The 57,671-nt window shown below is 54.7% G+C and carries 38 protein-coding genes; 11 read left to right on the forward strand and 27 right to left on the reverse strand.

What is annotated here, in order from left to right; all coding sequences use genetic code 11:
- Positions 1 to 288: 288 nt before the first annotated feature.
- Genes Poly51_RS18890 through Poly51_RS18900 form a run of 3 tightly spaced genes read right to left on the reverse strand, consistent with a single transcriptional unit; the run spans position 289 to position 3,333 of the window.
- Positions 289 to 1,773, reverse strand: coding sequence for a metallophosphoesterase family protein (locus Poly51_RS18890; protein ID WP_246114607.1), 1,485 nt, complete (start codon positions 1,771 to 1,773; stop codon positions 289 to 291).
- Positions 1,766 to 2,791 (reverse strand): hypothetical protein, encoded by a 1,026-nt coding sequence (locus Poly51_RS18895; protein ID WP_246114608.1) that lies wholly within the window; start codon positions 2,789 to 2,791, stop codon positions 1,766 to 1,768. Before Poly51_RS18895 ends, Poly51_RS18890 begins: the two co-directional genes overlap by 8 nt.
- Complete coding sequence (locus Poly51_RS18900) at positions 2,788 to 3,333, reverse strand: RNA polymerase sigma factor (RefSeq protein WP_246114609.1); 546 nt, start codon at positions 3,331 to 3,333, stop codon at positions 2,788 to 2,790. The genes Poly51_RS18895 and Poly51_RS18900 overlap by 4 nt, the downstream gene beginning before the upstream one ends.
- Positions 3,334 to 3,753: 420 nt before the next feature.
- Between Poly51_RS18900 and Poly51_RS18905 the strand changes: the two genes are divergently transcribed.
- The 5 genes from Poly51_RS18905 to Poly51_RS18925 are packed head-to-tail and all read left to right on the forward strand — an operon-like array spanning position 3,754 to position 10,650.
- Positions 3,754 to 5,025: a DUF1552 domain-containing protein gene (locus Poly51_RS18905; protein ID WP_186775663.1), complete on the forward strand. Its 1,272-nt coding sequence runs from the start codon at positions 3,754 to 3,756 to the stop codon at positions 5,023 to 5,025.
- Positions 5,025 to 7,502 carry a DUF1592 domain-containing protein gene (locus tag Poly51_RS18910; RefSeq protein WP_246114610.1) on the forward strand — a complete coding sequence of 826 codons (2,478 nt, stop codon included), beginning with the start codon at positions 5,025 to 5,027 and terminating at the stop codon, positions 7,500 to 7,502. Before Poly51_RS18905 ends, Poly51_RS18910 begins: the two co-directional genes overlap by 1 nt.
- Before the next feature lie 24 nt (positions 7,503 to 7,526).
- Complete coding sequence (locus Poly51_RS18915; RefSeq protein ID WP_146459351.1) at positions 7,527 to 8,471, forward strand: alpha/beta hydrolase; 945 nt, start codon at positions 7,527 to 7,529, stop codon at positions 8,469 to 8,471.
- Positions 8,468 to 8,998, forward strand: coding sequence for a sigma-70 family RNA polymerase sigma factor (locus Poly51_RS18920; RefSeq protein ID WP_246114611.1), 531 nt, complete (start codon positions 8,468 to 8,470; stop codon positions 8,996 to 8,998). Before Poly51_RS18915 ends, Poly51_RS18920 begins: the two co-directional genes overlap by 4 nt.
- A 14-nt stretch (positions 8,999 to 9,012) precedes the next feature.
- Entirely contained in the window at positions 9,013 to 10,650 is a 1,638-nt protein-coding gene (locus tag Poly51_RS18925) for a LamG-like jellyroll fold domain-containing protein (protein WP_186775664.1), read from the forward strand.
- Between the two features lie 474 nt (positions 10,651 to 11,124).
- Here Poly51_RS18925 and Poly51_RS31375 read toward each other — a convergent pair whose 3' ends face one another.
- The 6 genes from Poly51_RS31375 to Poly51_RS30565 form a co-directional block, all read right to left on the reverse strand.
- Positions 11,125 to 12,255: a hypothetical protein gene (locus Poly51_RS31375; RefSeq protein ID WP_246114612.1), complete on the reverse strand. Its 1,131-nt coding sequence runs from the start codon at positions 12,253 to 12,255 to the stop codon at positions 11,125 to 11,127.
- A 40-nt stretch (positions 12,256 to 12,295) separates the two neighbouring features.
- Positions 12,296 to 15,964: an efflux RND transporter permease subunit gene (locus Poly51_RS18935; RefSeq protein ID WP_146459353.1), complete on the reverse strand. Its 3,669-nt coding sequence runs from the start codon at positions 15,962 to 15,964 to the stop codon at positions 12,296 to 12,298.
- Positions 15,957 to 16,562 carry a four helix bundle protein gene (locus Poly51_RS18940; RefSeq protein WP_146459354.1) on the reverse strand — a complete coding sequence of 202 codons (606 nt, stop codon included), beginning with the start codon at positions 16,560 to 16,562 and terminating at the stop codon, positions 15,957 to 15,959. Before Poly51_RS18940 ends, Poly51_RS18935 begins: the two co-directional genes overlap by 8 nt.
- Complete coding sequence (locus Poly51_RS18945) at positions 16,559 to 18,751, reverse strand: efflux RND transporter periplasmic adaptor subunit (RefSeq protein ID WP_246114613.1); 2,193 nt, start codon at positions 18,749 to 18,751, stop codon at positions 16,559 to 16,561. Before Poly51_RS18945 ends, Poly51_RS18940 begins: the two co-directional genes overlap by 4 nt.
- 93 nt (positions 18,752 to 18,844) lie before the next feature.
- A complete protein-coding gene (locus Poly51_RS18950) occupies positions 18,845 to 19,210 on the reverse strand; it encodes a hypothetical protein (RefSeq protein WP_246114614.1) in 366 nt (121 codons plus the stop codon).
- Between the two features lie 99 nt (positions 19,211 to 19,309).
- Positions 19,310 to 19,798: a hypothetical protein gene (locus Poly51_RS30565; RefSeq protein WP_186775665.1), complete on the reverse strand. Its 489-nt coding sequence runs from the start codon at positions 19,796 to 19,798 to the stop codon at positions 19,310 to 19,312.
- A gap of 381 nt (positions 19,799 to 20,179) precedes the next feature.
- Between Poly51_RS30565 and Poly51_RS18960 the strand changes: the two genes are divergently transcribed.
- A complete protein-coding gene (locus tag Poly51_RS18960) occupies positions 20,180 to 21,466 on the forward strand; it encodes a TolC family protein (protein WP_246114615.1) in 1,287 nt (428 codons plus the stop codon).
- A gap of 230 nt (positions 21,467 to 21,696) precedes the next feature.
- Here Poly51_RS18960 and Poly51_RS18965 read toward each other — a convergent pair whose 3' ends face one another.
- A complete protein-coding gene (locus tag Poly51_RS18965; RefSeq protein WP_146459357.1) occupies positions 21,697 to 22,614 on the reverse strand; it encodes a metallophosphoesterase in 918 nt (305 codons plus the stop codon).
- 175 nt (positions 22,615 to 22,789) lie between these two features.
- Between Poly51_RS18965 and Poly51_RS30570 the strand changes: the two genes are divergently transcribed.
- Positions 22,790 to 22,957, forward strand: a complete 168-nt coding sequence (locus Poly51_RS30570) for a hypothetical protein (RefSeq protein WP_186775666.1) — start codon at positions 22,790 to 22,792, stop codon at positions 22,955 to 22,957.
- 40 nt (positions 22,958 to 22,997) lie between these two features.
- Here the strand turns inward: Poly51_RS30570 and Poly51_RS18970 are convergent, their stop codons facing one another.
- The 7 genes from Poly51_RS18970 to Poly51_RS19000 form a co-directional block, all read right to left on the reverse strand.
- On the reverse strand, positions 22,998 to 24,335 hold the full coding sequence (locus Poly51_RS18970) for an NAD(P)/FAD-dependent oxidoreductase (RefSeq protein ID WP_146459358.1): 1,338 nt from the start codon (positions 24,333 to 24,335) through the stop codon (positions 22,998 to 23,000).
- Between the two features lie 340 nt (positions 24,336 to 24,675).
- Positions 24,676 to 25,101, reverse strand: a complete 426-nt coding sequence (locus tag Poly51_RS18975; RefSeq protein ID WP_146459359.1) for a hypothetical protein — start codon at positions 25,099 to 25,101, stop codon at positions 24,676 to 24,678.
- A gap of 49 nt (positions 25,102 to 25,150) precedes the next feature.
- Complete coding sequence (locus tag Poly51_RS18980; RefSeq protein WP_146459360.1) at positions 25,151 to 26,788, reverse strand: hypothetical protein; 1,638 nt, start codon at positions 26,786 to 26,788, stop codon at positions 25,151 to 25,153.
- 65 nt (positions 26,789 to 26,853) lie between these two features.
- Positions 26,854 to 36,102, reverse strand: a complete 9,249-nt coding sequence (locus Poly51_RS18985; protein ID WP_186775667.1) for a carboxypeptidase-like regulatory domain-containing protein — start codon at positions 36,100 to 36,102, stop codon at positions 26,854 to 26,856.
- Positions 36,103 to 36,201: 99 nt separating this feature from the next.
- Positions 36,202 to 37,104: a hypothetical protein gene (locus tag Poly51_RS18990; protein ID WP_146459362.1), complete on the reverse strand. Its 903-nt coding sequence runs from the start codon at positions 37,102 to 37,104 to the stop codon at positions 36,202 to 36,204.
- A 71-nt stretch (positions 37,105 to 37,175) separates the two neighbouring features.
- The gene (locus tag Poly51_RS18995; protein WP_146459363.1) at positions 37,176 to 39,476 is read right to left on the reverse strand and encodes a thiol-activated cytolysin family protein; all 2,301 of its coding nucleotides are present in this window, start codon (positions 39,474 to 39,476) and stop codon (positions 37,176 to 37,178) included.
- Positions 39,477 to 39,548: 72 nt separating this feature from the next.
- Positions 39,549 to 44,129 (reverse strand): CAP domain-containing protein, encoded by a 4,581-nt coding sequence (locus Poly51_RS19000; protein WP_146459364.1) that lies wholly within the window; start codon positions 44,127 to 44,129, stop codon positions 39,549 to 39,551.
- Positions 44,130 to 44,486: 357 nt separating this feature from the next.
- Here Poly51_RS19000 and Poly51_RS19005 point away from each other — a divergent pair, with 357 nt between their 5' ends.
- From Poly51_RS19005 to Poly51_RS19015, 3 genes are all read left to right on the forward strand, one after another.
- Complete coding sequence (locus tag Poly51_RS19005; protein WP_146459365.1) at positions 44,487 to 45,125, forward strand: sigma-70 family RNA polymerase sigma factor; 639 nt, start codon at positions 44,487 to 44,489, stop codon at positions 45,123 to 45,125.
- Between the two features lie 6 nt (positions 45,126 to 45,131).
- Positions 45,132 to 50,282: a protein kinase domain-containing protein gene (locus Poly51_RS19010; protein ID WP_146459366.1), complete on the forward strand. Its 5,151-nt coding sequence runs from the start codon at positions 45,132 to 45,134 to the stop codon at positions 50,280 to 50,282.
- A 63-nt stretch (positions 50,283 to 50,345) separates the two neighbouring features.
- Positions 50,346 to 50,609, forward strand: coding sequence for a hypothetical protein (locus Poly51_RS19015; RefSeq protein WP_146459367.1), 264 nt, complete (start codon positions 50,346 to 50,348; stop codon positions 50,607 to 50,609).
- Positions 50,610 to 51,029: 420 nt separating this feature from the next.
- Here Poly51_RS19015 and Poly51_RS19020 read toward each other — a convergent pair whose 3' ends face one another.
- The 7 genes from Poly51_RS19020 to Poly51_RS19055 all read right to left on the reverse strand — a co-directional run bounded on the left by Poly51_RS19020 (position 51,030) and on the right by Poly51_RS19055 (position 55,122).
- On the reverse strand, positions 51,030 to 51,473 hold the full coding sequence (locus Poly51_RS19020) for a hypothetical protein (protein ID WP_146459368.1): 444 nt from the start codon (positions 51,471 to 51,473) through the stop codon (positions 51,030 to 51,032).
- 169 nt (positions 51,474 to 51,642) lie between these two features.
- A complete protein-coding gene (locus tag Poly51_RS19025) occupies positions 51,643 to 52,164 on the reverse strand; it encodes a hypothetical protein (protein ID WP_146459369.1) in 522 nt (173 codons plus the stop codon).
- A 159-nt stretch (positions 52,165 to 52,323) separates the two neighbouring features.
- Positions 52,324 to 52,683 (reverse strand): Imm1 family immunity protein, encoded by a 360-nt coding sequence (locus Poly51_RS19030; RefSeq protein WP_146459370.1) that lies wholly within the window; start codon positions 52,681 to 52,683, stop codon positions 52,324 to 52,326.
- A 161-nt stretch (positions 52,684 to 52,844) separates the two neighbouring features.
- Positions 52,845 to 53,099 carry a hypothetical protein gene (locus tag Poly51_RS19035; RefSeq protein WP_146459371.1) on the reverse strand — a complete coding sequence of 85 codons (255 nt, stop codon included), beginning with the start codon at positions 53,097 to 53,099 and terminating at the stop codon, positions 52,845 to 52,847.
- A 148-nt stretch (positions 53,100 to 53,247) separates the two neighbouring features.
- Positions 53,248 to 53,583 (reverse strand): hypothetical protein, encoded by a 336-nt coding sequence (locus tag Poly51_RS19040; RefSeq protein WP_186775668.1) that lies wholly within the window; start codon positions 53,581 to 53,583, stop codon positions 53,248 to 53,250.
- Positions 53,584 to 53,780: 197 nt separating this feature from the next.
- A complete protein-coding gene (locus tag Poly51_RS19050) occupies positions 53,781 to 54,107 on the reverse strand; it encodes a hypothetical protein (RefSeq protein WP_146459374.1) in 327 nt (108 codons plus the stop codon).
- A gap of 625 nt (positions 54,108 to 54,732) precedes the next feature.
- The gene (locus Poly51_RS19055; RefSeq protein ID WP_146459375.1) at positions 54,733 to 55,122 is read right to left on the reverse strand and encodes a cell division protein FtsQ; all 390 of its coding nucleotides are present in this window, start codon (positions 55,120 to 55,122) and stop codon (positions 54,733 to 54,735) included.
- A 448-nt stretch (positions 55,123 to 55,570) separates the two neighbouring features.
- Here Poly51_RS19055 and Poly51_RS19060 point away from each other — a divergent pair, with 448 nt between their 5' ends.
- Positions 55,571 to 55,777, forward strand: a complete 207-nt coding sequence (locus Poly51_RS19060) for a hypothetical protein (RefSeq protein WP_146459376.1) — start codon at positions 55,571 to 55,573, stop codon at positions 55,775 to 55,777.
- Between the two features lie 87 nt (positions 55,778 to 55,864).
- On the opposite strand, the gene Poly51_RS19065 is transcribed toward Poly51_RS19060, so the two are convergent.
- From Poly51_RS19065 to Poly51_RS19075, 3 genes are all read right to left on the reverse strand, one after another.
- Positions 55,865 to 56,266, reverse strand: a complete 402-nt coding sequence (locus tag Poly51_RS19065) for a hypothetical protein (protein ID WP_146459377.1) — start codon at positions 56,264 to 56,266, stop codon at positions 55,865 to 55,867.
- A gap of 150 nt (positions 56,267 to 56,416) precedes the next feature.
- A complete protein-coding gene (locus Poly51_RS19070; RefSeq protein WP_146459378.1) occupies positions 56,417 to 56,872 on the reverse strand; it encodes a DUF6985 domain-containing protein in 456 nt (151 codons plus the stop codon).
- Positions 56,873 to 57,048: 176 nt separating this feature from the next.
- Positions 57,049 to 57,369 carry a hypothetical protein gene (locus Poly51_RS19075; RefSeq protein WP_146459379.1) on the reverse strand — a complete coding sequence of 107 codons (321 nt, stop codon included), beginning with the start codon at positions 57,367 to 57,369 and terminating at the stop codon, positions 57,049 to 57,051.
- Positions 57,370 to 57,671: the final 302 nt, after the last annotated feature.

The following is a 57,671-nucleotide window of genomic DNA, read 5'->3' on the forward strand; positions in this document are numbered from 1 at the left end:
CTGCTCAGCGGAGTCTGGGAGGCCGTTTATGAGAAATGGCTACTATCAAAACCGGCTGTCGACGACCTTATCAATCTGGAAACCGCGTGATGTGCGATTCGATCAGCGCATCAGGCGGATCGCACCCCTTCGACTGAATGACAAACGGCTGGGTCTGCTGATTAACTTTGGTACTGAGTTGATCAAAGATGGAATCTCCCGCATCGCAAATGGAATGAAGGATTGAGGACGACGGCAACAAAACGCCTCCACGCAAAGGCGCGGAGATGCAAAGTTGTGTTCACAAAGTTATTCTGCTTCTCGCTTCCTTTGCGCCTTCGCGCCTTGGCGTGAACCTTCACCATTCAACATGTACGAATAGCTCACGTCGCCGTTTCTTTGACTGCCGCGTTCCGCTGCCGGAAGGAACGCTCGGACGTAGTCGACGCGAGCTGAATCTCCATTGACGCGTATCCGAACATGTCCACTGCTGCCTTGAATGTCGCCGCTTAGATAGCCGTATTCTTTTGCACTCTTTGTGCCGCTACGCGGATGTCCCGGCTGCGGAACGAGTTGATAGACAATGCCGTCGAGGTCTTGCTTGATGAACATGTGGTCGTGTCCGTGGAAGACAACGTCGACGTCATGTTCAACCAACAATTGGTGAATTGGTTTCGACCAGTTTGGTCGTTTCGCTGCGAACTCGTCTTCGCCTGATTCGTTTTTGCCCCCCCATTCCCAAAAGGGTGCAGCTTCCGCTCCACCCCGGTTGTTTCGATCGCTGCCACCAACCAAGTGATGCAGGAACACGAATCGCAACTTGGCATCGCTTTGTTCCAGCGACTGCTTCAACCATTGATATTGATGTTCGCCGAGCGTCCAATTCCAGTTGTCGCTTTCCCCGCCACGATTGCGAACGGTCGTGTGACGAAACGGATCAAGCACGATGAATTGACTGTCACCCCACTCGAATTGGTAGTAATTTTCCGGTAAGCCGACTTCTGCCTCACGATGTTCATTGCCGGTGAAAAAGTCATTCGGAAACGGATTCGGGAGGTAGCGTTTGCGAGTCGTTGTAGCCCAGACGTTCGAGCCACGATCGCCGGATTCGCCATCGTGGTTTCCCAGCGCAAAATACAACGCTGCGGAATGACACAAGTGACCGAGGTAGTAACGCTGGGCCTGATACTGGGGCAGCGACAGTTCGGGCTTCACGTACTTACCCGTCATGAACGTGTCGCCGAGAGCGAAATGAAAGTCGGGCTGATCGGCCAGAGCATTGCCAAGTGTTCGCAAGTAGACTTCGCCACTGGTGTTCTCATCCAGATGCGAATCCGCCTGCACGGTGAAGACAAACGGACTGTCAGAAGCTCGCTGTGTGTGGAAGGTGTACTCGTCGCTCTCCACCGTCTTGCCGTCTGATTCGTACACAAGCCGGTAGTAGTATCGCGTGTTTTTGTTGAGCGAGTCGATCACGAAATCGAATGGTTCACCAGCAAGAAGCTGATGGACCTCGGTCTTGTTTGTGTGCTTTCCAGACTGATCGCCATAGCTCAGATAGGCATTCACATCGCTGTGACAGAGCACTCGAACGGTTCCGCTGCTGTCGGTCAGTCTTCCCAAAAGAATGTTGAAGGGATGATTCGGGACGTTGTTTACCGGCGGCGGTTCTGTGTAGCCGCCTAGTCGACTGCCACCACCGCGTTGCTTCGCATCTTGCGCGATAGAGTTTCCTTGCGGCAGCATCGTCATCGCAATGACGAAAAGCAGAAGGAACTTAGGAAAATTACTCACTGATGACTCTCCGTCCGAGTTCGTGATGTGATTCGTGAAAGAAGAACTGGGAGTCCAATTCAGATTGGTCAATCAATTCCAGCGTCAAGCTTTTGGGACCACCTCCGCCACGCGGTAGCCCATCGAGCAACATTTTGTGAACGGTGCCGCTGTCCGCATCGAACCAGATTTCAACTTGCTTGGGGCCTCGCACATCTCGCGACTTACGAACGCCAATCAACTTTGAAAGTGCCGCTCCGTTGCCCGCGTTCTCATGCTCGTCGCCCAGTTCAATGTCGTAACCAGTCCGCAACTGCGATAGGTGTGCGTGAATGTTTAGAAACGGGATGTCTTGCTGCCCGCCTGGCACTCCGCCACGGAACCGATTGGGATCGGTGCTGACACGGACGGGGCCGTTCTGACGGAACGCCCAGCTTTGTTTTCCATCGAAACCAGAAGTCCGTTTCTCTGCCGAATTCAGCATCACCGTCATCACGTACTGATTGGCTCCGCGAACATACAATGTCGACCCGTCGATTTGCTCTTCTGATTCGCGATCCCAATCTTCCTGCGCCATGTTTCGTGGACGCTTGTCGCGGGGGTATTCCTCAATCACACGAACGCTGTAAGTGCGATCAAATGGCTTGGCTGCAGCTTCAACCACTTTCTCAAGAGAAGCCATCGCTGCGGAAACGCTTTGATGCGGACCGAAGACAGAAAACATCACCATCAATGCGGCCGCGATTGTCAAAGCGGAGGTCAGCATCGCGAACCAACGCCGTCGTTGTGGTTCATCGGGGGCTGCATTGGTCAGAGTGGCTGATTCAGATCCAGACTCAGCATCAATCCGCTGCATCACTGCGAGAATCCGATCAGCATCGCTCTCGCGGCTTCCAATGTCAGACAGCAGCCCGTGAATCAGCAGCGACTGGGCAACGGCCTCGCTTGCTTCACTGGCAGAAAGATCACTTTCGCCCATCGGAACCTCAGCGTCACTATCGAACCACTCAGACAGAAAATCGTTGAAACGCTCATTCATGATGCAGCCTCCGACGCAGACAAGACACCCTTCGTTTTCAGGCACTCAGCCAGCATCGTACGACCACGCTGAAGCCGCTTTTTGCAAGCTTCCAGCGTCAACTCGAATCGATCAGCCACTTCCGCAGCGGAAAGACCATCGAAGTACCTGCCACCGATCACCGACTTCTGCAGTTCGGGCAACGCATCAATGCATTCACGCAAAGCAGCGACTTTGTCGTCCCACGTGTCGCCTGCCAACAGATTGATATTCTCAAAATGCCGGTCCACGACCTGCAACACCGCTTCATGCAGCATCACCGGAGCGGTCTTTTGTTTCCGGTAGTGAGCCAGCACTAACCGTGAAGCAATGCCTCTCAACCACGGCCCAAACGGCTGATCCAGATCACATTCGTCCAGCCGCCGCCATGCGACTATCATCGCTTCCTGAAACAGGTCATCCACCGCCGACTCGTCTCGGACCAGACTACGCAGATACACCATCAGCATCCGCGAATTTTCGCGGGCCAGAATCTCGAATGCTGTTCGTGCTTTTTTGTCCAAAACAACCTCCAAAGGGGATTTGAAAAACTTCCGACACCACTACTGTCGCGAAAGAGCCGTTTGGGGACAAAAAAACCTTAAAAATTCTCAGCGCGGCCAAAATGCTCCGGTTTTCGCGAGTACGTATGTTTGGTCGCAAGCTGCCGTACTCCGTCGATTCTCAGGTTGTGAGGCGGCAATGAGCAGATGAGCCGATAACACGCAACCTACACCTTGGCCACACGCGACCCGGACGGCAATTTTGCCACACTGACGAAATGGATAGACGGCGCCTGCCCCGCAAAGTGAAATTCAAGTTTCTTTTAGAGAATCACAAATTTGGTTGTCCAACTTTCGAGGGTTCGGGAGAGAGATGGTAATTCGCATTCTCATCCAGAGATTACCAAATCGAAGAATGACCAATTCGCAGGGAATGGAAAGATGAATCGACTCGACCGACGACAATTGTTGCGTGGAACTGGAGCCGTAGTCGCTCTGCCGTTCTTGGAGTCCCTGGCGGTACCGAAATATGCGGAGGCCGCAGAAGGCAGGGCAGAATCACCGATGCGGATGGTTTGCATCGGCCTTGAATATGGGCTCTATCCGAGCGACTTTTTTCCTGATGAAACGGGCCGCGATTACGAGTTGCCCCGATTGCTGTCTCCGCTAGCTGCGTTGAGGAACGACTTCACCGTCTTCTCTGGCTTGGATCATCCCGGAATCACGGGCGGGCACCAGTCGACACACACGTTCTTGTCTGGCATTCGATCGGACCAAGCGAAACAGTTCCCAGAGGGGAACGTCAGCGTCGATCAGCGGGCGGCTGAGTTTGTCGGTGCCGAGACGCGTTATCAATCCATGCAACTGGGTCTAGGCGGTGGCGGCGTTTCGTGGACCCGGAACGGTGTCGAGATTCCAACGATCACGCGGCTGCAAACGATGTTCGACGCGCTGTTTCTGGAAACACCCCAGTCGAAGCGGATGCGACAGGCCGGTGCGTTCGCCGTCACCCGCAGCATCCTGGACGTCGTTGGTGAGGATGCGGCGGCGCTCGAAAAGCGAATCAGTCTCGGTGACTCGACGAAACTCGAAGAGTACTTCACTTCGATACGCGAAGTCGAAAAACGATTGGAACAATCGGAGGCATGGTTGAACAAACCGAAGCCAACATCGAACTACAAGTTGCCGAAACAATTGCCGACCAGTTTCACCGAAGAAGTTGCGCTGTTCTACGACCTGATGAAGTTGGCATTGCAAACCGATTCGACTCGCGTGATTTCGATGGCCATTCACGGATGGACGGGCGACTCGGGGCTGTCGGGAGTCACAAAGGGCTATCATGATCTTTCGCACCACGGTCGCGATGAATCCAAGCTGCAGCAGCTCGGCGTCATTGAACAGTTCCACTCCTTGCAGCTCGCGCGGTTTTTGGATGGCCTGAAGCGTTCCCAGGTTGCCAATGATGCATCGTTGCTGGACCGAACCATGGTGTTGTTCGGAAGTGGTCTTGGGAACGCGAGTTCTCATTCCAATCGAAAGCTACCTTTGCTGCTCGCTGGTGGTGGCTTCGGGCACGGCGAACACAAGACCTACCCGGCAGGTGGAGGCCGACAGACGCCAGCCTGCAATTTGTATCTGTCGATGTTGCAGCGATTCGGTGTGGAATCCGATCGCTTCGGAACCAGCACCGGGACACTGGAGGGGCTGAGCTGATGAGTTGTTCAGATTCTTACCAGACCACTACCGTGTTCGCGATTTTCTTCACGTGGTTTATGCCTTGTGCCTTGCTGAATGCCGACGAAACGGAAGTGAATCCACTCTCGTACGTTCGCGAGCACTGCATTCGCTGCCATGGCACGGAGGAGCAGAACGCGGATCGACGATTCGACTCTCTGGGCGATGAGCTTTCAGATCATCAGACTGCAGAACAGTGGCAAGAGATCCTTGATATCGTCAATCTCGGTGAGATGCCTCCCGAAGATGAGCCGCAACCTGCGACCCAAGAGACCAAGCGATTTGTCGCCACGGTGACACGTCAGCTTGAGCTAGCTCGCGAGGCACTTGCGGCTGGCGGTCAAGAACGATTCCGGCGGCTTAACCGCTACGAGTACCGGAATACGATTCGCGATCTTCTTGGAGTCAACACGGACTCGTTCGATCCGACGACGTCGTTCCCGGCGGACGAGCGACTGGACGGGTTCGACAACATCGGCGAAAGTTTGGTTCTGTCCGACTACCTGTTGCAATGCTATCTGGAAGCGGCTTCGCGGAGCATCGACAAAGCCGTCCAGGCTCAAGCGGTTGTTGAGCCTATCGACGAATTGTTGCGAGCCCAGGACATGTGCAATCGAAAATACCTGTTTCGTCCGTTCGTTTACTTTGAGGTGAATCCAACAGGTGACTATGTCGACGTCGGCCACAGCGAGGCTAAACTGCCGAGAGTCTACGCCGCACGATTCAAAGGCGTTCCGGCGGACGGGTATTACACGATTCGCGTCAAAGCAGAAGGCATCAACCGCGAGCACCCTTATGCGTCCAATTCTTTGCTGGTCGATCGCGGTGAGCCGATCAAGATGCAAGTCATCGCGACCAACCCACAAGTTGCTCCGCCGGGGGCGGGACAGAATTCTTCGGACCGCGTCGTAGCGACCGTTCCGCTGCTCGATCACCAGTCGAAGGTCTACGAGTTCCGAACCTGGTTAGACAAAGGATTTGTTCCCGTCATTCGCTACGCCAACGGGCCGCTGAACTTCAGAACATCCTTGGTGAAGTTGTTGCAGAAGTATCATCCCGAAACGTTGACGAGCAACTGGAAAGATGTCTTTTCAACGGAGCCATCGGAGATTCTCGATGTCTGGATGTCCGATGCCTACGAAGGGCCTCGCATGCGAATCCACCAAATGGAAATCGCCGGACCAGAACCTAGTAATGACTCAACAAATGATCTATTGGCGGATAAGCACCAGCGATCACTGGGACGGTTTTTGTTTCATGCTTTCCGACGCCTACCGCTGGAATCGGAAGTCGCTCGGTATCAAGCATTTTTCGAGTCTCGAGTTGATGCTGGAGAATCGGAAGAGACCGCTTTCCTGACAACTTGCAAAGCGATCCTCTGTTCACCGCATTTTCTATACGTGGAAACGCCGCCTGACGCTAGTGAAAGCGACAACCGAGCTTTCCGACTCGCGTCGCGTCTGTCTTATTTTCTGTGGAGCTCGATGCCGGACGACCAGTTGCTACGCGCCGCGGCAAGCGGAAGTCTCAGTGAACCAGAGACGCTGCTCGCCCAAACAAACCGCATGCTACAAGACCCGCGAGCGGAGGCGTTCATCGAGAATTTTACAAACAGTTGGTTGCACCTAAATGAACTCGGGTCGATGCCGCCGGACACGCAAAAGTTTGCTGCCTACTATGATCGACAGCTTGAGCCGTTGATGCGACGGGAAACCCAGTTGTTCTTCGCAGAGGTCCTGCATAAGAATCTGAGCATCGAACATTTCATTGATTCGGACTTTACGTTCGCCAATCGCTATCTGGCCGCACACTACGGTCTGCCTACGATCGAGGGAGACGAGTTTCGGCGAATTTCACTGCCGAAACAATCGCTCCGCGGAGGGCTGCTCGGTCACGCGAGTGTCCTGACGGCGACCTCCAATGGAGTCGAATCCTCGCCCGTCACTCGCGGGATTTGGGTGCTAGAGAATATTCTCGGTTCACCGCCTCCACCGCCGCCACCGGACGTCGAGCCGTTGGAGCCGGATATTCGAGGTGCGACCACCATTCGTCAACAGCTTGCCAAGCATCGCAATGTCGCGACGTGCGCCGAGTGTCATCGCAAAATCGATCCGATTGGCTTCGCAATGGAAAGCTTCGATCCAATCGGTTCGTTTCGTCGCCAGTACCGTGATAGCGCAGGAAACCCCATCGGCGCGGTGGACACCAGCGGAACGCTGCCGACGGGAGAGTCGTTCGCAGACATCGCTGAACTCAAGCGATTACTTTTGAAACAGAAAGATCAGTTCTCGCATTGTCTGACCGAAAAGATGCTGACCTATGCACTGGGACGAGAAGTTGGCTTCCAAGACCGGCCGACGGTCGAGTCGATTGTTGGCGAGCTTGCCGCAAAAGGTGATGGCCTGCAGGACTTGGTTGAACTCATCGTCACAAGCGAAGTGTTCATTTACAACTAACCACTTTCCAAACTGAAACGCACTATGACTACGATTCCCCATCTTCCCATTGCCCGTGCTGTTTTGCTGGGCTTTCTTTGCACAGCTTCTGGACTGTCTTGCGTCGCTGATGACAAACCCCCTGGTGCTGACGGAAAGACGGTCATTCCAAAGGCCACGCTGGAACGGTTGGACGAACGACTTGACGTGACGTTCGCAAAGTACGGGGACCGAACGTTGCAGATGGACATCTATCGTCCGAAGAATGCGCTGGAAAAGTTGCCGGCGATCGTCTGCATTCACGGCGGCGGCTGGGGAAAAGGAGCAAAGATTCATCATCGCAATGTCGCGCAAGCCCTCGCGGCCGAAGGCTACGTCACGGCGTCCATTGATTATCGTTTGAGCGGTGAAGCAAAGTTTCCGGCTCATATTCACGACTGCAAAGCGGCCGTCCGATTCCTGCGAGCCAATGCAACGAAATTCGGCGTCGACGCTGATCACATCGGAGCGATCGGCCACTCCGCGGGTGGTCATCTGGCGGCGCTACTCGCGACGTCCGGTGGTGTTGCGGAACTCGACGGTGACGGCGGAAACGCGGAATTCAGCAGTGCGATTCAATCCGCGGTACCGATGGGCGGCCAAACGGATTTCATGTCGGAGCGAAACCGTGAAAAATCAGCAAGCGCAGCGATCTGGCAAGAGTTTCTCGGCGGTTCGCAAGACGAAGTCCCCGAGACTTACCGACTTGCTTCACCATTGGCTCACCTCGACAAGAACGACCCGCCGGTTTGGCTGATCAGTGGCGAACACGACGACCCGAGCACTCACGCTGACGTGTTGCGAAAGAAGATGGACGAATTTGGTATTCCGAACGGACTGACCCTCATTAAAGACGCTCCGCACCCGTTCACGGTCAAGCAGATCTGGTTTGATCAGATGATGGACGCGGCAGTTCCGTTCTTCAATCGAACGTTGAAGAATCAGGAATGAACGAAAATCCATCCAACTACGAAACCTTCATGCGTCTGCTGATTGAGGAAGAGTCAGCCGTGAAGGCCTACGTGCGCCGGCTCGTTCCAACGTGGCACGATGTGGAGGAAGTCGTTCAACAAACCAGTTTAATTGCATGGAAGAAGTTCGACGAGCTTGACGACATCAATCGTTTTGGCGGTTGGTTGATGACCATTGCTCGATTTGAATCGCTGAAGTATCGACGTTCACTTGCCCGCAGCCCGTTGGTGTTTTCGGACAAACTCGCCGAACAGTTAGCCGATGCTGCAGGCAGCATTGTTGCTGACGACGCAGATCGACAGCAAGCTCTGGAAGGCTGCTTACAAAAGCTCGACCAGGCAAAGCGTGAATTGATTCTTAACGTGCATCAGCCGGGCGTCACCATTCGCGGGTACGCTCAACAGAATTCTCGCCCCGAACAGGCGATCTATAAGTCAGTCCATCGACTTCGTCAGAAACTATTGATGTGCGTAAAACAAACGCTTGCAGATCAGGGATTGTCATGAACGACTTAAGATTCATGGAACTTGTCTCCAACTGGCTCGACGGTTCGCTTACTGAGACCGAATCCGCGGAACTTCAAGCTGTGCTGGAAAGCTCCGCAGATCGACGCAGCGAATTTGTGGACGTCTGCGGCTTGGACGCAGATTTGCGGCTGATGAGCGATGTCGTGATCGAAACGCCTGTTGGTGCGGAGTCCCGGCGCGCACCGGCGGGAGCGAATGGTATGCGTGCTGTCGGTTGGCTAGGGCTAGTCGCAGCCATTGCCGCCGTCTTATTACTCGCGATCGGCTATGGAATCGGACGTGATCGCAAAGGTGATGCGGAACAACAAATTGCCGCGTCAGAGGTCGCATCCGGTGAATCAGACGAAGTTGTCGAATCAGGCTGCGCGGTCCTGTCCCGTGTTGTGGACGCGAAATTCGCCGGAGACGTGCAGTATCGGGAAGGTGACTCATTGCAACCGGGACAGTTCAAGCTGCTTTCGGGAGCGGTGCAAATCGATTTCTTCAGTGGTGCGACCATGCTGATCGACGAAGCGGCCGATGTGAATCTGGTTAGTTCCTGGGAAGCAGAGTGTGCCCATGGCAAAGTCACGATGCATGTGCCGGCACCTGCGATCGGTTTCCACCTGACACTGCCGGGCATGAAAGTCGTCGATCTTGGAACCGAGTTCGCTGTCCAGGTCGATGGGGCCGAGTCATCTCTGCATGTTTTCGATGGCGAAGTCGAAGCTCATGTACCGGGCTCCCAAATGCAAATCATCCGTGAAGGCAGCAGTCTCAAAAAATCTACCGACCTTCCTGTCGTTGCGGGCGTCTCCAAGCCAGCGGACTTTCCGAGCGTGGAGGAGTTTGAACGACGCAAGGAAGAGTACTATCAAACAAAAACAAAACAATGGCGTGCGGCGATGAACACGGTACGTTCAGATGAACGCATCATTGGCTGCTATCAATTTCGACGTTGGGAAGACGAGAAGTGGGATCGACTTGTCAACAACTTTGCGATTCCGAAACGTCTTTATAGTCACGGTTCAGCCGTCGGAGCACGCTGGGTCGACGGACGTTGGCCGACGAAATCTGCGTTGGAGTTTAAGAGCCCCGGTGACCGTGTCCGGATCAATTTGGGGAAAGATAAGTATGACGGACTAACAATGGCGGCGTGGATTCGTGTCGACGGACTGGACCGCAAGTACAACGCATTGCTGCTGTCCGACGGATACGAAGACGGAGAGCCGCACTGGCAAATCGACAAATCGGGACGTCTGATGTTCTCGGTGAGCTACATGCGTTTCGCGCCCTCCAGCGGACAGCAGTTTGATCCGTATCGCCAAGACCAGGTTTTCTATTCTCCGAAAGTTGTCAACTCAGATGGACGACGCTGGCATCATGTCGCGGTGACGTTCGATGCGGTCGTCGGCGAAGCGGTGCAGTACTTTGATGGCAAGGAAGTCAGTCGTGAGGTTAGCGAACATCATCTCGGTGATCGTAAGGTGACATTCGGCCCGTGTGCGATCGGCAACTGGGGCCTGCCAATCGAGGGCGTGCCGTTTCCGGTCAGAAACCTGAACGGGCGTGTGGATGAGTTCTTGATCTACAAAGAGCCACTGACTGGGGACGAGATTGCGAACTTACATGAACTGGGAATTCCGAACTGATAGCGAGTTACAAACATGTTGGTTCAGTGGCAAAGGCATCGACGGTTTGATCACGTTGCTGGCTTCAGCTGGCGAGGGGGCAATTACGTCTCTGTCGGCAAGATCCGTTCGGTTCGCAAATGCCGAGCTTCAACTCTGCCCACAATCCTTTTTGGCGATCCCAACAGGGCTGCCTCTTGATCGGACATTGTTTCCTCTCGTGAATCTTTGCTTGACCCTTCAATTGGAAGGGCGGGTTGAGGAAAGAATTTTTGATTTCTGACGCGAGCAGTAAAAGTCGCCGAATTCGAGTGAGACGAGACTGTGAGACTCTTGCCAAATCAGCAAGTTCGATTGTGTCTTATGCCTCGCCACGGCGACTTAGAACGTCCATGGCGACATCGTGGACGGTCTATCGAGTAGGTGGTTGAGGAAAACCGATAACGAATGAAGTTATTGATCCCTCCACACGCTGCTTATTCCGGCTTGAGTCCTCTATTCAATTGACGGTGCATTTACTCCTTGTTCGGCTAGAATCGCGAGATACTTGGTTGGTTCCGCAGCAATTGTTTTTGCACAACCAGGACAGCAGATGTAGATTGCTTTACCAGCGGCATTGACCTTGAAGGGGCCGCCCATTGCGTCAAGCGGTTCGTCCATGACGGGGCATTTCTTTTGCGCTGCAATGAATTGTGCATCCGCTGCAGTGACTCTGAAGACACCCTCGCGTACTTGTTCTGTTCCAGCACCAACGCTTGACGTATCTCCGGTTGGATAGATCAAGGCTAAGTACTTTGTTGGTTCGGCTTGAACTTTCTTGATGCAGCCTTTGCAGCACAGATAGATCGGCTTGTCACCAACCATCACTTTGATCGGCGTGCCCATGCCACCTAGCGGTTCGTCCATGACGGGGCAGAACTTCTGCGCCGCGATCGCTGCCGCGTCGGCCTGAGTGGCTGTGGTGACGGTTATCTGTGGGCGACCGGAAGCGTATTTCGAGGGATCAGATTCGACGGCGCTAACGCATCCGGCACAGCAAACGAAGACTTTCTGGCCCTTGACATCGACGGCGATCGGATCACCCATGCTGCCCAGAGACTTGCCGCTGACGGGGCAGACCTTTTGGCGGGCGATCGCGGCGGCGGCGAGTTGGTTTTCGTTGAGTGGTACGCTGGCAACTTCCTGGAAAACAAGACTGCCAGAATCTGAAGCGTCGACGCCAACGAGATGCGTTTCAATTTGCAATTGCCGCCCAGCCAACTTGGATAGATCAACAATCGCCGTAAACCCGCCTCGTTCGTTCGGCATTAAATCGTAGCGGTAGCGTTTTGCGTTTCCTTCCAATCGTACTGACGCGGTGCCGCGTCCCGAAGCGACCAATACCGCCATTCCGCTGCGGTCGAAAACGTAACACTCAATACCGGCTTGCGTCACGAGCATTTCAACTTGCAACGAATCAACTTGGCGAAGCGTTCCGCCGTGCGGTCCCTTCTTTACTGTTCGAACGTCGACGTCGGGTTGGGCGATTGCCTTTACGCCTGAAGTTTTTTGCGCGGCAATCGGGTGTACTATCGAAAGCAGCCCAGCGATGCCTATGACGAGTGCCATTCGTAGATTCTGATTCATCCTTGTTCTCCAAAAAAGTATCGGGTTAGTTAACAGTCGTCTAAGAAACTTCGAGATGTCCTTCTTTAGGCATCTCTTCAGTTCCCTTCCAGAGTTCATCTTGCATTCCGAAACGCATCTTTAGTTCTAGATAGCCGCAATACAGCGTCGGAACAATGAACGACGTGAATGGTTCGGCCAGCATCCCGCCGAAGACCGGGATCGCCATCGCTCGAGCTACGTCGGCACCGCGTCCGGTTGCGATCAACACGGGAATCAACGCGGCCAGCGTCGTGACGGTGGTCATCATGCAGGGTCTGATGCGTTTCAGCCCCGCTTCGTAGACAGTGTTGCGGATGTCTTCGACGGTGTTGATTTTGCGTCGCTTTAAGAGTTGATGGATATAGGTCGCCATCACGACCCCATCGTCGACCGCCAAACCGAACAGCGCGATAAAGCCAACCCATACGGCGGTATTGAGTTCAACATCCATCCAGGCAACCGCAATCATTCCACCCGCGAAGGCAACGGGAATTCCTGAGAAGACCGCCAGTGAGATGGGCAGGTTACGAAATTCGATGTAGATCAGCAGCAAGTTGATCACCATCACGATAGGAATGATCCACATCAATCGCAGATTGGCTTCGATCTGATTGCGAAAGCTGCCGACGTCTTCGAGCGAGTAGCCGGTGGGGAGCGAAAGACGATTCGGATTTGTTTCTGGCAACGCCTGAGCTTCGCGAAGCCGTTCTTCGATCGCGGCGATTGATTCCAGAGCGCCCGCCGAACCATTGGACATGAAGGCGACGTGCGCGATCAGGCGGCCATTTTCGCTATTGATTGCACCGGGACCCCAAGTGGTTTCAAGCTTCGCCAGTTCCTCCAACGGCACGATTGCGCCGCTGTGAGTGACCACTGGCAATCGACTGAGGCCTTCGATGCGTTCGCGCAGGTCGCGGTTGTAACGCAATCGTACCGGGTAACGCTCGCGACCTTCGACGGTTTTGATTAGGTTCATTCCGCCAAGCGCGGTTTCGATCACTTGGTTGACCATCGACGCACTCATGCCGTACCGAGATGCGGCTTCGCGGTCGACCGTGAACTCGATGTAGGGTTTGCCGAGCACGATGTCGGGATTGACGGTGCCTGGATTGATGTAGGGAGATGTCTTCAGTACCGCGGACACTTCCATAGCCGCCGAAGCAAGTGTTTTCAAATCGTCGCCGTAAATACGAATCGCCATCGGCGCTTTGATTCCCGACTGCAACATCACGACGCGGCCTTCAATCGGCTGCAATGCTGACGCTGGTGTGACGCCAGGCAGCGTTGCCACACGATTGATCTCGTCCCAAACATCGCGAGCGGTTACGCCGTCTCGCCACTCCGATTCGGGTTTTAGCATCACATAGGTTTCAACCATTGCGGCTGGGGCGGGGTCGAGTGCCGATTCGACACGGCCGATCTTTCCGAGCACGTCCTTGACTTCGGGAATCTGGCCGATCAACACGTCCTGCGTTTGCAGAACCTGCATCGCTTGGGAAAAGCTGGCTGCCGGATAAAGAGTCGGCATATAGAACCAACTGCCTTCGTCCAACGCGATCCAGTCATCGCTTTGCAAGCCCGTGAAGACGTGCTTGGTATCAACGTATCCTGGCAAGGAATTGAGGTCGGCGCCGACATAGCCCGCCGCCGTTTCGACGGGTTTCAACACGGTGGGCAACCCAACGTAGGCTCCCACTCCCAGTATCAGCAGCATTGACGGAAACGATAACGCCAACAGCTTGTGATTGAGTGCCTGCCGAAGCCGAGCGGCGTAGATCCAGCGAACAAAACGGCTGGTCGGAATCTCTTCGATCGGACGAATTCGTTCTCGCAGCAGTTGCCAGCCGAGGACAAACCCAATCAGTGCGGCAACACATGTCACCACCCAATGCTGGATCTGAAAATGGTCGGCCAAATCATTTCCCCACAGGAAATGCGACGTCGCGGCCAACAATATGGTCATTGCGAGTGCGGCCGCCATTGCGGAACGCTTGCGATAGCCCGCACTCTTGAGGAGCAGGCGACTGAGTGCTGGAACCAAAGTGATCGCGGTCAGCATCGCCATCGCGATTGCAAATGTCTTGGTGTAGGCGAGTGGCGAAAAGAGCCGGTAGTCGCGTCCCGTCAGGAAGAAGACCGGTAAGAAACTAACGATCGTCGTTGCGACGGCGGTAATGACGGCGGGCGCGACTTCGATCGTCGCGTCATAAATGACTTCATTTCGCGAACGAGAAAGGGAGGGTGAGAGACCAGGAGACACGCCGTTTTCAGTCCCCAACTCTCTCTCTCCCCCTCTCCTCGTCTCCGTGTCTCCTTGTCTCCCGTCCCCATGTCTCCCTGCCTCTTGTCTCCCTGCCTCTTGTCTCTCTGCCTCTTGTCTCTCTGTTGTCTTTTCTCTCCCTCGGCCCGCCTCCCATTCCGACAATCCCTGGTAAATGTTCTCCGACACGATGATTCCCATATCGACCATCGTGCCAATCGCGATCGCGATACCGGCAAGTGACATGATGTTGGAACCGACGCCGACGAAGTGCATGGCGATGAACGACATCAGCACGGCGGCCGGCAAGCAAATCGCCACGACAATGCTGCTGCGAATATGAAGCAAGAACAACAAGATGATGATCGCAGTGATGATGATTTCGTCGCGCAGCGCATGCGTTAGCGTCGCCATCGTTTCATCAATCAGTCCGCTGCGATCGTAGACGCCATGTATTTTGACGCCGTCGAGTGCGGGTTCGATTTGAGTGATCTTTGCTTTGACGCGGTCAATGACTTCGCGAGGATTTTCGCCATACCGCATCACCACCACGCCACCGACCGCTTCGGCGCCGTTGTAATCGAGTGCTCCACGGCGGAAGTCGGGTCCAAGTTGCACGCTGGCAACGTCGCGGACATGAACTGGGACGCCGTCTCGTTGCATGATGACGGTTTGTTCGATGTCGCGAATCGCTTCGCCCTTGTCACCTTTGCTGCCCAGGAAACCTTTGCCGCGAACGATGTATTCCATCCCGGTCGTTTCAACCGTCTTAGCACCGACGTCAAGGTTCGACCCCTTGATGGCCATTGCCAAACTGTCGAGTGATACGCCGTGAAATCGAAGTTTGTCGGGGTCCACGTCGATCTGATATTGGCGAACGTAGCCGCCGATGGAAGCTACTTCACTGACACCTTCGACGGCTTGTAGTTCGTACTTGACGACGAAGTCCTGCATGCTTCGCAGTTCGTCCAAGCCCATGCCTTCAGCAGGTGGCGTCAAGACGTAATAGTAAACTTGGCCGAGCCCGGTGGCGTCGGGACCAAGTTGAGGCACAACTCCGTCGGGCAGTTGAGACGCCGCTGTACCAAGTTGTTCCGAAACGCGGCTACGAGCCCAGTAGAAATCAATCTCATCTTTGAACGTCACTTGTACAAAGCTGTATCCGAACATGCTTTTTCCGCGAACCGACTCGGCACCCGGAACGGCCAGCAGAGAAACGCTCAGCGGATACGTGACTTGGTCTTCGATGTCTTTGGGGGAACGTCCCGGCCAAGGCGTTAGCACGATGACTTGGTTTTCACCCACGTTGGGAATTGCGTCGATCGGAACGGCTTTGAACGCGAACCAACCTCCGACGCTGCTCGCGATAGCGAGCATGACGATGAGCCAGGGTTCTTTGACGCAAAAGCGTATGAGTGCGTTAAGCATCTTCGTCCTCTGGCGATTCAGAGGGGGAGACATGGGGAGGGGGAGACACGGAGAGAGAGGAAGAGGAATAGGAAGAGACACGGAGCGTGGGAGAGGGGATGAGCAGATCGAATTGGTCGATCTCGGGGGCATCGTTTACTAAGTATGCAGCGATGACTTCATTTACTCCTTTTTCCGCCCGCTCCGTGTCTTCTTCTCTGCGTGTCTTTGACTCCCGCTTCCCTATGTACCACTTTTCCGGTGAAGCAATCATCGAGACGATCATTCGCAAGAGTTCGTCGTAGAAATCGTTCGCTTGCTCTGCCGTTTTCTGTTCGAGATAACCATGCGCGGCGGCGTACTCGAACCAAACTTGCGTTTCGGCGGCTTCGGATTCGGCAATGTTTAGGGTGCTGCAAAAATGCTTTTCATAGCGTCGCTTCCGCCATGCTTCTGCGATGTTTGCACTGACACTGCGAGACGAACGACGTACTTGATCGGTCAACGAATACATCTCCTCACGCGGAAACGCCCCCCACAATTCAAAGATTCGTTTTCCGGCCGAGAACGACTTTTGATAAACAATCAAGTCGCGGTGGCTACAGATGCGGTCATTCATTGCTCGTTCTCTCCAATGAACTTACCCTCAACAACGTTCACGCTCACGCGGTCCGCGTCTCCTTGACTCCGTGTCTCTCCCGCTCTCTTTCTCTCTATCTCCCCAACCACTTCGCCGCAGGAAAGCATTTCGCTGCCCCAATACGGATTGATGAGTTCGCCGCCGGGTTGCATCCAGTCCCCGCCGCCTCCGGGTACCATTGGGCAAAACATGTGAACGAGTTTGTTCGCTGTGCCTGGACCACGAGCAGAGTTGGCGGCCTTGAGCAACGAATGACTGAGCGGCCGAAATCCCTCGCGAGTCTGGTCCAGTGATCCCGCAAGCCGATCGACGCTCCGCTGCGCACGCTGGAGGTGCGACTGAACTTCATCCGGAACGTTCGGCAATAACAGCAGTTGGGAAATCGCATCATCGAGCGTATTGACCGCTGCTGGTGGCGGCGTTTGATCAGCCGCAAGTGCCTCTTGGATCTCAAAGTACGCTTGAAAGGTGCGGTCAAACTGTTCGCCAGCAACACCCGTCAAGATGATTGCCTCCTGCTCGGGCAATTCGAGTGGGCCCGGTGGATACGTTGAAGCCTTACTGGGGTCCATCAACGATGGATTCCCGGCGAGCTGCATTTGTGAGTCGATCAGGAAATTTCCGCCCGTCGCGACCGTCTCACCGGCGGCGATGCCTTCCAAGACGATCGCGTCATTGTCGGTCATCGGGCCCACTGTTACACGACGAATCTCAAAACGTCCGGGATCGGTTTCGACGTACACGACACTGTTCTCGCCCGCCATCAAAACAGCGTCGCGTGGCACCGTGACGACGTCCTGTCTGGGAAGCGGACTGGACGAATATCCGAGTTTCGATGTTGGGATCAGTGCCATGCCACAAATCGGACAGTCACCGGGACTTTCGCGAATGATCTGTGGGTGCATCGGGCTGATGTACTTACCCGCCAGCGACGGATCGTAAACGCGGTCCTGCCGAAGTGCGGGGACATAGACGCGCGCCGTGGCGTAGTCGCCAGGACGCAAAGCACCATCGGCATTCAGCATTTCCACACGAACGCGAACCGTCCGGGTTTGCTTGCTGACGGTGGGATCAATGAAGGCAACTCGCCCAGTGAACACCTCACCGGGTACTGAAGACACTTCCGCCTCGACCTGCTGGCCGAATCGAATCCGCGAAGCGTCATCGGGATACAAATCCAGCATCAACCACACCGTCGAAAGATCAGCGATGCGATAGACCGGGTCTCCCGTTTTCAAATAGTCGCCTTCGACGGCGAGTTTATTGATGACGGTTCCCTTGATGGGCGAACGCAGTCGAATCCGGCTTTCGGCTTGTCCACGCTTAGACAGTTCGTTGACTTGATCTTCCGTGAATCCAAGCTCAATTAATTTCTGTTTGGAAAGCTCCGCAAAATCCGAGGAGCCGCCAAGTCGCTTCAGCCCGCCACCGTTGCGTGCGGTCAGAAATTCCACTTGCGCCGAATAAAGATCAGGACTGTAAATCAACGCCAGATCGTCGTCTTTTTTAACCGGCACGCCAACATAGTTCGCGTACAGTTTCTCAATCCGGCCTCCGACGTATGCCGAGATGGTCGCGAGTTTGCTTTCGTCGTAGTCGATCGAACCGATGGTGCGAATCGTTTGCGAGACGGGACCGAACTTTGCCGATGCGGTTTTTATTCCGATCAATCGACGCGCGGCCGATTCAATCATCACTGACTGACCGTCTCCACCGCCGCCACCGGTTGCCTTTACCAATGCCATTGCACACACCGGACAACGTCCCGGCTCACTTGATGGCGGCGTACACATCATTGGACAGATGAACCGTTCGTCCGACGCACGGGCTTTTTCGTGCTTAGCAGAACCGGCCGCCGGAACCAATTTCATTGCACAGATCGGACAGTTGCCCGGTTCGTTTTGTCGGATTTGCGGGTGCATTGGACAGGTGTAAATCGTTTCGCCGCTTTCGCCGGTCGCCGACTGCGATGACACCACCCCAACGCCGCTGCGAATCCAGCCTTGACGCTGAGCCACGCCGATCAGAGCGATGCCGCCGATGAACGTGGCGATCAAGACGAGCGCATGCACCAGCGTCCTGCCAAGCCATTTCAAACCGCCAAGCCGCTGGCGCAGCTTCATTTTGGGACTGGATTTGTCCACGCTCTCGCTCTTTGTTGCACTCATACTGGCTCCGAAACCGATCGCTCGCCGCGACACCATTGACCGAAATCAAAGGTGCCGCCGAACATGCTTTTCCGATTTTGCTTAGACGCGGGACTATTCAGCGGAATGATCTGAATGATTGGGGTCGCCATCAGTTGATACGCCGACCGCGTGATCGTGTCCGGAATGCGCGTCGACCTTGGCGAACTTGTCTGCCTTGTCCTTGTCGCTTAAAGCGGCCCATTTCTCAGGGCACCCGTCGCAGCAAAAGCCGATCGTCTTACCGTCATACTGCGTTGTCAGTTCCGCCGAAGGCTTGCCGCCCATGATCGGGCACTTTGTATTGGCAAAACTCACCGGGGTCACTTCCGCGCCTTCGGGTGCTGGTGAAGTCGTCGCGGTGCTAGCAGACTTGCTGCATCCGGCAACCGCAGCAATGACCAGCAGCAATGCCGCGGAGGATGAAATGAAATAGCGCATGTGGATTTCTCTTTGAGTGACGGAAAGTCGTCCGTCGATGGGGTTGGGGATAGAAGAAAATCTCGTTCAGAGCGCGCGCACGCACTCTATCGAGACTCTCTAGATCCGCCAAACGCAGAGAATGCGTTGAGAGAAATCCGCTCGGCTACCCGACCGTGCGTCGATCGCGCGGGGTGCTGCGGCAAGCGGATTGTCGTCTTCCAAGACCACAAATTCCAAGGCCGCTAAACGCAACGTCAACTCGCGTACCAATTGGTCTCGCGGGTTAGCACGATTCATGGGAGGAACCGTCAGGCCGCAAGTGCAATCACTGATAGCGGTTTTCTCTTCTGTCGAAACAGAAACAATCGCCGGCTCGCCGGATTCCTGCGGCGCCTCACATCTCGGCACAGAGTCGCTGGCAGCGTGGCTACAGCAACTGCACTTCTCGCTTGACTGCGCCACTTCACAGCAGCCGCAGCCTTGGCACATCAGCTTCTGCTCAGATTCCTGATCCGCACAAGTTCCGCCGGACGCCGACATCGGCTGAATCATCGTCGCGATGATCAGGCAAAGTGTGACGGCGATGCGGATTGTTCGGTGGATCATGTTTGTAAGCAACGTGGAATACGCTCGATTGCGCTACCTTGATTGTCCTCATATGCCGAAGCAAGATCAAGGTGAATCACCGTTAAGAAAGGAATCTTAGGCTCATTTCGTATGATCGAACCGCGACAAAGTCCACGAATACCGACGGCAATGGCAAAGCGAAGAGCTTTGGTTTTGTGCGTTTTGTTAGTTTCGGGCTGTCGCGCGGGCGGCGACCGGTTTGCAAGCACGTCACCGTCTACTTCGCAGATACGGATCTCAACCGTCAAAGAATCTGTCCGGCCCTTGGTATCGCTAGCAGGATTCCGTGAAGACGTTGATTTTAGAGAGCGGGAGCCTGGGAGTGGGGGAGATGGTGAGAACGAAGTCGCTAACGGCGAGATGACAAAAACAGCGCTCCGCGACCCACTCGCTCCCGGCACTCTGACTTCCAACTTCCTGACTCCCGGTCTCCCAGACTTTGCTCCTCGCCCAGTCGCCACTTCACTCTCCGAGCTCATCGCGACAGCGCTCTCATCGCATCCATCCATCGCTGCGGCTCGCCAAAAAGTTGCTGCGGCTCATTATCGCATTCCGCAAGCGACAGCGCTGGAAGACCCGATGGTCGGCAATACTTTTTGGCCGATTCATGACCAAGCCTTGCAAACGGCTGGCGGACGTGTCGGCCATCAGTTCGCTCTCACACAGAAACTGCCTTGGCCTGCCAAACTGGATGCTCGGGGAGTTGTTGCCGCTCACGAAGTCCAAGTGGCGATGGCTGGAATCGCAGACAAGGAAAGCGAAATCACCGAAGCGGTTCGACTCGCCTACTATGAACTCTGGCTCGCCACCGAACTGATTCGCATCGTTGACGACAACACCAAGCTGGTCGAAGATCTGATCACCATTGCCGAAGCTCGTTATAAAACCGGTGGCAGCCAACAAGACATCCTGCGCGCCGAACTCGAAGGCGATCGACTTGCCGAGCAGTCAATCTCGCTATGTCAACAGCAAGAGCAATCCCGCGCTGACCTTGGGACGCTCGTTCGCATGCCGCTCGAATACATGCCCTACGCCGATATCGACTTGGATGTTGATGAAGCCGTACCGCAACTCGACCTGCTTGTCGCCCAAGCCGAGCAATGCAATCCGACGCTACGCGGGCTTGCTGCCGAAATCGCTCGGGATCGCGCGAAAGAATCCTTGGCGTGTTTGCAGCAGTATCCCGACTTTCAGGTCGGGCTTGGCTATTCCATTATCAGCGACGACCGGGACGTCATCAGTCCTGTCGCCAATGGTCACGACAATATCAACTTCACGGTCGGCGTGACGCTGCCGATTTGGCGTGACAAGATCAACGCGGGGATCAGCGAAGCCGCTCACAATCGAAGTAACACGTCGCTGCTGCATGATGCCGAGCGAGATCGCTTGCGCGGAACACTTCGCCGTCAAGTCGCAGCCGCTTATGCCGCGATCGAACAACTCGAACTCTTTCGCGAACGCTTGATTCCCCGCACAGAGCAAACGCTCGAAATCGCCACAGCTGACTACCAGGGCAAGAAAGCCGACTTCACGGACTTGATCGCCACTTACCGCGAACTCTTGTCGCTGCAAGTTCAAGTCGCAAGGTCCGAAGCCCTCTTGCTCAGCACGCTCGCCCGTATCGAACGCACCGTCGGTTGTCAGTAGAAGGCCAGCGTATCGTTCAACCCTGTAACGCGAGTCCAGTTGCAGGGTTGGGTCGTTGATCCACTTGCGACAGGTTTTTGCGTCCGATGTTTTATACGCGGGCTTTGCAACGAAGTCCGTGAGTCCAGACTCACTCGCATCGCGACCCTTCAGGAACGTCGCTGGGGCAGGGTGGGGCACTGATGGTTGACGGGGGCGGCGACGTTTTGGCCACGGATGGAATTGTGGATCTACATGTAGTTGAAGTGGCTCAGTCGGTCCTTGCAAACCGGATCCAGTCTTGGAACTCGCAGGAAGCGAAACTCTGACGGACGACCGCTTTCAGGGATCTCCACCGCGGTCAGGTGGCCGGATTCAAGAAAGACGCCGCTATCCAAATTGAGCGCGCCATCGTGGACGACGGACTTAAAGACAAGGTCGCTGTCGCGCCAAGGTGTTGTGTCTGGAACGAACGAATACAGGTAGCAAAGCGGCGTGTGACCATGCACAACCAGTTCCGGAAAACCGGGTGTTTGTCCCAACCACTCTCGGCTCCAGCATAGTTCCCTCGCGTCCTCGTCAATCTGTGAGTCGACTGCACTTTGAGCGCTGTCCATCCGAAGGTACTTCGGCAGAATTCCCGAATGCACGAAGAGGCAATTGCGTGCGATGTGGTGAGTCTTACATCGACTCAACAGATCAAGGTGATCCTGTGGAAGTCGCCAATCTTCGCTATCGAGTTTTGGGGCCACCGTTTTAAAGTGCTCAACGGGATCGTCGTGCCGAAATGCCCAGAACTCGCGGGTTTCGGCGACATCGCGACCATAAGATTTCAGTGTCGCCCAAGTCTCGTTACTTCGCATCATGCAACTGATGTCGGCGCCACGAAATATCGTTTCTGGGAACGCACTCAGGTCGACGTTTGAACCGGCCCTCCGCTGCATCGCTAGCAACATCGCCTCGTGGTTTCCCAGCAGAACAATGACATTGATGCCACGTTTCTCCAGACTCACGAGTTGATCGTGAACGCCTCGCGAATCCTCACCTTTGGATGACAGATCGCCGATTGACAGAAATGTATCGTCGGGGGCCAGATCCAGGATCTCAAGCATTTTGGCAAGTGTCTTGTTGCACCCGTGAATGTCACCTACTGCTACAAATCGGCTCATCTTACTGTCACATCGTCGCGTCGTGGTTCTTCTCCGCAGGACATCGTCCAAGCGGGCGGCGTCTGGCTTTTATGGAGGATTGATCGAATCATGGCGGCATTGTACCGGCTTAACGCTGCGAACGAAAAGAAGCCTGTGTTGGCGTGTCGTAAAGCGACGATTCAGGTTCACGATCGTGAACTATTTCGTCAACCGTCGGCAATGCTTGCTGGATGCGTACCAGTCTCGTCTCGATTTTATGCGTCGCACCGCCTTTGTTGCTGAGATGCCAGGATCCGATGGAGTGGTTCTCAAGATCGGTCACTTCGACGAAGTCGCCGGAGTGACCCGCGTCGAGATTTAACCCCGTCTCCGCTATTGGTCGAGCGATAACCCCGTCGATGCTACGCCGACGTGTCTTGCGTCTTGCTCTTTGCAGATTTTCGAAACAGTGCTGGCTCGCCGAGGATGATTCGGTTGCTGCGGTTGAACGTCGCGTAACTCCACGCCCATTGAATCAGGATCAACAATCGATTTTGAAACTGGACGATCAACATCAGGTGAACGAACAGCCAAAGAATCCATGCGAACCAGCCACATGTTTTGTAACTGCCAATCTGGGCAACGGCGGCGGCACGGCCGATCGTTGCCATCGATCCTTTGTTGCTGTAGCGAAACGGTGAAAGCGTTCTGCCGGGCTGTGTGATCGATTGCTTGATCACGCTGGCCACATGGGCGCCTTGCTGGACCGCGACGGCCGCAAGACCCGGAAGTGGTTTTCCAGATTCGTCAAGACAGACGGCAATGTCGCCGATCGCAAAAACATTGTTGTGGTTTTCGATTTGGCAAGTCGGTGTGACTGGAATCCGACCGCCACGATCCGTCGTCACGCCCGCGTCGTCGGCAAGCAAACGTCCAAGCGGGTTGGCTTGCACGCCGGCGCCCCACAGGACCGTTTTCGTTCGAACGACGGTGTCGCCATTTGGCGTGCTCAGGTGCACCGCCGTGTCATTGATGTCGGTGACTTTAGTATCGATCATCACTTCGATACCGAGCGAGCGAACCTTCTTGATTGCCTGTTCGCACAAGTCGTCGGGGTAATGCGACAGGATCCTTGGCGCAGCTTCCACGATGATGATTCGTGCGTCTTGCGGGCGAATGTGGCGGAAATCGCGTTTCAAGGTGTGCCGGGCTATCTCGGCCAATGCTCCGGCAAGTTCGACGCCCGTCGGACCGCCACCGACGACGACGAACGTCATCAGTGATTTGCGAATCTCGGGATCCGGTTCGCGCTCGGCAGCTTCAAAAGCTACGTAGATCCGTCCACGTATGTCGGCGGCGTCGGAGATCGTTTTCAGTCCCGGTGCAAACTTGGCCCATTCGTCGCGACCGAAATAGCTGTGTGTCGCCCCGGCTGCCAACACCAAAAAATCGTATTGCAATTCGTCGTCGGCCAAAATCAAGCGACGCTGGGCCACGTCGAAGCCAATGACTTCGCCCATCAGAACTTCACAGTTCGCCTGGCGACGGACGATCGACCGAAGCGGAGTGGCGATATTGGCGGGCGACAATCCGCCCGTGGCGACTTGATAAAGCAGCGGTTGAAACAGGTGGTAATTATGCCGGTCGATCATCGTGACGCGAACGTCGGCCCGTTTCAATCGCCGCGCCGTTTCCAGGCCGCCGAAACCGCCCCCAACGATCACGACGTGAGGAACGTTCTGCGGTAGCGGTCGATTCATGGAAATCGGGTCTCGTTGGCACCGACGGGGCGAAGCGTGATTCAATGCCACAAAGCCGTCGAACCAATCTTTCGCGTTGCCCGTCGCTAGAGGCGAGTGGATCTTGAAAGCGAAGTCAGGGTCGAAAGAACCTGAGCGCCAACGCGATCCGATAATACGCTCACATCCCGCTGGGAGCAATTGGCCGGCCGTTCAACGCCCTTCAAACGCCTTGCGAAACGGATATCTATACTTGAACACACTCGTTCATATCTAGAATCGTATTCCGATCTGGTCGCACACGTGCTGTGATGGGTCGGCGAGCGAGTTCGCCGTCACGGACATAGCAATTGGCAAGCGATTAAAACTGCTTCGTGACGTTCCCGTTTTCGTCGTAAAACAGCAATTCGGTTTCATCTAGCCAGACACGAAGCGTGTCGTTTTTGTCATAGAGATAAAGGCCACCTCTACCGGATTGATGATCGACTTCGAGGCTTCCCCGTCTTTTTCCAAGCTTGCCATAGAGAGTGAGGTTGGGCGATCCTTCATCATCCATACCCAGATAGAGTCGCCGCACGTGTCGGGTGTCATCCATCGAAAGAATCTCTGGGCCTAGATAGGCCTGGGTCCCGGCTTGCCCAATGATCGACATTGATCCCACAATCCGATCAGGATACGTAGCCGCTACGAGGATCGCCAATCCGAAGAACGTTGCCGAGACGTACGCAATCCGTTTGAGCCATCGATTTTGACTTTCCAATTTGGCAAGTCGCTGTTCAATCGTCATCGTTCTCTCTCATCGTGGAAATAGTGATCTGTAACGTTATTCAAATGGGCTATTCCAAAATCCGGATGCACTCCATTTTCATTTCGGGTTTTCCATCCAATTTAATCGTCCCGGTCCAACGGCCGTACTCCTGGAGTTCCAAGTGAGCGGTCCCTCGAAGGCCTTCGATGACCTTCCTCGTGTTTTGCGTGAATCCGCGCATGTCCGTAAACACCGTCATCGTTTTCTGGCCCTTCGGGTGGTTAGTTCCGACTTTCTTCGAGTAGTCCGACCCGCTCAGAACTTCCCTCTGATAAAGCACATGGTCATTGATGCGATAGCGTCCGAGGAGAGGCTCAATGTTCTTCGGCGTGATTTTGAATTTCCACACTGCGCCTTCGAACTGATCGTCCCCCGCACCGGTTTGGACGAGCGTACCGCTGGACTGCGAAATCGAACTCGTCGTTCGATCCGAATTCAACATGGAAATGCTTTCCGAATCGACGGAAGGCTCCGCGGGTGTCGAGATTGCAGATGATGTGGCGGCGGTCGTCACTGTTGCCGGCAGTGCCAACTCAACGTCCGCAACGCTGTTATCGGGAACGATCGGACCGATCGACTCATCCAACGTGACAACGACAGTGTTTGATGCCAGGATTGTTCGGTACAGGGTGCCGAGCGATTCATCATCGCGCAGGATGACGGCGATGCGTTCCTTACGCAGGAATTGTTTCAGCTTCTCAGGATCGCCGACGGTACCCCCGGCCGATGTAAACTTGAGGGCTCCCGGGGACCAAAGTTGCTTCTCCGACGAGGCATTTAGGTTTTCGTCGAATGCGCTGCGCGTGAGTTCACAGTTAACGCCATTAAACACGATGTTTAGAAACTCCATCGCTTCCCAGGGAGTTGGTTGGCGCAATGCCTCTTCGTTTGTTCGCCATGTGTGGGAAGCGTTCCGTTTCCGCACGTGCGACGATCGGTCCGGCCTAGCCACAATTGTGTCAGCGGCCAGCACAGACTTGTAGTAGTCGAATTCGGGTTCAAAGTCAGGCGGGATGACCACAAGCTGGGGTTTGCGGAGACGCTGTTGAACCTCGGACTGTGGCAAGACCGTCCCATCAAGGGTCTCGAACGTAACGCCACTGGGCGAATACCGAAAAGTCGCCTCTCGGATCACCAGTGCGTCGCCGTCTTCGGTAGGTTGCAGGAAACGCGTGAAGTAGGTGATCGAGAATTCAGCACCTGTAAAGAAGACGGAAGCAAACTGCGGACGTTCCTCCGACGGCGCGATCGAATTCGCGATCATCCCAGCTTCGTGCTCTTGTTCGGGCGTCATTGTGCCAACGTTGAATTGTTCCAAAGCCGACCAGGGCATCCAATCGCCGTCGACCTTCGCCCGGACCCTCCATAGCCAGCCCTGTAACTGCTCTTGCTCGACGAACTTGTCTTCGATGTGCAAATAGTTCGCTTCTCGAATCCCGTCGACGAAAACCACCGGAGTGTCATCGTCAGGATGGATTACGAACAACTCATATTCAGTTGCGTTTTCGACCTCGGACCATTCAAATCGCCACTCCTGTGGCGGTCCATTCTTGACCGATGCGTCGGTGGCGGGATGAATGAGCTGGGGAGTCGTTTCGGACGCCATCGCATTCGTGCTCGCAATGGCGATCAATGCAAGGAAAAATTTTGCACAGAAACATCGCATGATTAAATCCTTTGATCGAATGGTGGGGCCGCTTCAATTGCTCTCTATCTATGTTTCCGTTCCGGCTAACCTCCTCCACCGAGATACTCTCCGCAACCGATGGAGCTCAGCAACTCTTGTCGGCGTTGTTCAAGTGGATAGCTGAAATACTCGTTGAACGACTTGCTTAGATTCTCCGTTCGCTTCGCGTCGATGGATCGGCCCGGTGGGTCGTCGTTGTGATTGAGTTGCCGTTCGAGTGCAGTGAGTTCGCGAGAAATCTGTTTACGACGGGCGTTTTGCTTCGCCAGGTAACGGTTGTATTGCTGAGTGGCGGCGGTGCATCGAGCGATGACGGCGTTGTAAGAGGCTTGAAACTCGGCCATGCGGCGTTGGATGTTTAGAATTTGTTGTGTCACCATTTGAATCTCTTGCTCGATTCGATCCCGCTGTGGGTTGGGATAGGATTCAACCGGAAAACGCTGCGCAAGAATCGGCGCCGCACCGACGCTCAGAGCACCGGGTCGATTCTCGCTGACCAACCGAACGGCAGGCGAAGCTAATGGCGGATGGCTGACAAAACGATCATTTTGAGGGAGAAGGGGAGGCCATAGAAATCCTCCCACAACTGGGTCTCTTACGTTTCGCAGTCGAGTGCGGAGTATATCGAGCCAACGCGTCCTATCTTTAAGATTCGCCGAAGCCCGATCGTAGGCGTCCTTAATCGGTGCGGCCTCTTGATTGACTTCGTCACAGATCTTGTCTCCCTCGGACTTCTCTCTCGTGATATTCGCATCGATCGTATAGAGTTCCGCTTCCAATTCTCGCATCCGCTCGTTGATGCGCCGGGCGTTCTCGACCCTTTCTCTTTCGGCGATCTCTTGATCGCGTTGCTCGATGGAAGACAGTTCGCCCATCGCATCGTTGAATTGTCCAAGGACCACGTCGACACCGGAACGCATTGCCTCCGCGTGTGAATCATTGAGGACTGCGAGAGTGGTTTCCTGGAGCCGGCCACCGTCGACGCCCTTATGGCGGTCCTTCCAAGGACCTTGCAGCATCCCTACTCCGATTCCCATCAAACGAGCGGTCTCGTAGCTGGCATCGTTGACCGGGCGTTGGTTGTAGTGCTTGGAAGCCAGGCTTTCGATGTTTTTTGCGGTGTCAGAGAAGCGCGATGTCCCACTTCGTAGACGAATCCATAGGTACGCTTCGGCCGCGCGATCCCAAGTCAGATCGGGGATCGATTTCGTAAGTACATTGAGCAAGGCAGGCTCGGCCGTCTTGTAGCGTTTGCCACTGATCTCCACGAGCGCCAGCGCGTAGTCAGCACGTGAATCCGACGCGCGATGTGCTCTCGCCAAGCGATAGTTTTGATAGGCGACCGACTGCGTTTCCCAGCCCTCATCTAAGATCGTCGCAAGCAACGTCTCGTAATCGGACTCGCAGGAACTCAGCTTCACTTCGATCGGGCCGATTCGTCGCGAATCATCGCTTTTGGCGACGTTCACGGTGGTGGAACCTTTCCGCCCTTGATGCGTTGCGGTAAGTCGATAAGAACCTTCCGGTATATCAGAGAACTCGAATCCGTTGGCCTTTGCAGCGGTGGTTGTTTCGACTGAACTCGAACTTGCGAGTCGACGAAGCGACTGAAGCGATATCTTTGCTCCGGCAACTGGCCGGAGCCTTTCAGCCATTCGGGTTCTTTGCTCCAATCGCGATTTCGCAACTGTGATCTCTTTTCCATCCTTGGTGATCGTCTCGAAGTAAGGAACCGTGACTGTATACGGCACTTCTTCCATGACGCCCGTTTCGAGCCCAACGACTCCGAAGACCGAAAACGTTTCATTGGGGCGTTCCATTCGAATTTGAAAGTCCTTTTCGTTTCGGCCGTCTTTGATGACGACAAACGCTTTCTTTTCAAACGCGAGTGAGTTGCTGGAGAGTCGCACTTTGTAAATGCCGGTTCCCTCGTTCATGCCAAAGTCGACGGAGCCATTCAAGCCCGTGATTTGGGGCGAGCCGAATTCGGAACTGTTGGGTGATTGCAGTGAGACTTCGATATTCGGGATCGGTTGACCATCTTCGGCGTTTTTGACCGTGGCCCGAAAAGAGACCGATGATTCGATAATCGATTGAGGCGGAGTGGTTCCAGCCATGGGAGGTCCGGAGCCGGAGGTCATTGGTTCGGTTGGACGCGGTTGCGGATTACGGCCAGGCATACGAGGCGATACCCCGCTCACACTGGGTCGGGAGCCGGACGTGCCGCTGAGTTTTGGCCCATCTGGCTCTTCGTCAGTCGTCGATGAACATGGCGAGTATTGGTCGATCAACTCCATTCGCCATGTTTCCAGTGGCAATTTGGCGAAAGCGGCAAAAGAGCTTTGAGACCTTTGCCCTGCTTTCGTCTGTGTAGTCGTCGTCGTTTTCGTTGATGTGCTGGCGCTTTCTAAGTTTCGAATTTCGTTGCTTAACGCGATGATCTCGCCCAACTTCTTCTGATACTGCACCGAGCCTCGCTCGAACTGATCTCGCTGGGTTACTTTTAGTTTTCTTTCCGCAGTCAACTCGTCAATACGCTTTTGATTGGGGTTTGACTTCACCATTTCACTGTTGTCGCCGCCGTCACCGGCATTGGATGCGACCATCGAATCCGGTTTTTTGGGTGCTTCCGCCAGTCCGCGATTGAATGCCGTTTCGTATTCCGAGCTGAGTTGGGCAAGGATCGAGTTTTGAAACTGTTCATTGCCTTGTGAGCCTTCGAGCGAATTCATCGCGCCGATTGCGAGTCCCATCACGCGAACCGTTTCGAGGCTTGCGCCGGAGACGGGACGCTTCGAGTAGATTCCAGCAAACTCGCTGATCTTCTGTTTCACAGTGGGGTAGTCGTTTTCCAGCATGCCCAACCGAATTCGGGCTTCGACCGCACGGTCCCAAATGAAGCTGTCGTTTTGCTGAACTTGTCCAAGCAACGCGTTGACGAGTTTGTAGTTCTCCTGCTTCGCCTCGACCAAACTAATCGCGAATGGCAGGACCTGTTTCTTCGGATCCACCTTCGCCGCCTCTCGATATAGCTCTTTTGCCGTTTCTGGTTTTTGCCATCTCTGTTCCAAAAACTCGCAAAGCAGCTTCGCGACGGGCGGTTCGAGCGGAGTAACGGTACCGCCACTCGCAATCTTAGGATTGATCGGCTTGAGTGGCTTGCTCGGGTCCACTCCCATGCTGTTCGGGTCAAGCCAAACGATGATCGGCGAGCCTTGCTGCTTGATCTCGAAGTCCTTTGACGTAAACGGCGTGAATTGATCGCTGCCAGTCGCCACGGCGATCCAATAGGAACCCATCTTTGCCAGTTGAACGTCGTTGACGCGTCCTTCTGAATCGGTGGTTCGCTGAGTTGTGGACGAGAAAGATTCGCCCAACGTGGGATCCCAGATCTTCAAGGAGATACTGCTGACGGGTTCCTTGGTATCGCGCCGCTTAACGATCAAGTCGACGTTCGGTCGGATCGGAGCAAGAAAGACGTCCAGCACAGTCGTCTTTCCGGTTTGAACTGCTTTCCGACTCGACTCCAATGACGTGTAGTTTTCGAGTTGAGCCGAAGCAGCGACATCGCCCAGTCCAGGAGTCGTTCCCTCCGCATGGTAAATCTTCCACTTGGATGCCGGGTATTCGTCGGTGTAATCAGACGCAGGAAGTTCTTGCAGCCTGCCGATCAAGACGGGTGATTTCATTCCAACACTCTCGCGCGTCACCTCCAGTGACGGGACCTTCGCGTCAGATGTCGCGTTCTCCGCATACACGAACACTTTCACTGTCGCGGGCGGTGGCCCAGGCAGCATTTCAAACTCAAGGTAAACGTGGATCGTCTTGTTTTCTCCTGATGGGACTTCGACCGATCCGGCATGCGAGTAATTGGCGTGCGAATCCGCTTGGACGGAGACACTCCAGAGGCCAGCTTTGACATCGAAATTCACTGTTCCATTTTCATTGGTCGCTCGACTCTGTACCACCTCATTGTCGGCCTTGACATTCACCGTCGCGTTAGTGAGAAGGCCGATTTCTTCGTCCGCCGAATGGACCACGACCGTCAAAGTCCCTGGACCGGAATCATCACCGTCCTTTGAAAGCTTCAGTCGGAATGTGCCAGGTGTGCTGCTGGTCATCGACTCGGGCTGGCTGGTGGCCGTGGCGTAGTCTTCGAGGCTCGCTTCGGCTTTGAATTTTCCAATCCGAAGCCCTTTCATTTCGGCTCGATACCACTTTTCGCAGTCGCCCGCGGCAATCCCCGTTGCATCGAGCACTTGTGCGGGGGTTAGTTCAACGAGTTCAGATTCGTGTTTGGCTTTCGTGATGCCGTTGTCGGAGACTTCAAGAAAACGCACCTTGGGAACCGCATCGACGGAGGTCCCGTCGGCCATGAAAGCCACCAAAGTAACGCCACGGCGAGCGTTATTGAGATACATCGGCTTGTATTCTTGGGTGACTGGTTTCTCTGCACAAACCACTTGAACAAACGCAATCAAATCACCCGTCGGCTTGCCGACATCGGGCGCTCGCATCAATGCGATACTTCCTTTAGGCTCGCCCTCGCAACCAAGCTGAAACTTTTTCCATCGGCTAGCGATGTATCCGGGGGCGGTCGCCTGCAAAACGTAGTCGCCAGGTTCGACAAATTCCTTGGTCGACGGTTTGAGCGATAGCACGCTGCGAAGTGCATTCTTGGGATACTTCAGTTGCAGGCTTGCGTCAGGAATCGGCTTTTTGCTGTCCGAGTCGATCACAGAAACCATCAACGGAATTTTGGGCGACGGCACATCCAACTGGGCCATGAAGGTTGTCGTCTGGGATGCGATGATGGTCTTGGGTTGGCTCGCCGCACTCAGACGATCGAGATCTGCACGCAGCAGCCACGTACCGCCGACCAAAGGCTGAGAAGGCGTCACGTTGTAGTTGCGACTTCGTCCATCATCACTTTGCAATGAGACTGTCGCATTAACTTCTCCATGGGTTTCGGAAACGAACATGGCGGTAGGTGCATCCTTGCTACCACATCCTGTCACGCTGACGACACGGAGTGATCCTATCACCGTGTAGCTTGGAGTCACCTCAATCGGTGTGAGAGGTATCGTCAATTCGAGCGACTTGCCCGGCGTCACCGACTGCCATTGCATTTCGCTGGTGTTATAGCCTGGTGCGCCAGCGGAAATTGCGAAGGTGCCACCTGGAATGTTTTCGGGACCATAAGCGCCACCGAGGGTCGCAACGTTGGTTTCTACTTCGTTGCGATTGAATTTGATCCACGCACCGTCGAGATACTTCGTGGGTTGCTGGCCCGCCTCGACCACTTTGACGAACAACTGACCTGGTGTTTGCTCCGGTTCGTCAGCTCCCAACTGAAGCCAAAACGTGTGTGGTTGACCGGCGTGAACGGGACGCGGATCCGTCGAGTCGACCAGGTTGCCCAAGGTGGCCCGAGCGGAAACAGGTCCGGGTTGCAATCCACCGCCAATGCAGATGAACCAATCACTGGTGGTGTTTGTAGGAATTTCCAATCGGCTGTATTGGTTCGGCGAAATGGGGCGGACGTTGGGCGTGAATATGTTCCTGCTCGTGAATTCAACGATCGGAAGCGACTTGTTATTCCGCTTGCCATTGGCGATCACCTCGATGATGGCCGTTGCTTGTGCCAAGGCAGCCGGCGTCACCGGTTCGGCGTCTTGGATCAACACCAGATCCAGATTGGCAGGCTGTTGTCCTGCGATGATCGTTGTCTGTTTCGAGACCGGCTTGTATCCCACCTTGGAATTGGATGCATCGGAACGGGGCGCAACCGGGTTCGCATGCCAAGTGTCGGGATCCAACTCGATTTGGTACTTACCGTCCGCATCGGCAAACGCATAACGTGTGCGATTTCGTGCGGAGTTCTCAAACGTAATCGACGCTCCGGGGAACGGAGACATCGTGCGATCCAAACCCCGACGGCGTACGACGCCCGCCAGCTTGTAAGACTTTTTCGACGGATCTTTCGGCGGCGTCAACGTCACGTAGAGTGTGTTGTCGGTTCCCCATAACCACTTTGCATCGCCTTGTGCGCCGTCGTATCCCGACAAGCCGGCCTCGGCAAAGTATTCACCGGCGGGCAGGCTGGTTTGAACATTCGCCCAATACATCTTTGCGGGTTGCTGTTCCCGTGGGTTCCGCAAACCCTGCGTCGCAACCGGCGTCAAAACGGTCGCCAGTGGCGCGCCACCCAACGTAGGTTTGACGTAAACCGTTGGTTGCCCACCCTGGCCAGAGCCACCGAGCACTGTCAATAAAACTCGGACATCCACGGCTCGCTGCAGATAGATTTTTAATCGATTGTCGTCGTCTTCTTTGACGAAGATCTTGTCAATTTCCTGTTCACTTTTTGGAAGGAACCCACTCCGCGTCGCGGTGACCGCGTAGGCGTAGCCTGGTAAGACCGAGAATTCGCAATCCGTTTCGGGCAGGGTTGTCGCGGTCCGCTTTTGCATAGCGTCGGCGATCGGCGTGATCGTCACCAGCGCATCATCGACACGAACATCTTCGCCAAACTCGTTCTTCGTCCAGACGCCGACGATCAATTGCGTCTTAGGATTCGTCGGCGATTCACCTTTGATCACACTGAAGTCAAAAATAAACGGCGCGATCGATGGTCGAATGTCCAACAGACGGCCATCTCGTTCTTGCTGGTAACTATCGGCGATGACTTCGAATTCAAGTCGTCCACTCGGCAAATCTTCGGCGAGATAGTAACCGTTTTGATCGGTGGTCTGCTCCGTCACCGTGAACCCCGAGGCGTCGATGAACTTGATCTTCGCACCCGCGACATACTCGATGACGTTGCCCGAGGGATCATGCCCCAGAACGTGCCCATGCAGGGTTGCGCGCAATCGAGGTCCCTGGTCACGGAACAACCAAGCTTGAACCACTGTTTCAAAGCCAGGCAAGACTTTCTTTGCCGGGCTATCAAAGTCGCTGTAGTTTGTCGAACTCGCGTGGACACGGTACGACGAGGCAGGCAGAGGCTTGGAAGGTTTGCCGATGAAGTAGCTGAACTTTGGATCGATGGCACCACCGCCAATTTTGCGAGCCGTTGCCAAATCGATCGGCTCCACTGTGAGCGAGCGTTTTTGATTGGGTTCGTCTTCGTTTGAATAGAAGACATTCGGCGATCCAGTCTCGCCCGCTTCCATGCCGATCAGTGCGATCAGTTTGGTATCGGGAACGACTCGCTTTTTCACCAACAGGTCAACCGTGGCTGTCCCATTCACTTTCACCGCAACCGTTTTTGCGCCCGTTGAATCGAAGTCGGCCGCCGACGCGCTGACCCACCAGCTGCCTGGGGTCAATTCCTTGAAGCTGAAATTACCGTCCGTCGCTTGCACGGGTGGTGGTGGATTTCCCGAACCCAATTTCGTGAGCGTGACGGTCGCACCGGGCACCAATTCGGGCGGATCGGTTCCGGCGATCACGACGCGTCCTTGAATCGAACCAGGCGTTTCCTGGATCGGCATGATGACTTGGAAATACGTTGATTGATCGGGCGAGACGGACTGTTGCGACGATGATTGCTCGGCGTAATTGGGTAAGTCGCTGAGCGTTGCCTTTGCCCGATACAGTCCGCTGATCAGGGTGCTGGATGGTTCCGCAGTGAACCACGACCAATCCTTCTCGGGCTCGATGCCGTAATCCAGTAATTCATCCTCGGAAAGCGACCTGGTCTTGCCATCGATCGCCTGGGCCGATGATCGACCGAATTGAACCGTTGGTAACTTGTCGCCGATCATTCCTTCGACACCGATGATCGCCATCTGCGAAACGATCGGACCAATCGTCTCGGTTACCTGGGCGATGGTGATGTCATGGGTAAAGTCTTGCTGAGGCGTGATGCTGACGGAAACCGGTTTTGCCGCACCCAGCTTGGCCGTATCGATGCTTTCCGCCGTCGAGTTCTCTGTCGGTTGGCAAACGACCCACCACGAGCCATCGGACAATTTCAGTTCATATTTACCTAGTCGATCGGTAGTCGTCTTGCGAGTTTCAGCACTGGCTTGACTCGTCGCGATCACATCCCAAGCGACGAGTGGCTGTTTGGCGCTGTCATTGATCTGCTCCGCGACGGTACCACGAAGATTTCCGAGCGCGTCTCGGGGGTGCAGACTCAGCACAAACAGATTGGTCTTGCCTGTTTCGACGGCTTCGTATCCTGAGGAAACGGGATCAACGCTGACCAGAGTTGCTCTCGCGTAGTAACTGCCGGCCGGCAACGGTCCCTCGCTTTCCACCCAGTACCAATTCCACTTGGACGGATCATCATCACCAACGCCTTCGCCTAGGTAACCCAGATCCTCTTCGCTGACGGGCATCACCTTCCCAGGCAACGGTTCGTCATCCGCGCCCGCCAAAAAGAAATCGACCTTGGGTTGGGCATCCGGAATACGCTTGGCAGTATTACGAACCGACACGATCGCGAAAATGGGAACGGGCGTTGGTCCGGAGTCCGCCTCACCCGAATCGGACAATACAAAATCGCATTCGTACTGGGCTCCTGCGACAAACGTCATCGTGACATCGGACGTCACATCGCTACCCGATCGAATCGCGTGCCGGTCCGCGTCCGGAAGACTGCTGGTGACGAACGTTCTGGCGTTTTCACTGCATCCGGGTGCTTGAGCAGAGAAGTGCCAAGTGCCACTGGGCAGATCGAGCGTGTTGCCATCCGGTTTCGTTACATCGATCACCCCGGCCGGTTGGGGATCATCACCGCGCCAGAAAATGATCCTTGCATTTTCGACGGGCGTTTGGCTTCCGTTGTCATCTTTCCAGACCCGGACAGTCAAATTGCTTGCCCCACTGTCGTCGGCGACTTGCGGATCGTCATTGTTGGGTTGATTGGCAGTTGGATCTGCGGTCAGGGCAAACTCAATTTTGTAGTCTTGCCCTTCGATGATTGTCACCGTCGCGTCTGCAAAATCGGCTGCACCAGTGCGGACGGCATGTCGATCGGCGTCGTAAACGTTGCTGGTGATCGTGGTGCGAGCGTTTTCGCGATAGCCATTCGCTCCCGCCGAAAAATGCCAAGTTCCGCCAGGCAAATTGGTTTTCAACTCACCCGACGGCACTGTCATCGTGCCGGCAGGATTCGGATCATCACCTTGCCACAAAGTGATGCTGGCATCGGAAACGGACTGGCGCGCACCGGCGTCGTCAATTTCCCAAACCGAGAGCGTGACTGTTGCTTGCTGTGCCAATGCCGACGTCAACGACAACACCGAGAAGAGGGACGCTAATAAAAGATTATACTTTGGCATTGGTCGTAACTGGCAGCGGCGTTTCATGAGTAGGGTTCCGGTGGTTTTCGACCAGCGAGCATTCGTTGATGGAGGATAGATGTGTCGATCGCGATTGGGCTAATTCGCCAGGATCCATGCTTCTCCGTATTGCCCCATCATTGCCTCGGCGATCGAAGTGTTTTCGTTGATGCTGGTCACCTTGATCGACTTGACTTTGACCTTCGCGGTTGATTTCGACTTGCGGCTATTCTCCGGGAGCAAAAGCTTGCCCTCGTTTTGCTTCTTGCTAAGGAAGTCGTACATCGCATCGGAAAATCCCGTCACTGCGGCGGCCTTAAAGGTTTTGGTGTACTTGCTTGATCCATCATTGACCAATCCAAGATCTTCCAAGACTTCCCCCGCTTGTTTGGACACCCGTGCTTTATCCCACTGGATCAGATCGGTCGCATATCGTTCCAACATGGACAGCCAGAACTTCTTAGTGGCGCTACTAACAGACGCTTTTAACTTACTTTCTTTGACGCTTACCACCAAATAATCAGAGGCTACCCGACTGGTACTGTTCTGCAAAAAAACAGCGAGATCACCAACGAACCCATCATCGACTGCCTCGTTCCAATAAGGGCCCGCATCATCATCGTAGGCGTTTGGAGGAATGATCGGACCGGCTTCGTAAAGGCCCTGGCCTGGAAGAGGTCCATAAACACCTCCCGGTTGACCGGGCACCTTGTCGTATATCGGAACGCTTGAGCTTTGCTGACCTGCGCGCGGACGGAAGTTGCCGCTATTGGGATCTACATAACCCGACGGCGGAAGTGAACCGTCCGATGCACCGCCCTGACTTGGCACCACACCGTAGGGCGAACCTTCCTTGTACAAAACCTTGCTATGCCGCTTGGGCGAGTTCTTGTCGACAGCCTGCGCAGAATGGAAAGCTTGTCCAGCGAACAAGAATGTCGCAAGAAACGCAAGCGAGTAACGGCCGGTTTCAAAAGTCCTAAAACTCATTGCTGTGTTCATTGCAAGGTCCTTGTAAAGGTGATTTGTGAAGGCTCCGGTTCAATTCAAGGCAGACGTCGAATCTCAAACCCTCACTTGATCGCATCCGATCCAAGATCGATGACGGGCATGATCTCGAATTGGATACTAAGTTTAGTACCGCCTGACTCGGCGTATAATGTTTGCAATGGCGTCTTGATCGCATCGGCAATCGTTAAACTGATAGGTGTCGCCGGGACCTCATCCCAATGGCTGTGTAGATCCCATTCCCGTATATCCGCGCTAAGACGGAACCCAGATGACCTTGACTTCGGATTATCAAATTCAATGGTCGTGGTTGCGCCAATCTGTTTCTCTTCAGCGACTGCCCAGTAGCCTGCGTTGGCAGCTGCGACGTTCCAGAGTGTTGTTGCAGGCAAATCTTTTCCGTCGTCGCCAAAGGGCGTTACCGTGACCGTTCCATAAAATTCTTCTGTTCCTTTTCCGTATTCCGAAGGATCATCCTCGCCTGTACACGTCATCGACTTAAGCGTGACAGAGAAACGACGAGCATCGCTACCGACCGCATCGCAGTTGCGGATCGGATACTTAAACGCTTTACAAAGATATGCGACACTGTGGTCGAGATAGTTCAGTTTCCAAGCGATTGGAATTCCGGGACTGTCCTCGCTATATCTGCCGCCGTCTTCGACGTACGCCATGAACTTTTCGATGTCTCCACGTATCATTCCCGAAGATGGCATTCCGTCGCCGCCAACAATGGTGAACTGAATATCGGTATTCTCCAGCACTTTTTTCCATTCGGCCTTCGTCGCAATGGCCCCACTGAAGGCAGGCCCATCCTCTTCTTCATCGTTTCCTGCGTCGTCTTTCTCATCTTTTTCGACGTTGTCTGATTCATCAACATCGTCATCGTCGTCCTCCTTCTCTTCTTCGTCGTCGTCCTCTTCGTCGTCTATTAGCTTGGCATTTGAGGCGCCGTTAAATCTCGCTCGGAGTGCAGCAGTAACCTCTCTTTCGCTGTATTCCGAAGTGATAATCAAATAGGCTTGTCTTCCATATTTTACAGAGGCCACATAGGCGGGCATGTATTTAGGCTCTAGGCGAGCTAAATCGTTTGGATCAACAAAGAAGTCGGAAGGTGAGTTGATTCCACCCGTATCCATATCAACCGAATAGTAAACTTGGGTGAACTTGAGCAGCTTGCGTGTCTTGATGGAATTTTGGTTGAAGTTAAATCCACCGTCGAAACTAGCAAAGCTCGAGTTGAAAGTACCGCCGAGTTTAAATGTTAAGTCTTCTTTGGACGTAACACTTTGATTTTGTCCGGTAACTTGGGCGGGCGGAGCGCTCCGCACTTCCTGGTCCATTAGATCGGAAAGCTTTTGCCTCACTTCCGAGGCATTCTCGGGTCGCTCGATATCGATCACACGATTCTCAAGGTCTAACGTTGTCGAAAGCGTGATGGGGTTTCTTTTGGCAGGTACTGGTCGGTACTCGCCCGATTTAAGCGTTTCTGCATATACCATCGCACCCGGATAGATAATGCCTGGAGCGGGATCCAGTGCGAGTTGTTCTGAATAAGCGGGGCCGATCTCAAACCACTCGACAGTGCACTCCATGTCTCCAAGACGTTCCGTGCTGTTTTTCTCATCTTTTGGTATCTCGTCATCTTTCAGCTTTCGTTGATCAAATTTTTCGTACACCAGGTGCGGCAGCTTCTTAAGTTTTTCGCCCAGTTCGTCTTCTTCTGGATCCGTCGGCGATTTCTCTTCCTCGGTAGCTTCCGTTCTCATTCGTTCGGGCATGTCCTCAGGATGCGTGAGATTTCTGGTCGAGCGGCTAACGTTGTTTGAGACCGCGGCAAGGACGATCTCCGCGTCTTCATCGGTGCCCACCGTCAGATAGGATTCACCTTCAACACTTGCAATGTGCTCCGCCGCAAGATCATCGGGATGAACGAATCGCAGTCCCGTTCCCGGTGACAAATCCAGCGATACCGTGCCTTCCCCGCGAATCGTTGCCAACTCTTCGCCTCCTTCGTAAACAGTCAGCGGTTGGTCGGTGTCGTTTAAAAAGTGGCGGGTGATCGTATCTCGCGCACCCACTTCGTAACTTTGATCACTGGCATCCGTTGCACTGTAGGAATCGTTGACTGACCCCGATTTGAAGACCCAGACATCGCCTGGTCGACTGCCTTGCACGCGACTACCGCCGACGGGAATCGTGCCATAGGCGGTCTCCCCGTTCCCGGTCTTCAAAAATACGTTGACGGGACTTTCCAGATTGTTTCGTACGCGGACGTCAACGCCGTTATCAGCGGCGTGCGCGATCAACACGGTCAACAGCAAGCCAATGCCAGTGAGCATTAAAAAGGTGATTGGTTTCGTCATCGGGTAAACCTGTCGTGCTTGAAGTGAGTGTTGATTGTTTTAAATTGAACGGTGTATGTTCAGATGCTGTCATCACGGGCCAGCTGGAATGGAGCCGCTCGCCGCCGGATAGGGCTTCTGGCCAATGAAATTGCCGGGCGGGTCATAGACGCCGACCACATACTTTCGTCCGCTCTTTGAAGTCGCAATCGCACCACCGACGAATTTCGTGTCAGCCCAAACGGCTTGCGTGTAGTGGCCCGTTTTTCCGGGTGTGCGATTCAGGTAGATCGGCTTTTCATCGTCGATCCAACCCTTGGTGGCAGTTTGGAAACTTGCTTTTCTGCCGCCGTGTAGGTTTTCGCCGTACTTGCGCTGGTCGATGGACGTGGGATTCGGCGAGAAACTGCGATGGCTTTCCTGCGTCAAAACTTTGTCGAGTCTGGCCAACTCATCTGCCCAACCTTGCGCGTCGGCTGCGAGTGTTGCCGACCATTGCAGCGGAGCGACATTCACTGCTGCGCGGGCGTCGTTGTGCGCCTTCACGAAGGCTTGCTGTTCCGGCGTTAGCGTGCCACCAGATGATGATCCGGGATTGGTAGGCGGTGCGCTACCAGCATTGCTGGTGATCGGTTGCTTGGGGCCTGACGTTTTGATTGGTGCGGAAAACGATTTTTGGAATTTGCCAGCTTGGCCGCTAAGATCCAATAGATTCTTGTCCAACCTTTCGATGATCCGTTCGGTGGTCGATGCGGGCGTTGAACTTGTGGCATCCCATTTTTGGATCAGTATTCTTTCATTGAGCCCCCACGTTCCCGTATTGGTGCTTGTTGACCCAGTGGTGGAACCGGCTGTGATCGAGTTCGCGTCGGCTGTTCCGCTTATTGATCTCTCGAAATCAAGTTTTTGTGTGAAGGTGCCATTCGTATCAAGGGTTAGCGAGATTGTGTCTTTCTGGCTAACGATTGATCCGTCGGGACGCCACTCGCCGCTGGTCGACTTATAGACCCAGGTGCCGTACAGCAAATTGACGTCCATCGGTATCGGGGGCAGTTCCTTGGGTGGATCGTTTCGCTTCAAAAGACCCGCTATTCCGATTTCAAGCGTCTCGGCATCGTCGCTGCGTGCCGAGGTTTCTTTTGTTTCACCCTCCACCGAAAAGGGGTCGGTTGTGTTCGTTGGTGTCAAACTCATCATGTGACGATCCAACGTCCAAGATCCGTCCTCCGCGATGGTCGGGCTTCCGTCGTCAAAGTCGAATTGGTAACTGTACGTGCCGTCTGCTCGAAAGGTGTATACCGTCCGGCTTGTTGGTGTCACTCGCACCCATCGGCCGGCAATGAATTCCTTCGTGGGTGGAGCGGTTTGAGAATGTGGATTTACGATCGGGCCCAGACTTGCACCTTGGGGAAGTGAACGTTGGTCCGGATCCTTAACCAGTCGCAAGCCAAACAAACCGATCGCTTCGTTGTCGATTCGGTTGCTCATCTTCAACATCAAAGTCAGGCTGACCATGGCTTTGTCGATCGATCCCATCGGAAGCCTTTGCTCAAAGCTTTGGTCGACCTCCATGTCGGTTAGCGTGCTCATTCCGATGCTGGCAGTCTCAAACAACTCGGTGTTGTAGGCTGCGTAACCCAGGTCGCGAGCGATCGGGATATCGATCAAGAACATCGGCGTTCGTGCTCCCTGTTTGTCGTACGTCACGGTGCGAGTCGTCGCGATCCGGAGCACTTCGGCGGCGGAGGCGGTGCCGGCAAGGTCGTCGGGCTCGTAAATGCCTCCCTTGTTTCCGGAGATGTCCTGCACGATCAACCGGGCATCGATCTGGACTTGATTGTCGGTCGTGGCGTTGCCGTTCATGATTCCCAGGTGCGCGACCAATCGATAATTGGAATCCAGCTTCACTTGATTGTCGAAACGCACCGTCAACTGGCCGACATTGGGATCCCAAGCGCTGACGCTGACTACCGGCGAGACTGTCGATGCGCCGAACGTCAACGCATTGTGAGAGTTGGTGGGTGCGAAATTGATCCAAGCTGATTTGCCATCGTAGGTGGGCTTGGATGCAAACGGATTCCAAGGGATCGTTGACACGGGTGCGTCAAACCCGTCACCGTCGATCTGGAATTGTGCTTGGACGCTCGATTGTCGGCGGAGTTGAATGCTTGGATCTCGTCCGATAACAAACCGCTGCTGGTTAAGCTGGGAATCCTTGGTTAGCAGCGGCAACATCGGTCCTTTTGCTGCGCCGCCCTGCGAGATCATGTTGCCATCGCTGTCGAAGGCGATGACTTCGGGTTCCACCATCGCACGGTGGTGTTCGCTGGCGCTGAGCAACGTGCTGGCCAAATCGATCGCGGGTACTGGAGCCGATCGAAAGACTCCCGATCCGGATGCCAACAAGTTCGGAACTCGTTCTGACTCGCCAATCAGAATGGGTACTTGGCTGCCGCGATGAGGAAGCCTAGCCCACAACCTGACCTGGAATTCTTTGACTTCCTGGGAGTTCTCCACTTCCCAATTGACCGTGCATGGCGAGCCATCGGCCGGAACCGACACACCCCCGAATCCGACAAAACTGATCTGCAACTTTTTCGGCGCCGGAATCACCGTTGGGTTGGCAGTGTTTGGGTTGGCGCCTCCAGGAACGTTTCCTGGCCCCGCTGGATTCGAAGGTGTTGAGCTGCCGGGACGGTTAGCAAGGGCTGCTATCAAATCGTCAATCAGCGTTTCAATGTTGACAGGGTCATTCGGATTTGCCGTATTTATGAAGGAACGTGTGGGAGGGTTCATTGCCGAGCCTGGACCTGACGAGCCTGGACCCGATGAACCGGGGCCAGGACCTGATGAGCCAGGGCCTGCACCTGAGAAACCTGGGCCTGGCGGGAACGAACCTCCGCTAAGAGATGGCCCCCCGCTTCCAAAGCCTGAATCAGGTGGGCCTGTGATACCAGGACCACGGCTGCCAGGTCCGCTGTTGCCAGAACCGGAATCACTTCCACCTGCATTGGCTAGATTCGCACCTGGATCACCACCGTCGCTGCCGAGGCCTGAATCGATATCACTTGTCCCGGGATCTGAATCGGGACCACTCCCAGCGGCGACGTTCGGTCCATCGCTACCGTTGGTCTTTCCCGGAACCGAAGTCGAACCACTTGCACCCACGACACTCTCGCTTGGGTCGCTTGGTCCCACGCCACTGCTCTTTCCACCCGGAATCTTTCCACCCGGGCTTGAGCCCGTGCTTGTTGTTGTCGCGACAGCGGTATCTGGCCCACTTTGGCGTGTGCTCTCTGCCGGGATTTTGCCGAGCCCGTTCTGGCTTTTGATCGGACGTGTTTGAGGAATCTTTAGTCCCGGCATCCATGCGTAACGCTCAAAGTCATCGCTAGGGTTCACCACGACTTGCCCCCGTTCATCACGGTGAGCAGGCGGAACCAGGATGACTCTCTCGAGCGATTGCCGATCGCTTTGAATGGGTTCGCTGTCGTAAACACTCTCTCCGTCGACCTCTAAACTCACACGTTGCAACTTGGCGCTATCAGGTATTTGATCGAGCGGTTGGTTGCTGCCGAGCAATCCGATCGAAAAGTTTTTGATGTCGTTTCGGCTGACAGGATCAAAGCCCAAGTCGACCGGCGTTAACTCAAACACCTGCTCGTTCGGGGCGTCGTTCAAAGGTGCAAGTTCGGACGAAAGTAAAAACTTGCGGCCACCAGCGCGCAAGTAAAGCGGATTCAAGGTGCCTGGTCGCTCGACACCGCCGGCGAGCATTTCAACGCGAATCGAGGAGACTCGATCGGAGGCAACCAACGGCTGAAAACCGCCTTCGGTTTCGACAACGGATGGGAATTGCCCTAGCAATTGGCCGCCCATTCGTCGCAGCGGCTCGACGAACCCTGCTAGCTCTCTCTCTTTTGCTGCAAGCGATTGCTCGTCCATCTCCGAACCTAAACCGGCATCAACGATCGTTTTCAATTCGCGAACTTCGCTGCCGAGTGAATCGTTTCTCGCCAACATCTCCGTCACTTCGAATTGATACTGCTCTCTGGCCTGTTTCAGGCTTTGCTTGAAGGATCCATTGGCCGCGTAGAGTTTGTCGTTCAACTCGATCTTGTATTTCGCCAGCGTCCAGTCAGCGACACCTCGCGATGCGAATCCGATCTGGCTGATATCGCCGACCGTCAAGCCGCTCAGCAACGTGTGCGACGTCTGCAGCGGATCCCGATCACTTGATTTGTCGCTTGGATCGAATTGAAACCAAACGAGCTGTCCGGCGGGGATCGCATTCACATCCGTGCCCAATGACGAACCGGAGGGCAACGCTGCAAAGACAGGCCCCGCTTCGCTGGTGGTGCTGGGACTCAGTCGTAACGGAAATCCGAAGCCCAAATGCAGATCGATAATTTCGTTAATCGCCGCGCCTGGCTCGGCTTCGATCGTGATCCTGATCTTCTCGATCGGTTCCGTAGCCGAGAGAGAACCCATCGCGAAACCGGCTGGAAAATCGTCCTGTGTCGGAGCCGAGGGGTCGACGACGTCGGTTGCTCCCTCACGCAAAAAGCGACTCACCCCGAACCCCGCCAATCCGATCGTGCCAATCAATGAAGCGCCGATCAACGCGTACTTCAGCAGCGGAGAACTTGACTTACCTGTTAAATTAGACGCCATTGCTTCGCCCTTCTTGCATTTGACTCATTGGGTTACCGCTCGAACTTTGGCGTTGCGTGGCTTCACCTCGGCCCAGTGCATTGCGGAATCGACGCATGATCTCCCTTTCGATGAAATGTTCTCTGCTATGGGTATGCCTGCGGCCCCCCGTGTAAAGTCGCCTGGAAATCCAACAATTCTGGAAAAGTTCGCGAAACTAGATGTTTGCATGAGCTTGTGTTCACTGGTTCGCACATGGCTGCTGGTTGGCGGGACAACCTCTCCCGCTGAAACTACGAACACTTGTGAACATTGACTGCCGGCATTGGCTACACTCGCCGAACCGACGCGCACCCATTCGACAGGCAGAATGCTGACATGAATGAAGAGGTAGACGAATTAGCCACTCGCACACGGCTTGGAGACGAATCGGCTTTGGCGGATTTATTTGAGCGCAATCGCGCGAAGCTGCGATCGATGGTTGCGTTTCGGATGGACGCCAATTTGCGCGGCCGTGTCGATCCGTCGGACGTGATTCAAGAATCGTTTTTGGATCTGGCCAAGCGTTTCGACGATTTCAAGTCGAAACAAAGTATGTCGCCGCTGGTGTGGATGCGACTTGTCACGATGGAACGGCTGATGGCCGTGCACCGTCACCATGTCACTACTCAGATGCGAGACGCCCGGCGCGACGTGTCGATCGACCGCGAGATGGGCTTGGGTGCAACATCGGTTTCATTGGCCGCCGCGCTGATGGATCGGCTATCCTCGGCATCGGGAAAGGTGATTCGCTCGGAACAAAAAGCTAAACTGCACGAACTGCTTGAGCAAATGGATCAAGACGACCGCGAGATCATCGCCTTGCGAATATTCGAGGGCGTCACCAATGGCGAAGCGGCCGAGATTCTAAAATTATCAAAACAGACGACCAGCAAACGATTCGTTCGAGCGATCGATCGATTGCGAACGGCGATGCAAGACGTTCCTGGACTTGAACAGTGGTTTAACCATAACTGATCAACCATGACAGATCCGGGACCCGAAGATGCCGATTCGGATCGTTCACTTGACGTTGATGTCTTAGTGGATGAGATCGCTGATGAGTTTCTGTTGGCGGTACGTAGCGGAACGATTTTGGACATCGATGCGTTTGTCGCCTCGCATCCCACCGTGATTGCGAACCCTGCCATCGAAGTGCCGCTCCGGCGGATGCTGGAAACGCTACGTCTTCTGCATGGTCTTGGTGCTGAGTCGTTCGCGGCTGGAAAGCCTGCGGAACCATTGCCCGAGCAAGAATTCGGTCTGCCCGAAATCGCTGACTATCGATTGCTTCGTGTCGCGGGACGTGGCGGGATGGGTGTCGTCTACGAAGCGATGCAGTTGTCTTTGTCGCGAAAAGTCGCCTTGAAAGTTTTGCCAGAGCATTCGTTCGGCAATGCGAACTCGCTGGCTCGTTTTCAGTTGGAAGCCCGTTCAGCGGCCGGGCTTCACCACACCAACATTGTGCCAGTGTTCGAGGTCGGCAACGACGGGCGGCACTGTTTCTATGCGATGCAGTTCATCGAAGGCCATTCGCTTGACGAAGTGATTCGTCAGCTACGCGAGATTCGCGACAACGATGAATCAAAATCACGTCACGGTTTGCCCGAGGAAGCCGAACCAACCGTAGCGGAAGTCGCGAAGACTTTCGGTGATGAAATAATCAAGCCGCAACTCTTGGCGAGTTCCACTACGACAAGTTCCGCGACGACAAGCGTATCCCAGCAGTCCAAGCCGTTCTTTCGCAACATCGCGCGCATCGGACGTCAGATCGCTGATGGTCTTGGGCACGCTCACCAGCGAGGCATCGTTCATCGCGACATCAAACCGTCCAACATCATCTTGGATCCTCAAGGAGTCGCCTGGATCACGGACTTTGGACTTGCCAAAACCGATGACGTCGACTTGACACGTGACGGTGACGTTGTGGGCACGCTGCGTTACATGTCACCGGAACGTTTTGCGGGTACTTGTGACGCTTGCAGTGACGTGTATTCGCTGGGCGTGACCCTCTATGAGATGTTGGCGCTGCAGTCGCCGTTTGCTGGACATGATCGACTCAGTTTGATTTCCGCGATCCAAGAAGTAGGTCCGCCGTCGCTGCGGTCTCTGAACACCCGCGTTCCCCGTGACTTGCAGACGATCGTCGAAAAGGCGATGGAGAAGGAGCCACGCAGGCGGTATCGCACCGCTGCGGCGATGGCGGACGACTTGGAACGCTTTTTGGACGGTCGCCCGATTCGGGCTCGCCGAGTCGGTGCGGCGGAACGGTTGTGGTTGTGGTCGAACAACAATGCCTCGTTGGCATCGTCGATTGCTGCGATCGCATTGTTGTTGGTTTGCGGTGCGATCGGTTCCACGTTCGCCGCGTTTCACTTTCGGGCGCAGGAACGAGCGCAAGCCCAACTGGCGATGGAAAAAACGGCGGAATCGCAGCGGGCCAATCGTCAACGTGATGCGGCCAACCAGAACGCCTACTTTGCCGATATTCGGCAGTCGTATCAGGACTGGGAAAATGGTGACGTGCGGCGGATGCAGACGGCGCTACGCCGCTATGTTCCCAAGCAAGACGAGCAGCCCAAGCAAGATGAAAAGGACATTCGTGGCTGGGAGTGGCATTACCTGCTGTCACTGTCGAATCAGTCGGAAACCATGCTGACCAACTTCGAGGGCTTCTTTCATCAGTTGCAGTGGTCAGCCGATGGGACGCGTCTATTCGGTTGCGGCAGCCAAGGTGGTTTGTTCATCTGGGATCATCAGGGTGAGTTGATCAAGAAAATCGAAATGCCGGGGATCCAGCGGTTCGCGCTCAGTCATGACGACAGCGAAGTCGCGACCGTCCGCGGCGATTCGGACTTGCGATTTTGGAACACGCAAACTTGTGAACTCGTTCAAACGATTCGCGTTGCGGGCGGCGATGCCGTGCTGAGCACGGTCGGTTGGGGCAAGTTCCCCAACTTGATCACGGTTGGGTCCGCACCAACAGCAAAGAATCCTGCCGGCGAATTTTTCGCATTGGAACGGTTCACACAATTCATACTGCAACACCAAGACGGCAACCAAACTCGCGCCAATTGGATGCTGGCTCGACCTCAGGGCGATGCCATCGCCGTGGGCGGACCCAAGATGGGCGTCACCATTGTCTTTGCAGGTTGCGAAATGCAAACGCAAATCGACGTCCAGGTGTTGAACTCTTTTAACGACCTAAGCTGCCTGTGTTGGCATCCTGATGGGCGACGGATCGCAGTGGGAAACGTCTCGATCGGAATTTCCCTTTTTGAAGTCAATCGCGGCGAGCGTCTTCCCAAGCTGTTATTTCGAACGTCTGATCTGACCACCGCAGATGCCGTCACGTTTTCACCCGATGGCAAGCAGATGATTGTCGGCAATCGTGCCGGGCGCGTTGATGTCTACGATTTAGAGTCGCGAGAAAAGATCGTGTCCTACCGTGGACACATGAAAAACGTTCTCGCCGTGGCTGCACATCCATCGGGAAAACTGATTGCGTCCAGCGGTGATGATGGTGCCATTCGTTTTTGGACGCCAAACAATGATCTGGTGCCCATGCCTGCTAACGCAAGTCTCGACCAAGAAGGTGTCAGCCCGGACGGTCGTTGGCGATGGGTACAACAGGACCACAACGTAAGCGTGTTGGACGCCCAGACCGGGCAACTGATGGCAAGTCTTTCGCCCAAGGAAGGGCCGGTTCAGGCGAAGTGGTTTCCGAAGGTGGATCGCGCTGTCTTCTTTGAAGAAAAGCAATATGGCGACGACGGGCAGATTGTATTTGACACTCGAAGCTGGGATTTGATTGGCCAGGCCGGTGCGTTCAGCGAAACGAAGCCGCAGATCGACAGTCGTGGCGACTTCGTTGTGTCGTCGGTTAAAGGAGTGGTGTCGCTTTTCAGTGGGCGAACGGGGGACATCAAGAGTTTTCTCGTCGACGCCAACGTGGTTAAGGCAAAGAGCGGAAGTATCGAGTCTGCGCATGTGGGCGTTTCGCTGAGTCCCACCGGCGACAGGTTTGTGACTGCCAGTGGCGGAGAATTTAAACTCTGGGACACGCAAGCTTGCAAGGAACTCGCGCACTTTTACGGGCATGATCCCGGTGAACTGATCCAAAGAGTCTGTTGGAGCAATCAGGACGGACTGATCGCGACCGGTGGCAGCGATCAAACCATCATCATTTGGGATGCCGATCAACAAACCAGGTTGCAAACGCTTCGCGGACTCCAAGATGCTCCGTCAAAAATCATTTTCGGATTCAATGAAGACGATTCGCGTTTCATGTCAGCAGACAGTCAGTCGGTCAAAGTCTGGGATGTGCCAACCGGACGCGAGTTGTTGTCGATGCCGCTGAACGCCGAGTCGAAATCGGTTTTTGAAAAGTTCAGTGTTGTACAGACGTCCGCAGCCATTTTGCCGTCGCTAACAAATCCTGAGCCGACGGCGCTAGCCGCGGGTTCTGCACACGGGTTGTCGGGATACGCGCGGCTAGCGCCGTCGGCTCACAAGAATGGAGACGGTGATTTGGCTCCGTTTGCGGCCCTCGCGAAAGTCGAGTCACTCGAAACGAACTTGCCGACTAATGATGAATTTTCTCATCAGAAAATGCACGGGCTGGCTCGAGATCTCGTCTGCGATCCACAGCGCAAAACGCACGATCCCGAGCGAGGACTCGCGATTTCCGAACAGGCGATCCAGAAAAATCCTGGCGATCCGGATTACCTTCTGGTCCACGCCTTAGCCCAGTATCGAATCGGCAATTTCGACGCTGCGCAGCGGTCTCTGCAGACCGCCGCTGACCTTGGCTTGACCGATCTCGTTACCGCCCGATCGCTCGCGGCACTTTGCCAACTCGCCAACAATCAGCCGATCGAAAACCTTTCGCTTGATCTTGCAAAAAGCGTTCAGACCAAAACGAGTGCCCCCAATCCAGCGCTATTGCCGATCGTGCGGGAGTCAGCAGATGCGATCTATCGTCATCGCCGGAGCATAGCGAAGATCGAAACAGGTTCTTCGGAAGCACGGATCGTCGTCAATGATTTGGGGGACGATTTTTATCTGCCCGATGACGATCGTGTGTCGCTGCGTGAAGCGGTGATCGCTGTCGCCGAGGGTGGCACGATCGAGTTTTCGGTCACTGGAACGATCGAGTTGAGAATGGGGCCGATTCACATCGACAAGTCCGTCACGATCGTCGGTCCGGGATGGAAAGAACTCTCCCTCAGCGGATCCGATGCGCACCGACTGTTGATCATCGACGATGGCGAAGCACAGAATCGTGCAACCGTTTCAATCTCGGGCATGCGTTTGACGGCGGGCTTTTCAGACCAACCGGTCCATGTTCAAACCAACCCCAGTATTATCAGCGTCTATGAGTCGCTTTCACTGGCGGATTGCCGCGTTGATAACAATCATGTCATCACCGCTTCGGGCAACATGCTTTACGCTGCGAGCGATTCGGTATTGGAAGTCGTTCGATGTGCGTTTGAACAGAATTCTGCTAACGAGGGGACAGCCATCGGCGCGTATGGAGCGTTGGAAGCCTCGATCGATTCGTGTTCGTTCATCGGAAACAAACGCGTCGATGGGAATTCTGGCGATGCGAACGTGATTCTATGTAGCGGGTCGATGAAAATTGTCAATTCCACTTTTGCAAACAACCGATCGCGCGACCGCGGTGCGGTTGGTGGGACAAAGAGAGGCTGCAATCTGCAAATTCAGAACTGCACGTTTACTGATAATCGCGGTGGTGGCCTGTACTGCAACCAGCAACCTGCTGGCCCCTTTTCTGGTCAGGTCAATGTCACCAACTGCCTCTTTTCCGGCAACATTGATGTGGATGGAAAACCGATGGATGTTCGCACGATCAGCGATTTCAAAGCCACGATTTCACACTCCATCATCGGGTCGGGCGAAGGCATGTACATTGACGGCGGCAACAATCTAACCGGCGTCGACCCATTGCTTGGCCCGCTTGCCGACAATGGCGGTCCGACCAAGACCCGAGCGTTGTTAAAAGACAGTCCCGCGATCGATGCCGGCAGCAACAACGATCTGCCAACGGACCAACGAGGTCAAGCGATACAAGGAACGCGCGACATCGGTGCGTTTGAGTTTCAGGATCAATGATTTAGTAACTGTCTCGAAACAACTTCCCGGTTTTCCCGTAGCTAGTGTCTGTCCAGAAATCGCATGGCCGCAGGAATTACGACTAATTTCGAAGAAAAGCTCCCCGAAGATCGAACCCGCAAGCGGGTTCGCGCGTTGGAATTGTTGACTAAAAGCAATTTCAAACGCGCGTTTGAAATTGCTTTTAGTCAACAATTCCAACGCGCGAACCCGCTTGCGGGTTCGATCTTCGGGGAGCTTTTCTTCGAAATTAGTCGTAATTCCTGCGGCCATGCGATTTCTGGACAGACACTAGTTAGCAGCCAGCGCTGTATGGACGGAGTGTAGGCGAAGACCAAGACGAAAAATGGAATTGTCGCAGCCCAACTAGCCATTAGTAGGTCTGATGTGCGATCGGAAATCGCACCTGTGAATAGCAGGTAGAAGTTTGTGATTATCGGAATGTTCCATCCGAGGGCGAGTGTGACCAGAGCGCCCGTCCGAGGCTTGGCTTGGGGTGGCGTTGAATCGACCTCTGGGGAAGCGCCATCGCTGGAGTTGGGTTGTGGTGACTGGTAGGGATTGTCAGTCATCGGTTGCGAGCGGCTAACGGAAGGTTTTTACGACACCGCCCTAAACGAAGCGAACGATGTCTGAACTACGAGAAATTGTACCAAAGCCTTGGCCCATTGCCAAAGAGCCAAGGTGTGCCGAAGGCCTAGCGTAAAAACCATGTTGTTGGTCACTGAACTGCGATAACGGTTTCCACTACGTATAGTATTCGCCGTCCCACGGTTCAAAGAACGCCATGTAGTTGCCGGGTTGGATTTCGATTGCAGGAACGTCCTCTTCGTCATTGCGTTCGCGCGGAATAAGTCCAAATTCAACGCCCTCGTGAACGGTTTTGAATGGTGCGATGCGGATATCGGTGAACTGAGCATCACAGAGTGACGCCAAGCGATCTTCGTAGAGTTTTGATGCCGCGTTTTGGTCCAGTGATTTTCGGGGGCCGAGACTGTCGATTTGGGCTGCGAGCAAGTTGCCGGCGGGATCGAATATGAATAGTGCGATGTATTCGCTACCATCGCTATCGCCAATCGCGGGAACAAATGGATTCGTAAGGAAGAACTGACGACCGTCCAGAAGCCTGCCGATGTGATTCGCGTGATAGTCGTCGTGCGTTATAGGGAACGTGTCCGGGATGCCAACCATCACGATAGACCTGTGACCAACAACGGAAGGTTTTTACGACACCGCCCTGAACGAAGCGAACGATGCCTGAATTACGAAAGATTGTACCAAGGCCAGCCCGCGTGACCAAACGCGGAAGGTGTGCCGAAGGCCTAGCGTAAAAACCATGTTGGCCGACCGTGGCGTTCTGTTACGGTTGCAAGCCCGCAACGTATGTGTCGAGTGAGTCGGGCGAAACCTTGGAATAGCACGGCAGCCAGCGACCATCCGGAGTAGCAGGCAGGTTGCCCAAGCGTTGTACCGATTCAATGTGATGCACGAGGCAGTTTACCGAGAGTTTAATGCCGGGGCGCTCGCAGCCGTCGCGGCGGCAAGGATTACCAGACGGCTCAAATGTCCCCTGTGTGAGAAATCGTTCCATCATGGCGACCCAGATGAGCACTGAATCGGGGTCAACGAAGGGCAGGACGAGCCAGTCGTCCGAGGTGATCGCAGGGATTTTGAACAAGTATTCGATATTGCCCCAGTTCCAAGCCAATGCGCGTTGCCAGAGGCAACCGCACGAATCGCAGCGATAGAGGGCGTGCTCGACGTCCTCGTGGGTAACGACAAACGATAGGTCGGCGAGAAGCGTCTTCGACTGCTTGCTGCGTTGCTTGATCTGCTCGCGTTCGAGTTCAAGGTCAGCGAATTCGGAGCAACGGCAGGACATAGGGAAAACTTAGGTCGGCCAACGGAAGGTTTTTACGACACCGCCCTGAACGAAGCGGACGATGCCTGAACTACCTGAAAGTGTACCAAAGCCAACGCCCGTTGCCAAAGAGCGAAGGTGTGCCGAAGGCCTAGCGTAAAAACCATGTTGGGCGACCGGTCAATCCCACGCGATGTTGCCAGAGAGTTGTCCAGTCCGGGCCGTAGCGAGAAACGCCGCGATGCCATCCGCCGTTGGAACGCATTGAGAAAGTGGAAAGTCGTCAATCTGGCCGTTTTCGAGTCGGAACTGCTCGCAGTCATCGTCCGATGCGTGTGGAGTGGACGACCACGAACCATCTGTGGAGCGGTATACAGCAGCGCGGCGTCCGTTGAGGAATAGCGCCAGTTCGCATTCGCCATCGCGGTGGAGCCAGAACGCGCCGGTGCCGTCCGGCGCGATGAGACGCTCCAGCAGGCCAGCGAGTTCCGAAGCGTCGCTGACGTCGTGGAAGTCTTGGATGGATTGAAGCTTGAGCATCTATTCGGGTAGGTCGCCCAACGGAAGGTTTTTACGACACCGCCCTAAACGAAGCGAACGATGCCTGAACTACGAGAGATTCTACCACCGGATGGAGGCTTGAACAAACGACAGCGGTGTGCCGTAGGCCTAGCGTAAAAACCATGTTGTGCGGCGGACCATCAGTAGTCGCAGTACGGGTCGAGCAATCCGAGGAATTCGTCGAACAGTTCATCAGGCTCGACATCAGTGTTGATGTCCATGACGTCATTGAGAAAAGCGTCCATTTGATCGCGGTCGCGAATCACGTACGGGTTTCCAGCGTCAACCTGCACGGAACCGTCTTCGTGCTGGCGACAATGCACGGGAATCGCCATCTCAAGGTTGGCTAGCAGGCGTTCGAGCTGCTTGTATTGAATCTCGGTTGGAGCTGACATCTTGTTTACGCTAGTCCGCACAACGGAAGGTTTTTACGACACCGCCCTAAACGAAGCGAGCGATGCCTAAACTAATAAAGATTCTACCACCGGAGGGCGGCTTGAACAAACGACAGCGGTGTGCCGAAGGCCTAGCGTAAAAACCATGTTATGTGCCGCTTGCACGACCAGTGACGTCTCCATCCGCATCAATCGCACAGCCGAATTCCGAAAGGATTGCGATCGCTGTTGTCTCAGCAATTCGTTCGATCTTTGCGTCAATCTTGGCGTATTGAGTATCGGCGTCACCTTTGGGAACAATGACGGATCGCTGGACATGTAGCACGCGAATACGAGCATCACGCACCTCTTCGGCGGCAGCAATCAGTTTGCGATCTGGCGCAGCGGAGTCGATCAAACGCTGAAGTGCCGCCTCTTTGCGGGCGAGGATTTGTTTTTTCTTGGTGTGATGTGCGAGGTAGCTGGTCATATCAGTGGACGACACGAACTCGTGCCCAAGGTTCGCGCACCGAAAGACTGCGGCACATAACGGAAGGTTTTTACGACACCGCCCCAAACGAAGCGGTGGAGTTTGAATCACGGGTAATTGTACCAATGCCAGCGCCCGTTGCCTACCAACGAAGGTGTGCCGAAGGCCTAGCGTAAAAACCATGTTGGCGGACACTACGCTGCCGGGCATCGCTACGACCGGGGCGGAGCCAATGCGGCGGATCGCGCACGGTGCAGGCAGGCAAAGCCTGCCGTTACGCCTAAAGAGAACGCACCAACGCCAACCGTGTTGAATACGGCGGATGGAATCGCGACACCGTTCTTCATCGCGATGAGCATAAGCACAGGCGGGACAAAGCCAATTAGCGCAAAAGGGATGTAGAACGAGAAGAGACCAATGAAGTACCAAAGGAATCCATTGCGATCAGTTGAGCGTGCAGCGGGGAGCATTTGGTATCCGACGTAGATCCAGATGCCAATGACGAGGATCTTGCGGATAACAGGTATGAAGGTATCCATTCTGTGTCCGCCAACGGAAGGTTTTTACGACACCGCCCAAAACGAAGCGAGCGATGTTTGAATCACGAAGTATTGTACCAATGCGAGCGCCCGTTGCCTACCAACGAAGGTGTGCCGAAGGCCTAGCGTAAAAACCATGTTACGCGACCGGCAACTACGAAATGGAGTTGACATACGAGTAGCGAAAAGCACAGAGCAGGCAGACGTGCAGGCAAACAACGCCAGTCCAACCGACGAACTCGTTGGCGACGTTGTTTGGGTTTAGAGCGAAGATGACGCCAGCAGATAGCAGGCACCCAGACGCCAGCAGAAAGAACAGCAGCGCGGTCGTTCGCAGCCACCGCGTTGACGGTGATACAGGTGGACGTTCAAAGGACTCCACGGCCTCCAGTGCCTTGCGGGTCGAACCAGTCAGCAGGTCGACAGCGATTGCGAGAAGGAACGTAAGCATCGACTCTACGGTAGGTCGCGTAACGGAAGGTTTTTACGACACCGCCCTAAACGAAGCGAGCGATGTCTGAACTGCGAGGAATTGTACCAAGGCCATGGCCCGTTGCCAAAGAGCCAAGGTGTGCCCGAAGGGCCTTAGCGTAAAAACCATGTTGTGCGGCAACTGAAGTGCCAATCAGGTTCCCAGCATCTTGCGGTATTCTTGGAACGCGGCGGACACCGTTTCATCGGTGACGAAGGAGAGATCGGGTTTCGTTTCGATTGTGGGATGGGTCGCCGCATCGAGCGATTTGCGCATGTTGTCCGGGATTGAGAAGCGTCCGCCGCGTCGACCAAAGCCATCATCAGCAACGGTGCGACCGTGATCCGTGAGTTGGATGCGACCATCAGCGATTTCAACCAGTCCGCAAATATGCAAAGCTTTGAGCGACCGAGAAATTTCGCCAACAGTTGGGATCGCGTGATTGAGAGAGTCAGCCGTCCCAATGAGCATTGGAAGGTCAACACCACCCTCGGCGGTCACCGAAGCGAAAATCCATGCCGTGGCAAAGTTGAACTTCTCCATAGGTTGTTGCCGCACAACGGAAGGTTTTTACGACACCGCCGTTACCGAAGCGGTGGAGTTTGAATCACGAGAAATTGTACCAATGCCAACGCCCGTTGCCTACCAACGAAGGTGTGCCGAAGGCCTAGCGTAAAAACCATGTTGTGCGGCGAGTGTAGCGGTATTACGTGAACCATGTGCAAACGGGTTCAGCGGGAAGGTGTCCGCCACAGTTGGGGCAAGGAGCACCGTCTCGCGGCCATTCAGATGTCAGGGTTTTGGTGTCGCAACGTTGGCAGCACAAGTTTTCGATTTCCATGTGCGTTAGCGCGGTGAGATGCGACCAGTCAGGATATGGGCAGCGCAGCCTGCGGACGGATCGACGTTGAAAGAACGCGTCAATTAGCAGATTGGGTTGCGATTCCAATGTGGGCGTCACGTCCGAATCGGGCATCGGACGGTGAATAGAGTGCTGAAGTCCGCAATTGGTGCAAACGCACTGCGTGCGTCCGAAGTAGCCATCGTCGTGGATGTTTTGGTGATACGTTCCAAGACAGAATCCAAGTTTGCACGACGGGCATTCGTAATCGTTTGCCAATGGAGAGAGCCTCGCCGCACAACGGAAGGTTTTTACGACACCGCCGTTACCGAAGCGGTGGAGTTTGAATTGCGATAGATTGTACCAATGCCAGCGCCCGTTGCCTACCAACGAAGGTGTGCCGAAGGCCTAGCGTAAAAACCATGTTGGCCGACGCTACGCGCATCACATCATCGGGCGGAACTCGCCGAGTTCGCCGATCTCCGCAGCGTAGGTGCGGTCGCGTGTAACGATATCGCATTTTGGCGACCACCGATCGAACGGGCCGAGCCAATCAGACGGGTGTGGACGTGCCGGGTCGATTGCGATGGTCAGCGTTGCAGAAACAATGTAGTCGTCAGGGATGCCAGCATCATCGCGTTTTTCGCGAAACCAGTCGGCGAAATCATCACCGAATGCAGTGTCAAGATGCCCAGCGGTGTCGTGCGAAACCGCGCCAGTCAGCACGTCAACGGTCACCGTTCCAGCGGGAAGTGCAATTAGAATGTCGCGATCGCGTTCCAGTCGGCGACTGTAGAGCATCTGGCACAACGTATTGGCGTGATCGAGTAACAGTTTGCGTTTCATTGCACCTGCGTCGGCCAACGGAAGGTTTTTACGACACCGCCGTTACCGAAGCGGTGGAGTTTGAATCACGAGAAATTGTACCAATGCCAGCGCCCGTTGCCTACCAACGAAGGTGTGCCGTAGGCCTAGCGTAAAAACCATGTTGTACGCCTAGAAGTGGTCGCCCTGCCCGCCGATGTCTACGGGTTCACCGCGATCATTGAATAGAATCGAGAGTCCGTGTTCGGGATCCCATACGCACTCAAACGAGACGACGAAGTGACGTTCGGGTTCTGCAATGTCGGAGATTGCGACGCCCGGTTCAGAAATAAGGTTCCAGATGTCGGTTGGCCCAGAAATCGGAGGTGTGACATCATCGCCACCGGAGTAAGCGCCGTAGATTTCGGATTGATATTCGTCGTAAATGTACTGCTGAAGCGTTTCGCGGGTCGAGCTAGGCAGGTCGTGGACGAAAGCGAGTATTGAACGTTGCGTGTCAGGGATACGTGTAGGGTCGCCGTCAATTACGATTTCGACAACCGCAGCGAGCCATGGAATTGCGTGCTTGCCCTCCCAGAAGTACTTGTCGAAAGTGAACGCGTTGAAGTTGATTGAGTCAAGCGGCATGGCCAGCCAAGTAGGTTGAGGTCTCTGGCGTACAACGGAAGGTTTTTACGACACCGCCCTAAACGAAGCGGACAATGCCTGAACTACCGGAAATTGTACCAAGGCCAGCCCACGTCGCCAAACAAGGAAGGTGTGCCGCAGGCCTAGCGTAAAAACCATGTTGTCGGTCACGGACACTACGAATCCAGCGGTACGTTCATTGCGGCAGAGATTTCGCGCCAGTGCTGGAACGCAAATGTCTGCGCGTCGTCATCGGACGCATCGGGATTATCGCCCTTGAATCGCGAGACGAGGCCCGATGCCGCGTCAAATTCGCGTAGTTTGGCGATATGCGTGTCGCGAAAAAGCTGTTCGGTTTCGTAGACGATTGCCCATGCCCAGTGAAAGTTCCAGAGTGTCGATTCGATGTTGTCAGGTCGCGCGTACATCGACGGCCGGGCGTAAATGTGCCGAATCGTATCGGCAAGCTCAGCAGCGATTTCGTCTGGCGTTCGCATTTGATGAGTGACCGACAACGGAAGGTTTTTACGACACCGCCGTTACCGAAGCGGTGGAGTTTGAATCACGAGAAATGGTAGCAATGCCAGCGCCCGTTGCCTACCAACGAAGGTGTGCCGAAGGCCTAGCGTAAAAACCATGTTGTATGCCCCGGTGCGCTACCAGAAAAGTATGACATTGGTTGAGCGCCCGCCAGAATGATGTTTGGAGCGGCCACAGGATGACATTAGCGGTGGTTGTTCACCAAATTCAATGTCGTCAGAGTACCAGTGGTCACAGTCGGGGCATTGCCAGCAAGCGT

Source organism: Rubripirellula tenax, from assembly GCF_007860125.1.
Classification (GTDB): Bacteria; Planctomycetota; Planctomycetia; order Pirellulales; family Pirellulaceae; genus Rubripirellula; species Rubripirellula tenax.

Coding starts and splice junctions, on each gene's coding strand:
- Poly51_RS19065 (WP_146459377.1), bottom strand. CDS start 56,266: ATGAAACGCAAACTGTTACTCGATCACGCCAATACGTTGTGCCAGATG.
- Poly51_RS19035 (WP_146459371.1), bottom strand. CDS start 53,099: ATGTCAGCTCCAACCGAGATTCAATACAAGCAGCTCGAACGCCTGCTA.
- Poly51_RS18905 (WP_186775663.1), top strand. CDS start 3,754: ATGAATCGACTCGACCGACGACAATTGTTGCGTGGAACTGGAGCCGTA.
- Poly51_RS18970 (WP_146459358.1), bottom strand. CDS start 24,335: ATGAATCGACCGCTACCGCAGAACGTTCCTCACGTCGTGATCGTTGGG.
- Poly51_RS19000 (WP_146459364.1), bottom strand. CDS start 44,129: ATGGCGTCTAATTTAACAGGTAAGTCAAGTTCTCCGCTGCTGAAGTAC.
- Poly51_RS18945 (WP_246114613.1), bottom strand. CDS start 18,751: ATGAGTGCAACAAAGAGCGAGAGCGTGGACAAATCCAGTCCCAAAATG.
- Poly51_RS18985 (WP_186775667.1), bottom strand. CDS start 36,102: ATGCCAAAGTATAATCTTTTATTAGCGTCCCTCTTCTCGGTGTTGTCG.
- Poly51_RS19075 (WP_146459379.1), bottom strand. CDS start 57,369: ATGCGAACGCCAGACGAAATCGCTGCTGAGCTTGCCGATACGATTCGG.
- Poly51_RS18940 (WP_146459354.1), bottom strand. CDS start 16,562: ATGAATGACCGCATCTGTAGCCACCGCGACTTGATTGTTTATCAAAAG.
- Poly51_RS18920 (WP_246114611.1), top strand. CDS start 8,468: ATGAACGAAAATCCATCCAACTACGAAACCTTCATGCGTCTGCTGATT.
- Poly51_RS19030 (WP_146459370.1), bottom strand. CDS start 52,683: ATGCTCAAGCTTCAATCCATCCAAGACTTCCACGACGTCAGCGACGCT.
- Poly51_RS30565 (WP_186775665.1), bottom strand. CDS start 19,798: ATGATCCACCGAACAATCCGCATCGCCGTCACACTTTGCCTGATCATC.
- Poly51_RS19015 (WP_146459367.1), top strand. CDS start 50,346: ATGGCCGCAGGAATTACGACTAATTTCGAAGAAAAGCTCCCCGAAGAT.
- Poly51_RS18960 (WP_246114615.1), top strand. CDS start 20,180: ATGACAAAAACAGCGCTCCGCGACCCACTCGCTCCCGGCACTCTGACT.
- Poly51_RS19005 (WP_146459365.1), top strand. CDS start 44,487: ATGAATGAAGAGGTAGACGAATTAGCCACTCGCACACGGCTTGGAGAC.
- Poly51_RS19025 (WP_146459369.1), bottom strand. CDS start 52,164: ATGTCCTGCCGTTGCTCCGAATTCGCTGACCTTGAACTCGAACGCGAG.
- Poly51_RS19050 (WP_146459374.1), bottom strand. CDS start 54,107: ATGGATACCTTCATACCTGTTATCCGCAAGATCCTCGTCATTGGCATC.
- Poly51_RS18910 (WP_246114610.1), top strand. CDS start 5,025: ATGAGTTGTTCAGATTCTTACCAGACCACTACCGTGTTCGCGATTTTC.
- Poly51_RS18895 (WP_246114608.1), bottom strand. CDS start 2,791: ATGAATGAGCGTTTCAACGATTTTCTGTCTGAGTGGTTCGATAGTGAC.
- Poly51_RS19010 (WP_146459366.1), top strand. CDS start 45,132: ATGACAGATCCGGGACCCGAAGATGCCGATTCGGATCGTTCACTTGAC.
- Poly51_RS19070 (WP_146459378.1), bottom strand. CDS start 56,872: ATGCCGCTTGACTCAATCAACTTCAACGCGTTCACTTTCGACAAGTAC.
- Poly51_RS18990 (WP_146459362.1), bottom strand. CDS start 37,104: ATGAACACAGCAATGAGTTTTAGGACTTTTGAAACCGGCCGTTACTCG.
- Poly51_RS18935 (WP_146459353.1), bottom strand. CDS start 15,964: ATGCTTAACGCACTCATACGCTTTTGCGTCAAAGAACCCTGGCTCATC.
- Poly51_RS31375 (WP_246114612.1), bottom strand. CDS start 12,255: ATGAATCAGAATCTACGAATGGCACTCGTCATAGGCATCGCTGGGCTG.
- Poly51_RS18925 (WP_186775664.1), top strand. CDS start 9,013: ATGGAACTTGTCTCCAACTGGCTCGACGGTTCGCTTACTGAGACCGAA.
- Poly51_RS18995 (WP_146459363.1), bottom strand. CDS start 39,476: ATGACGAAACCAATCACCTTTTTAATGCTCACTGGCATTGGCTTGCTG.
- Poly51_RS19055 (WP_146459375.1), bottom strand. CDS start 55,122: ATGGAGAAGTTCAACTTTGCCACGGCATGGATTTTCGCTTCGGTGACC.
- Poly51_RS18980 (WP_146459360.1), bottom strand. CDS start 26,788: ATGCGATGTTTCTGTGCAAAATTTTTCCTTGCATTGATCGCCATTGCG.
- Poly51_RS18975 (WP_146459359.1), bottom strand. CDS start 25,101: ATGACGATTGAACAGCGACTTGCCAAATTGGAAAGTCAAAATCGATGG.
- Poly51_RS18950 (WP_246114614.1), bottom strand. CDS start 19,210: ATGCGCTATTTCATTTCATCCTCCGCGGCATTGCTGCTGGTCATTGCT.
- Poly51_RS19020 (WP_146459368.1), bottom strand. CDS start 51,473: ATGGTTGGCATCCCGGACACGTTCCCTATAACGCACGACGACTATCAC.
- Poly51_RS18965 (WP_146459357.1), bottom strand. CDS start 22,614: ATGAGCCGATTTGTAGCAGTAGGTGACATTCACGGGTGCAACAAGACA.
- Poly51_RS18915 (WP_146459351.1), top strand. CDS start 7,527: ATGACTACGATTCCCCATCTTCCCATTGCCCGTGCTGTTTTGCTGGGC.